This is a genomic window from Flavobacterium frigidarium DSM 17623, assembly GCF_000425505.1.
Taxonomy (GTDB): domain Bacteria; phylum Bacteroidota; class Bacteroidia; order Flavobacteriales; family Flavobacteriaceae; genus Flavobacterium; species Flavobacterium frigidarium.
Window position 1 is genome coordinate 115,343 of record NZ_AUDO01000001.1, and the last position, 57,671, is coordinate 173,013.

The 57,671-nt window shown below is 34.4% G+C and carries 57 protein-coding genes, 5 tRNA genes and 1 riboswitch (2 of these 63 running past the window's edge); of the genes, 32 read left to right on the forward strand and 30 right to left on the reverse strand.

The features are described 5' to 3' along the window. Both H603_RS0100500 and H603_RS0100505 read left to right on the forward strand, forming a co-directional pair. Positions 1 to 1,168: the final stretch of a TonB-dependent receptor gene (locus tag H603_RS0100500; protein WP_035675100.1), read on the forward strand. The gene continues 1,208 nt to the left of window position 1, outside the view; the window shows 1,168 of its 2,376 coding nt (coding positions 1,209-2,376); the start codon falls outside the window, past its left edge; its stop codon occupies positions 1,166 to 1,168. 74 nt (positions 1,169 to 1,242) lie between these two features. Then, a complete protein-coding gene (locus tag H603_RS0100505) occupies positions 1,243 to 2,379 on the forward strand; it encodes a PepSY-associated TM helix domain-containing protein (RefSeq protein WP_026706747.1) in 1,137 nt (378 codons plus the stop codon). A 70-nt stretch (positions 2,380 to 2,449) separates the two neighbouring features. Here the strand turns inward: H603_RS0100505 and H603_RS0100510 are convergent, their stop codons facing one another. Then, complete coding sequence (locus H603_RS0100510; RefSeq protein WP_026706748.1) at positions 2,450 to 2,980, reverse strand: ferritin; 531 nt, start codon at positions 2,978 to 2,980, stop codon at positions 2,450 to 2,452. 118 nt (positions 2,981 to 3,098) lie between these two features. After that, entirely contained in the window at positions 3,099 to 3,455 is a 357-nt protein-coding gene (locus H603_RS0100515) for a hypothetical protein (protein WP_026706749.1), read from the reverse strand. 304 nt (positions 3,456 to 3,759) lie between these two features. Between H603_RS0100515 and H603_RS0100520 the strand changes: the two genes are divergently transcribed. Beyond that, positions 3,760 to 5,985, forward strand: coding sequence for a TonB-dependent siderophore receptor (locus tag H603_RS0100520; protein WP_026706750.1), 2,226 nt, complete (start codon positions 3,760 to 3,762; stop codon positions 5,983 to 5,985). 115 nt (positions 5,986 to 6,100) lie between these two features. Here H603_RS0100520 and H603_RS0100525 read toward each other — a convergent pair whose 3' ends face one another. Both H603_RS0100525 and H603_RS0100530 read right to left on the reverse strand, forming a co-directional pair. Continuing rightward, the gene (locus tag H603_RS0100525) at positions 6,101 to 6,481 is read right to left on the reverse strand and encodes a hypothetical protein (protein ID WP_026706751.1); all 381 of its coding nucleotides are present in this window, start codon (positions 6,479 to 6,481) and stop codon (positions 6,101 to 6,103) included. A 246-nt stretch (positions 6,482 to 6,727) separates the two neighbouring features. Beyond that, complete coding sequence (locus H603_RS0100530) at positions 6,728 to 9,361, reverse strand: valine--tRNA ligase (RefSeq protein WP_026706752.1); 2,634 nt, start codon at positions 9,359 to 9,361, stop codon at positions 6,728 to 6,730. A gap of 225 nt (positions 9,362 to 9,586) precedes the next feature. Between H603_RS0100530 and H603_RS0100535 the strand changes: the two genes are divergently transcribed. Then, positions 9,587 to 9,976, forward strand: coding sequence for a DUF1573 domain-containing protein (locus H603_RS0100535; protein WP_026706753.1), 390 nt, complete (start codon positions 9,587 to 9,589; stop codon positions 9,974 to 9,976). 56 nt (positions 9,977 to 10,032) lie between these two features. Here H603_RS0100535 and H603_RS0100540 read toward each other — a convergent pair whose 3' ends face one another. Continuing rightward, positions 10,033 to 11,352: a retropepsin-like aspartic protease gene (locus H603_RS0100540; RefSeq protein WP_035675103.1), complete on the reverse strand. Its 1,320-nt coding sequence runs from the start codon at positions 11,350 to 11,352 to the stop codon at positions 10,033 to 10,035. Between the two features lie 126 nt (positions 11,353 to 11,478). Between H603_RS0100540 and H603_RS0100545 the strand changes: the two genes are divergently transcribed. The 7 genes from H603_RS0100545 (at position 11,479) to H603_RS0100575 (ending at position 17,878) form a co-directional block, all read left to right on the forward strand. Next, positions 11,479 to 12,672, forward strand: a complete 1,194-nt coding sequence (locus tag H603_RS0100545; RefSeq protein ID WP_026706755.1) for a pyridoxal phosphate-dependent aminotransferase — start codon at positions 11,479 to 11,481, stop codon at positions 12,670 to 12,672. 246 nt (positions 12,673 to 12,918) lie between these two features. Beyond that, the gene (gene folE, locus H603_RS0100550) at positions 12,919 to 13,590 is read left to right on the forward strand and encodes a GTP cyclohydrolase I FolE (protein WP_026706756.1); all 672 of its coding nucleotides are present in this window, start codon (positions 12,919 to 12,921) and stop codon (positions 13,588 to 13,590) included. A 46-nt stretch (positions 13,591 to 13,636) separates the two neighbouring features. Further along, positions 13,637 to 13,915 (forward strand): four helix bundle protein, encoded by a 279-nt coding sequence (locus H603_RS17640; protein WP_262487945.1) that lies wholly within the window; start codon positions 13,637 to 13,639, stop codon positions 13,913 to 13,915. 163 nt (positions 13,916 to 14,078) lie between these two features. After that, positions 14,079 to 15,557: a cysteine--tRNA ligase gene (gene cysS / locus H603_RS0100560; RefSeq protein WP_026706757.1), complete on the forward strand. Its 1,479-nt coding sequence runs from the start codon at positions 14,079 to 14,081 to the stop codon at positions 15,555 to 15,557. A 21-nt stretch (positions 15,558 to 15,578) separates the two neighbouring features. Next, positions 15,579 to 15,821, forward strand: coding sequence for a membrane protein insertion efficiency factor YidD (gene yidD, locus H603_RS0100565; protein ID WP_026706758.1), 243 nt, complete (start codon positions 15,579 to 15,581; stop codon positions 15,819 to 15,821). Positions 15,822 to 15,912: 91 nt separating this feature from the next. Next, positions 15,913 to 16,863 (forward strand): prolipoprotein diacylglyceryl transferase, encoded by a 951-nt coding sequence (lgt, locus tag H603_RS0100570; protein WP_026706759.1) that lies wholly within the window; start codon positions 15,913 to 15,915, stop codon positions 16,861 to 16,863. A 211-nt stretch (positions 16,864 to 17,074) separates the two neighbouring features. Beyond that, positions 17,075 to 17,878, forward strand: coding sequence for an endonuclease/exonuclease/phosphatase family protein (locus H603_RS0100575; RefSeq protein ID WP_026706760.1), 804 nt, complete (start codon positions 17,075 to 17,077; stop codon positions 17,876 to 17,878). 91 nt (positions 17,879 to 17,969) lie between these two features. On the opposite strand, the gene H603_RS0100580 is transcribed toward H603_RS0100575, so the two are convergent. The 11 genes from H603_RS0100580 to tgt form a co-directional block, all read right to left on the reverse strand. After that, entirely contained in the window at positions 17,970 to 18,881 is a 912-nt protein-coding gene (locus H603_RS0100580) for a glutaminase (RefSeq protein ID WP_026706761.1), read from the reverse strand. A 30-nt stretch (positions 18,882 to 18,911) separates the two neighbouring features. Continuing rightward, complete coding sequence (locus tag H603_RS0100585; protein ID WP_026706762.1) at positions 18,912 to 20,171, reverse strand: hypothetical protein; 1,260 nt, start codon at positions 20,169 to 20,171, stop codon at positions 18,912 to 18,914. Positions 20,172 to 20,476: 305 nt separating this feature from the next. Then, entirely contained in the window at positions 20,477 to 21,130 is a 654-nt protein-coding gene (locus tag H603_RS0100590; protein WP_026706763.1) for a response regulator transcription factor, read from the reverse strand. Between the two features lie 3 nt (positions 21,131 to 21,133). Further along, complete coding sequence (locus H603_RS0100595) at positions 21,134 to 21,925, reverse strand: sensor histidine kinase (protein ID WP_026706764.1); 792 nt, start codon at positions 21,923 to 21,925, stop codon at positions 21,134 to 21,136. A gap of 643 nt (positions 21,926 to 22,568) precedes the next feature. After that, positions 22,569 to 22,943 (reverse strand): hypothetical protein, encoded by a 375-nt coding sequence (locus H603_RS0100605; protein ID WP_026706766.1) that lies wholly within the window; start codon positions 22,941 to 22,943, stop codon positions 22,569 to 22,571. A gap of 151 nt (positions 22,944 to 23,094) precedes the next feature. Next, positions 23,095 to 24,636, reverse strand: coding sequence for a replicative DNA helicase (dnaB, locus tag H603_RS0100610; protein ID WP_026706767.1), 1,542 nt, complete (start codon positions 24,634 to 24,636; stop codon positions 23,095 to 23,097). Between the two features lie 140 nt (positions 24,637 to 24,776). Continuing rightward, complete coding sequence (locus H603_RS0100615; protein WP_026706768.1) at positions 24,777 to 25,730, reverse strand: acetyl-CoA carboxylase carboxyltransferase subunit alpha; 954 nt, start codon at positions 25,728 to 25,730, stop codon at positions 24,777 to 24,779. 183 nt (positions 25,731 to 25,913) lie between these two features. Further along, positions 25,914 to 27,848, reverse strand: a complete 1,935-nt coding sequence (locus H603_RS0100620; protein WP_035675105.1) for an LTA synthase family protein — start codon at positions 27,846 to 27,848, stop codon at positions 25,914 to 25,916. Positions 27,849 to 27,896: 48 nt separating this feature from the next. Then, positions 27,897 to 28,820: a DMT family transporter gene (locus H603_RS0100625; RefSeq protein WP_026706770.1), complete on the reverse strand. Its 924-nt coding sequence runs from the start codon at positions 28,818 to 28,820 to the stop codon at positions 27,897 to 27,899. After that, complete coding sequence (locus H603_RS0100630; RefSeq protein ID WP_084157698.1) at positions 28,807 to 29,940, reverse strand: LptF/LptG family permease; 1,134 nt, start codon at positions 29,938 to 29,940, stop codon at positions 28,807 to 28,809. Before H603_RS0100630 ends, H603_RS0100625 begins: the two co-directional genes overlap by 14 nt. A 47-nt stretch (positions 29,941 to 29,987) precedes the next feature. Then, positions 29,988 to 31,118 (reverse strand): tRNA guanosine(34) transglycosylase Tgt, encoded by a 1,131-nt coding sequence (gene tgt, locus H603_RS0100635; protein ID WP_026706772.1) that lies wholly within the window; start codon positions 31,116 to 31,118, stop codon positions 29,988 to 29,990. A 409-nt stretch (positions 31,119 to 31,527) separates the two neighbouring features. Here tgt and H603_RS0100645 point away from each other — a divergent pair, with 409 nt between their 5' ends. Continuing rightward, positions 31,528 to 31,854 carry a DMT family transporter gene (locus H603_RS0100645; protein WP_026706773.1) on the forward strand — a complete coding sequence of 109 codons (327 nt, stop codon included), beginning with the start codon at positions 31,528 to 31,530 and terminating at the stop codon, positions 31,852 to 31,854. A gap of 104 nt (positions 31,855 to 31,958) precedes the next feature. Beyond that, complete coding sequence (locus H603_RS0100650) at positions 31,959 to 33,635, forward strand: amidohydrolase (RefSeq protein WP_026706774.1); 1,677 nt, start codon at positions 31,959 to 31,961, stop codon at positions 33,633 to 33,635. Positions 33,636 to 33,693: 58 nt separating this feature from the next. Here the strand turns inward: H603_RS0100650 and H603_RS0100655 are convergent, their stop codons facing one another. Continuing rightward, a complete protein-coding gene (locus tag H603_RS0100655) occupies positions 33,694 to 34,443 on the reverse strand; it encodes an alpha/beta hydrolase (protein ID WP_316930246.1) in 750 nt (249 codons plus the stop codon). Positions 34,444 to 34,671: 228 nt separating this feature from the next. On the opposite strand from H603_RS0100655, the gene H603_RS0100660 reads away from it, so the two are divergent. The 5 genes from H603_RS0100660 (at position 34,672) to H603_RS0100680 (ending at position 37,377) form a co-directional block, all read left to right on the forward strand. Then, positions 34,672 to 35,217, forward strand: coding sequence for an RBBP9/YdeN family alpha/beta hydrolase (locus H603_RS0100660; protein ID WP_026706776.1), 546 nt, complete (start codon positions 34,672 to 34,674; stop codon positions 35,215 to 35,217). Between the two features lie 433 nt (positions 35,218 to 35,650). Beyond that, on the forward strand, positions 35,651 to 36,175 hold the full coding sequence (locus tag H603_RS16195) for a COG4705 family protein (RefSeq protein ID WP_051219070.1): 525 nt from the start codon (positions 35,651 to 35,653) through the stop codon (positions 36,173 to 36,175). A gap of 62 nt (positions 36,176 to 36,237) precedes the next feature. Then, on the forward strand, positions 36,238 to 36,648 hold the full coding sequence (locus tag H603_RS0100670; protein WP_026706777.1) for a DUF1003 domain-containing protein: 411 nt from the start codon (positions 36,238 to 36,240) through the stop codon (positions 36,646 to 36,648). Positions 36,649 to 36,775: 127 nt separating this feature from the next. After that, positions 36,776 to 37,054 (forward strand): rhodanese-like domain-containing protein, encoded by a 279-nt coding sequence (locus tag H603_RS0100675; protein ID WP_026706778.1) that lies wholly within the window; start codon positions 36,776 to 36,778, stop codon positions 37,052 to 37,054. A gap of 11 nt (positions 37,055 to 37,065) precedes the next feature. Next, on the forward strand, positions 37,066 to 37,377 hold the full coding sequence (locus H603_RS0100680) for a rhodanese-like domain-containing protein (RefSeq protein WP_026706779.1): 312 nt from the start codon (positions 37,066 to 37,068) through the stop codon (positions 37,375 to 37,377). A 147-nt stretch (positions 37,378 to 37,524) separates the two neighbouring features. Here H603_RS0100680 and H603_RS0100685 read toward each other — a convergent pair whose 3' ends face one another. The 3 genes from H603_RS0100685 to H603_RS0100695 form a co-directional block, all read right to left on the reverse strand. Beyond that, complete coding sequence (locus H603_RS0100685) at positions 37,525 to 38,619, reverse strand: alkene reductase (RefSeq protein ID WP_026706780.1); 1,095 nt, start codon at positions 38,617 to 38,619, stop codon at positions 37,525 to 37,527. Positions 38,620 to 38,638: 19 nt separating this feature from the next. Continuing rightward, positions 38,639 to 39,154 carry a hypothetical protein gene (locus tag H603_RS0100690; RefSeq protein ID WP_026706781.1) on the reverse strand — a complete coding sequence of 172 codons (516 nt, stop codon included), beginning with the start codon at positions 39,152 to 39,154 and terminating at the stop codon, positions 38,639 to 38,641. A gap of 89 nt (positions 39,155 to 39,243) precedes the next feature. Beyond that, positions 39,244 to 39,825, reverse strand: coding sequence for a Crp/Fnr family transcriptional regulator (locus H603_RS0100695; RefSeq protein ID WP_026706782.1), 582 nt, complete (start codon positions 39,823 to 39,825; stop codon positions 39,244 to 39,246). A 197-nt stretch (positions 39,826 to 40,022) separates the two neighbouring features. On the opposite strand from H603_RS0100695, the gene H603_RS0100700 reads away from it, so the two are divergent. Continuing rightward, the gene (locus H603_RS0100700; RefSeq protein ID WP_026706783.1) at positions 40,023 to 40,871 is read left to right on the forward strand and encodes a transketolase; all 849 of its coding nucleotides are present in this window, start codon (positions 40,023 to 40,025) and stop codon (positions 40,869 to 40,871) included. Positions 40,872 to 40,956: 85 nt separating this feature from the next. Then, the gene (locus H603_RS0100705; protein ID WP_026706784.1) at positions 40,957 to 41,910 is read left to right on the forward strand and encodes a transketolase family protein; all 954 of its coding nucleotides are present in this window, start codon (positions 40,957 to 40,959) and stop codon (positions 41,908 to 41,910) included. A gap of 294 nt (positions 41,911 to 42,204) precedes the next feature. On the opposite strand, the gene H603_RS16200 is transcribed toward H603_RS0100705, so the two are convergent. Continuing rightward, positions 42,205 to 43,170, reverse strand: coding sequence for an FKBP-type peptidyl-prolyl cis-trans isomerase (locus tag H603_RS16200; protein ID WP_051219072.1), 966 nt, complete (start codon positions 43,168 to 43,170; stop codon positions 42,205 to 42,207). Positions 43,171 to 43,248: 78 nt separating this feature from the next. On the opposite strand from H603_RS16200, the gene H603_RS0100715 reads away from it, so the two are divergent. Continuing rightward, the gene (locus H603_RS0100715) at positions 43,249 to 43,641 is read left to right on the forward strand and encodes an RNA-binding S4 domain-containing protein (RefSeq protein WP_026706785.1); all 393 of its coding nucleotides are present in this window, start codon (positions 43,249 to 43,251) and stop codon (positions 43,639 to 43,641) included. Positions 43,642 to 43,673: 32 nt separating this feature from the next. After that, the gene (locus H603_RS0100720) at positions 43,674 to 44,174 is read left to right on the forward strand and encodes a phosphoribosyltransferase family protein (RefSeq protein ID WP_026706786.1); all 501 of its coding nucleotides are present in this window, start codon (positions 43,674 to 43,676) and stop codon (positions 44,172 to 44,174) included. On the opposite strand, the gene H603_RS0100725 is transcribed toward H603_RS0100720, so the two are convergent. After that, a complete protein-coding gene (locus H603_RS0100725) occupies positions 44,166 to 44,684 on the reverse strand; it encodes a shikimate kinase (protein WP_026706787.1) in 519 nt (172 codons plus the stop codon). The genes H603_RS0100720 and H603_RS0100725 overlap by 9 nt on opposite strands. Before the next feature lie 128 nt (positions 44,685 to 44,812). Between H603_RS0100725 and H603_RS0100730 the strand changes: the two genes are divergently transcribed. From H603_RS0100730 to H603_RS0100745, 4 genes are all read left to right on the forward strand, one after another. Beyond that, a tRNA-Lys gene (locus H603_RS0100730) sits at positions 44,813 to 44,885 on the forward strand. A 37-nt stretch (positions 44,886 to 44,922) separates the two neighbouring features. After that, positions 44,923 to 44,995 (forward strand) — tRNA-Lys (locus H603_RS0100735). Between the two features lie 42 nt (positions 44,996 to 45,037). Next, positions 45,038 to 45,120: transfer RNA gene (locus H603_RS0100740), tRNA-Leu, on the forward strand. 64 nt (positions 45,121 to 45,184) lie between these two features. Beyond that, positions 45,185 to 45,257: transfer RNA gene (locus H603_RS0100745), tRNA-Lys, on the forward strand. Positions 45,258 to 45,455: 198 nt separating this feature from the next. On the opposite strand, the gene H603_RS17410 is transcribed toward H603_RS0100745, so the two are convergent. The 4 genes from H603_RS17410 to H603_RS16205 all read right to left on the reverse strand — a co-directional run bounded on the left by H603_RS17410 (position 45,456) and on the right by H603_RS16205 (position 47,158). Further along, positions 45,456 to 45,698: a hypothetical protein gene (locus H603_RS17410; protein WP_157510376.1), complete on the reverse strand. Its 243-nt coding sequence runs from the start codon at positions 45,696 to 45,698 to the stop codon at positions 45,456 to 45,458. 196 nt (positions 45,699 to 45,894) lie between these two features. Further along, positions 45,895 to 45,968, reverse strand: a tRNA-Asp gene (locus H603_RS0100750). 401 nt (positions 45,969 to 46,369) lie between these two features. Then, positions 46,370 to 46,894 carry a DUF4252 domain-containing protein gene (locus H603_RS0100755; protein WP_026706788.1) on the reverse strand — a complete coding sequence of 175 codons (525 nt, stop codon included), beginning with the start codon at positions 46,892 to 46,894 and terminating at the stop codon, positions 46,370 to 46,372. Between the two features lie 6 nt (positions 46,895 to 46,900). Beyond that, the gene (locus tag H603_RS16205; protein ID WP_157510377.1) at positions 46,901 to 47,158 is read right to left on the reverse strand and encodes a hypothetical protein; all 258 of its coding nucleotides are present in this window, start codon (positions 47,156 to 47,158) and stop codon (positions 46,901 to 46,903) included. Positions 47,159 to 47,401: 243 nt separating this feature from the next. On the opposite strand from H603_RS16205, the gene H603_RS0100765 reads away from it, so the two are divergent. Continuing rightward, positions 47,402 to 48,844: a S41 family peptidase gene (locus tag H603_RS0100765; RefSeq protein WP_026706789.1), complete on the forward strand. Its 1,443-nt coding sequence runs from the start codon at positions 47,402 to 47,404 to the stop codon at positions 48,842 to 48,844. Between the two features lie 109 nt (positions 48,845 to 48,953). Here the strand turns inward: H603_RS0100765 and H603_RS0100770 are convergent, their stop codons facing one another. Next, positions 48,954 to 49,985 carry a DUF5074 domain-containing protein gene (locus tag H603_RS0100770; protein WP_026706790.1) on the reverse strand — a complete coding sequence of 344 codons (1,032 nt, stop codon included), beginning with the start codon at positions 49,983 to 49,985 and terminating at the stop codon, positions 48,954 to 48,956. A gap of 3 nt (positions 49,986 to 49,988) precedes the next feature. Beyond that, positions 49,989 to 51,824, reverse strand: a complete 1,836-nt coding sequence (locus H603_RS0100775; RefSeq protein ID WP_026706791.1) for a TonB-dependent receptor plug domain-containing protein — start codon at positions 51,822 to 51,824, stop codon at positions 49,989 to 49,991. Between the two features lie 31 nt (positions 51,825 to 51,855). Further along, positions 51,856 to 52,066: riboswitch (cobalamin riboswitch) on the reverse strand. 83 nt (positions 52,067 to 52,149) lie between these two features. Between H603_RS0100775 and H603_RS0100780 the strand changes: the two genes are divergently transcribed. From H603_RS0100780 to H603_RS0100790, 3 genes are read left to right on the forward strand one after another with little or no spacing between them, the layout of a single operon-like run. Further along, positions 52,150 to 53,292 carry an ABC transporter substrate-binding protein gene (locus H603_RS0100780; protein WP_026706792.1) on the forward strand — a complete coding sequence of 381 codons (1,143 nt, stop codon included), beginning with the start codon at positions 52,150 to 52,152 and terminating at the stop codon, positions 53,290 to 53,292. A 1-nt stretch (position 53,293) separates the two neighbouring features. After that, positions 53,294 to 54,325 carry a FecCD family ABC transporter permease gene (locus H603_RS0100785; protein ID WP_026706793.1) on the forward strand — a complete coding sequence of 344 codons (1,032 nt, stop codon included), beginning with the start codon at positions 53,294 to 53,296 and terminating at the stop codon, positions 54,323 to 54,325. A gap of 32 nt (positions 54,326 to 54,357) precedes the next feature. After that, a complete protein-coding gene (locus H603_RS0100790; RefSeq protein ID WP_026706794.1) occupies positions 54,358 to 55,137 on the forward strand; it encodes an ABC transporter ATP-binding protein in 780 nt (259 codons plus the stop codon). A 129-nt stretch (positions 55,138 to 55,266) separates the two neighbouring features. Here the strand turns inward: H603_RS0100790 and H603_RS0100795 are convergent, their stop codons facing one another. Then, a complete protein-coding gene (locus H603_RS0100795; protein WP_026706795.1) occupies positions 55,267 to 55,719 on the reverse strand; it encodes a tRNA (cytidine(34)-2'-O)-methyltransferase in 453 nt (150 codons plus the stop codon). A gap of 24 nt (positions 55,720 to 55,743) precedes the next feature. Then, complete coding sequence (locus H603_RS0100800; protein ID WP_026706796.1) at positions 55,744 to 56,316, reverse strand: pseudouridine synthase; 573 nt, start codon at positions 56,314 to 56,316, stop codon at positions 55,744 to 55,746. A 211-nt stretch (positions 56,317 to 56,527) separates the two neighbouring features. Between H603_RS0100800 and H603_RS0100805 the strand changes: the two genes are divergently transcribed. Together H603_RS0100805 and rmuC are read left to right on the forward strand one after the other, a co-directional pair. After that, entirely contained in the window at positions 56,528 to 56,899 is a 372-nt protein-coding gene (locus H603_RS0100805; RefSeq protein WP_026706797.1) for a hypothetical protein, read from the forward strand. Positions 56,900 to 57,110: 211 nt separating this feature from the next. Continuing rightward, positions 57,111 to 57,671: the beginning of a DNA recombination protein RmuC gene (gene rmuC / locus H603_RS0100810; protein WP_026706798.1), read on the forward strand. Its footprint extends 816 nt past the window's final position; only the first 561 of its 1,377 coding nucleotides appear in the window; its start codon is at positions 57,111 to 57,113; the stop codon falls past the right edge of the window.

Here is a 57,671-nt window from a genome sequence, read left to right on the forward strand (position 1 = left end):
AGGTTTTGATCCTGAAAATACAGCAATCTTGAAAAGAGGTGCCTCGGTTTGGGATGTTTTAGGTAAAATTTATGTTGGACAAGCTTTTATAAATGGAGAAGTTCAAACAGGAGCAATCAGTCATAAAATTCTATCTGGTCTTGATTTAAGCGATAAAACATTCTACCATGATTTCTCACAAACAGCGCCACTACCTGATTTAGACATCTATAATCCGGTGTATGGTAACCTTGCTGTTTCTCCTATTTTTGATCGAAGTCAGCGTCTTGAAGATCGTGGTGTTAAATATCAAAACAACTACAAAGCTTTGTATGTTCAAGACGAACTTGGCTTTTTTGAAAACACTTTACGATTAACATTAGCAGGGAGATACACATTATTGAAGGCCGCTAATTATTATTCAGGAGCCACATCAAATAAGCGATTCACACCAAGAGTTGGATTGAGTTATTCAATAAATAAAAACACAGCTGCTTATTTTGTAAGCGACCAATCTTTTAATGAAAATTATGGTACAGACTGGGAAGGAAAGTCTTTTAATCCTGAAACCGGTGGTAACATAGAATTTGGTTTAAAACGAGATTGGCTTAATGGAAAATGGAATTCAGTTGTTTCTGTATATCAAATTACAAAGAACAATGTACTTACAAATGATGCAGAACATTCTACTGGGGCGATGCAATACAGCAGAGAAAGCGGGCAACAACGTACAAAAGGGCTTGAAGTTGATATAAGAGGTGAAGTTTTTAAAAACTTAGATTTGATTGTGAATTATGCCTTTACTGAAGGTAAAACAACTAAAGATACCGATGCATCAGTTATAGGAACACAAGTTCCCGGAACAACAAAGCATATTCACAATGCATGGTTAAATTATAAGGTTGATAGAGGAACTTTAAACGGTGTTGGTTTATCATTAGGATACCAGTACCAAGTGAAAAGAGCTCCTTGGTATATTTCAACGGGAGACACTCCAGGATTACCAGATTACTTTAGACTTGATGGAGGAATCTCCTACCAAAAAAATAAGGTTACTGTGAATGTAACCGTAAATAATATATTAGATAAATATTTATACTCTGGAGGTTATTACGGTTATAGTGACATGTATTACTGGCAGACGGAAGCCGGAACAAATTTTCGTTTATCGGTAGGGTACAAATTTTGAGTTAGTTGATTTTGTTTATTTGTTTCACTAAACTCCTCATCTAGCATCTAGAGGGGGAGTTTTATTCTTTTAAGATGAAAAATAAAAATTTAAAAAAAATAGTAGGCATACTACATTTGTGGTTAGGATTACCATCAGGAATTATAGTATTTATTATCGCAACTACGGGCTGTGTATATGCTTTTCAGCAAGAAATTTCTAATTATACGGAGGACTACCGTTTTGTCAAGGAAGAAAACAATCTTTTTTTACCACCAAGTCAATTGCTGCCTATAGCTCAACGGGAATTACCTACAAAAAACATTCATGCCTTGAAATACAATGGTAAAAATGAGGCCGTTGAAGCTATTTTCTATCACTATCAACCTACATATTATTATACCACATATCTTAATCCTTACACAGGAAACGTTCTAAAAACAGTAAACAATGAAACAGGTTTTTTTCATTTTATATTAGACGGACATTTCTATCTGTGGTTGCCTCAAGATATAGGCCAAGTAGTTGTAGCAGTTGCTACATTAATTTTCTTACTGTTGATTATTTCAGGGTTTATTTTATGGTACCCTAAAAATAAAAGTGCCGCTAAACAACGCTTCTCTTTCAACTGGAAAAAAGGGATGAAATGGAAACGGAAAAATTACGATATGCATAATGTCACTGGTTTTTACGTTTTAAGCATAGCCCTGATCTTTGCAATAACTGGACTGGTGTGGGGATTTCAATGGTTTGCGTATTCTTATTACACCGTTCTTGGAGGAGAAAAATCGCTATTGTACATAGAACCTATTTCTCAAAAAAAAGCAGATACTAAATTCGAGTTAGTTCCATTAGATGCGATTTGGTTAAAAATGCTAAAGGAATACCCTAAAGCAGAATCTATAGAAATTCATCCACCAGAGACAGATAGCGCCGCAATAGCAGCCAATGCTAATGACAATAAAAACACGTATCATACTGCTGATTATCGCTACTTTGACCAATATACTTTACAGGAGGTTGAAGTGAACCATCTTTGGGGTCGTACAAAAAATGATAAAATTGCAGACCGCCTTTTCAAAATGAATTACGATATACATACTGGAGGAATCTTCGGCTTAGCCGGGAAGATTTTTGCATTCTTAATAAGTTTATTAATCGCTAGTCTACCTGTTACTGGAACATTGATTTGGTGGGGAAGGAAAAAGAAAAGCAGACGTCAATATCAATAGAAGTAGTTTGATTTAAAAACAAAAAAGCCTTTACTTTAACAGTAAAGGCTTTAATATATTATCATTTTAATTATATTTCTGTAGCTCCTATTTTGGCAATTTGCTTGTCCAATTCAAATTTACCTGCAGCTGTATTTTCGTCAATTAATTCAAAGAATTCTAATGCTCTTCGTGCATTAATTTCTTCTTCTCTTTGTTCTCTTACGTACCACATCATGAATTCCTCAGTTGCATAATCGTTTTCTAATCTACATTTTGCAATAATTTTATTTACAGCATGTGTAACTGCGATTTCGTTTTGTAATGCGATTTCAAAAACTTCTTTAAAAGAAGAAAATTCTTGTTGTACTTCGTTTACTGTAGGAGTAATTGCTATCCCTCCCATATCAGTAATATATTTAAAAACTTTCAAGAAATGACTTCTTTCTTCTTCTGCTTGGTCGTACATGTAACCCGCAGTATTTTCAAAACCATTTCTATCTAACCATGATGCCATTGCTAAATATTTAGCTGATGCATCACTTTCTATTTTTGATTGTAAGTTTAATAATTTTTCTATTCCTTCTTGAAGTGAAGTATGTGTGCGTAGTAAATCTTTCATAGCGCTTAATTTTTGATGATAAATCAAAGATACGGCTATTGTTATCGTAAGAAGCTAAAGAATTCTTAATTAGCTAACATTTGAATTAAATCTAAATAAATAAAAAACTGCTAAATACTTAGTAAACAACCGTGTCGCTTAAGACCTCGAGTACCATTGAGTTTAATACAAGGGTGAATTTAGTACCATTTAGCAAATCGCGAAGTTGCACGATTTCGCATATAGTAAGCTCTTTTGAAAAGTTTCTTTTAGTAGCTTCAATTAATTTGTAATCTCCTTCATCAGAGAGATTGTAAAGCATATCTAATACGTTTACACTATTCACCATTCTTTGAAAAATCAAAAAGTCTCTAATTTTATACGAAGTAATTATTCCGTCAAAATTAACGACAATAGTATTGGTCAGTTCACATTGGTAACTGTACCCTTTTTTATTTTCGAACAATAAATCATTACTTTGATTGATGCACTCCATGTTTTCAATATAAATATGCTGCAAATTTAAACACTTATTTGCTTACATACAAGCTTAATTGATATTTAGTCTAAATAAGTATGTTAAAGTTTTTTAAAATTAAAGGATGCTATATATCACGGAATATATGCCAGTAATATGCTTAAAACCGCTAATAGCATTTCAAATTATCCTTACCTAATTCCTATTAATAAGTTCATAAATAGCTTGTTAAAAATATTATGTTTAATTATTCTAAATAAGCTTTGTACAATCCAAAAAAGCGCGTACTTTTGCGCAGTTATTTTAAATAAATCTAAATAAAATGAAAGCTTTAATATTATCTACAGTTGCATTACTTAGCTTGTCAACAGTAAAAGCACAATCTTCTAAAACATCTTATAGCGATACCCCAACAGTAACTCAACAAATGAATTCGCCTTTTGACACCATCAAAAATAAAAAAGGAGAATCGTTGAAAGAAGTACTAGTAAGAGCTAATCAACAAAAAAGAACAATTAATGCTGTTCGCTCTGGTTTGAAGCCAATGGATATTCCTCAAAGCGTACAAGTTATTGGTAGTGAAGTGATCACACAACAACAAGCTATTCGTTTGAGTGACGTGATAAAAAATGCCAATGGTGTTTATGTAGGTTCAGCTAGAGGTGGTTCTCAAGAGACTTTTTGGTCTAGAGGATACGATATGTCATCAAACAATATGTTTAAAAATGGCTTCCGTTTTACTAATGGTTCGATTCCTGAGGTTTCTTCATTAGAGCGCGTTGAATTACTTAAAGGAAGTGCTGCTCTTTTATTTGGAAATGTTGCTCCAGGAGGAATTTTAAATATGGTTACTAAAAAACCAACATTTGAAAGTGGTGGAGAAATTAGTATGCAAATGGGAAGCTACGCTTTTTACAAACCATCGATTGATATATATGGTCCTTTAAATGACAATATTGCGTATCGTTTTATTGGTTCTTATGAGAATTCAGAAAGTTTTAGAGATGTCGTTAAAAAAGAACGTTACTATGTAAATCCCTCGTTACTATTTAAAGTAAATGCTAAAACAGATATTACACTACAAGGAGATTATCTTCATGATGATTGGACACCAGATTTTGGTACAGGGATTATAGGTGAAGAAACTGCAGATGTACCTAGAAACACCTATTTAGGTGCAACATGGTCGAATGGGCAAACAAAACAAAGTAGTGTTTCTGCTTTAATAAACCACGATTTTAACGCTAACTGGAAATTGAACTTTAACTCCTCTTTTCAAGATTATACGAGAACATCTAAGGGAACAGAAAGAGTGCAACCAGCTGCAAATGGTGATTGGAGCCGACCTTTAGGGCAAAATAAAAACCAAGAACAAATTATCTCTGAGCAGTTAAGTTTTATAGGAAATGTGACTACAGGAAGTATCAAACACCAAATCTTTACAGGTGTTGATTTTGAAAATGCTGATGTCACTGCTTATACTTTCAAGTTCACACCTGCTACTTACGGTAGCGGAAACATATTTGACTTTGACAACTTTGATCAAGGTGGTGCAATTCCAGATGCCGATGTAACTAAAATCGTAAAAACAGATACCAATCGTTTTGGAGTGTATGCTCAAGATTTAATCTCACTTACAGACAAGTTTAAAGTTTTAGCAGGATTACGCTGGTCTTGGCAAGAAGCAAAAGTGAACACACAAGACCTTACAACTACCCCATCTACTAGTAAACAGGATGCAAATCGTGTTGATCAAGCGTTTACTCCAAAAGTAGGTTTAGTGTACCAACCAACAACTGAATTATCATTATTTGCTAGTTATGCTAATTCATTCACTCCTAACTCAGGAACGACAGTGGATTTAAAAGTGATCAAGCCATCTGTTATCGACCAATACGAATTAGGTATTAAGAAAGATTTCTTGAGTGGACTAATTTCAACAAACGTTACTGTGTACCAAATCGAAAACAGTAATCTTGCACAAACTGCAGAATTTAAAGCAGACGGATCATTCAATAGTGATTCAAGTATTAAAGTATTGAGTGGCGCAACAAAAAGTAAAGGAGTAGAAGTGGATATTACTGCTAAACCTGTGGAAGGACTAAGCATTATTGCTGGATACAGCTACAACGACATGCGTTATACAAAAACTTCAGGTTTAAACGGAAGTTTTATTGAAGGAGACCGTTTGGCTAGAACGCCATCAAATACGGCTAATTTAAGTTTCTTTTACACATTGCCTTCAGGAGTTTTAAAAGGATTATCTTTAGGATCTAGTGCTAATTATATAGGAAATCGTGTAGGTGGATGGAACAATCAAGTAGTAATTGATTCAGCTACTGGTGCAACTTCTATCAACGACCGTGAAGTACCTATCGATGGTTACACGACTGTAGATGTTTCTGCTGGATACACATGGAGAAAGATCTCAATATTATGCAAATTATCTAACATTGCAAATACATTGAATTATACTGTTCACGAGAACTACAGTGCTAATCCTATCGCACCAAGACAAGTAATGACTTCATTAAAATACCAATTTTAATTGAACGAATAGTTTAAAATAACCTGTCCAATTATAACGACTTATTACAAAAAAGTCCGTGAAGATGTTTACATTTTCACGGACTTTTTCATTTCATTTTATTCGAAAGTAAAGCTTACTCAATACTCATAATGATTTCGTCACGATTCAATAATGCAGACAGATTATCGTATTGCTTTGGGTCATACTTTTCAGTTCCACTTTGATACCATTTAGAAATGGTATTAATTTGAAATGTAGTATACCCTTCAACATCAATATCAAAACCAAACATTCCTGCAATTAGAAAGTCTTCTAAAATTTTTTCAGTAACGATGCGTTTCGGAATTCCGTTACTAATACGACCGTTCCTATCTTCATAATCTATACGTCCTGATTTGAAACCAGCAATTGTTGCTTTACTCATTTTTCGCTTTAACGATAAAAAGGGATTCAAGCCCATAGCGTATCCTTCTAAATACTCTTTTCTATCAGTTGCATCATATGTTTTTTTCATAAATACTTGGGTAATATTTAACAATAAGGCTACAAAAGTACATACCAAAGTCGTCTCACAACTCTTATATCGTTTAAAAGAATAAATACTCTTTAAAATGCACTAAAATGGATAATTACACCCTTTACTTTGTGCTATTTTTAAGCTAATAGCTTCATTTTACTATTGGTTAGCTTCATTCTACAAATAAAAAAACCCCTTTTTACGCTTGTAAAAAGGGGTTTCAAAAAATTTAGTTTTGACGACTTATTTTAGTCCGGCAAGACTGTTTTCAATAGTTTCAATTTTAGCTAAGGCATCGGCTTCTTTTTGTCTTTCGTTTGCCAATACTTTCTCTGGCGCACCGTTTACAAATTTCTCGTTTGCTAATTTATTTTGAACTGATTTTAAGAATCCTTTTGTGTATTCTAATTCTGTTGTCAGTTTAGCAATTTCCTCTTCAACGTTAATATTTCCTGTGATTGGAATAAAGTACTCGTTTGAATTCACACGGTATGATAACGCACCATCAACTTTGTCAGTAACGTATTCTAATGCGGTGATGTTCCCTAATTTGGTAACAACCGAATCAAAATATGTAGATACATTATCGTTGTTGATTGCTTTTAACTCGATAGCATCTTTAAACGGAATATTCTTATCCTTACGAATCGTTCTTACTCCAGAAATTACTTCCATTGTGTTTTCAAAATTAGCAATTAGAGCCGCGTTAAACGGTTTCATCTCCGGCCAAGTTGAAACGATAAGTGCTTCTTCTTTTGTTCTTGGCGCTAATATTTGCCAAATCTCTTCTGTCAAGAACGGCATAAATGGATGTAATAATTTCAAGTTGTTTTCAAGCATTTCTATGGCTTTCGCAAAAGTTACGCTGTCAATAGGCTGCTGGTATGCTGGCTTGATCATCTCTAAAAACCATGAACAGAAATCATCCCAAACTAATTTATAAATACCCATTAAAGCATCAGAAATTCTATATTTCTCAAAGTTGTCTTCAATATCAACTAAAGTTTGTTGCAACTTAGCCTCATACCATTCGATAGCAACCTTAGATGATTCTGGTTGCGGAATAGAATCAGACACTTCCCATCCTTTGATTAATTTGAATGCATTCCAAATTTTATTAGTAAACCCTTTTCCTTGATTACACAACTCTTCATCAAACATAATGTCGTTTCCTGCAGAGGCGCTTAAAAGTAAACCTACACGTACACCATCTGCACCAAACTTCTCGATTAAGTCTAAAGGATCAGGTGAATTTCCTAATGACTTAGACATTTTACGTCTTTGTTTATCACGAACTAAACCAGTCAAATATACATTTGTAAAAGGTTTTTTATCGGTATATTCATAACCTGCAATAATCATTCTCGCTACCCAGAAAAACAAAATATCTGGACCCGTTACTAAATCATTTGTAGGGTAATAGTATTTAAAGTCTTCGCTTTCTGGATCCATTATTCCACCAAAAACCGACATTGGCCAAAGCCAAGAAGAAAACCAAGTATCTAAGGCATCCACATCTTGCGTCAAGTTTTGGCTTGTTAAATTCTCGTTTTTAGTCCTTTCTTTTGCTAGAACTAAAGCTTCTTCCGCATTTTCAGCAACCACAAAATCCTCTTTACCATCTCCGTAGAAATAAGCCGGTATTTGCTGTCCCCACCATAATTGACGTGAAATATTCCAATCGCGTATATTATTTAACCAGTGTGCATAGGTATTATTGAAACGAGCTGGGTGTAGTTTAATATCTCCATCAACCAGTACAGATTGAATTGCTGGCTTCACTAAATCTTCCATTTTCAAGAACCATTGATCTGATAATCTTGGTTCGATCACCGCCTTAGTTCTTTCAGAAGTTCCAACTTTATTTAAATGTGTTTCAGTTTTTGCAAGAGCGCCAATTGTTCCTAACTCTTTGGCAACTTCTTCACGAACTATAAAACGGTCTTTTCCTTGGTAATGCAAACCAAAGCTATTCATTGTAGCATCTTCGTTAAAGATGTCAATAATTTCAAGATTGTGCTTCTCCCCTAACGTTTTGTCATTCATATCGTGAGCAGGAGTCACTTTCAGGCACCCTGTTCCAAATTCGATATCAACATATTCATCTTCGATAATAGGAATAACTCTACCACAAATAGGGACAATTGCTTTCTTACCTTTTAAGTGGGTAAAACGTTCGTCATTTGGGTTGATACAAATAGCACTGTCTCCAAAAATAGTTTCAGGTCGTGTCGTTGCAATTGTCAAGAAATCTTCCGATCCTTCAATTTTATATTGGATAAAATATAATTTACCTTGTCTTTCTTCAAAAATTACTTCTTCATCAGACAAAGTTGTTTTTGCTTCAGGATCCCAGTTTACCATACGGTATCCACGATAAATCATTCCTTTATTGTACAAATCAACAAAAGATTTAATTACAGATGCTGACATATCAGGATCCATAGTAAACTTGGTGCGCTCCCAGTCGCATGATGCTCCTAGTTTTTTTAACTGCTCTAAGATGACCCCACCATATTTGTCAGTCCAGTCATAAGCATGCTTTAAAAACTCTTCACGTGTCAAATCAGCTTTGTTGATTCCTTCTGATTTTAACTTGGCAACCACCTTAGCCTCAGTAGCAATCGAAGCGTGATCTGTGCCAGGTACCCAACAAGCATTGAATCCTTTAAGACGCGCGCGACGAATTAAAACATCTTGAATAGTATTGTTTAACATGTGCCCCATATGCAAGACTCCAGTCACGTTAGGTGGCGGAATTACAATGGTGTAAGGTGTTCTATGATCTGGCTCTGAGTGAAAATAATTGTTTTCCATCCAGTAGTCGTACCATTTATTTTCAATTGTTTTAGCGTCAAATTGTGCAGGGATTGTCATTGTATCTTGGATTCGATTAATCATTAATTTGGCGACCTATTAGCAAGCTAATTCACTAACTAACAGTGAAATAAATGTTCTAAACAACATCTTATTTTACTTTGGTCTAATTATTGTAATTCTTAGTGGGAACAAAAGTAAATAATTAAGTACACTATAAAAAGGGAAATAAAAATTTGTGCAGTAATTAAAACAAACTATATTTACTATATAAACACAATAAAAATGAAAAAAATAGCCACAGTAATAGCAGTAGCATTATTTAGCGGTATTGGATTTGCACAAAGCGGAGCCAAAATAGAATTTAAAGAAAATAACAACACCCTTGATTACGGAACTGTTAAAAAAGGACAAGACAACGGAATACGCTATTTTATATTTACAAACACTGGAAATGCACCTTTACTGATTTCAGGAGTGCAATCGACATCGAGCTGTACTATCTTATCACAGCAAAATGATACTGTATTACCAGGAAAATCAGGAAAAATAGAAGTTAAATATAACATGGTGCCGGGACCTATTAGAAAAACGATTACAGTAGAATCTAACGCTGTAAATTATCCCGAGGGTAGAATTCCTTTAAAAATAAAAGGTGAAGTTGTTGCCAACTAGTACAAAATAGGAAATAAATTACAAAGCTCTTTGAACTCAAATTCAAAGAGCTTTTTTTATAATAAATCTTTTAGTTCTAAAGTGATTTTATACAATTGATTGTTCCTACTAACCTCCACTACAAGCCACTTTTCTTTGTGAGTTTTTATCAGCGAACTCAATTCTTTCAACGAATAGTGATTGATTTTTTTGCCATTTATACGTACTAGAATATCTCCCTTTATGAGTCCGCTATTTGCTGCGGGCGAGTTAGGTCGAAAACCGCTCACAACATAAATAGGTTTCAATGTAAATTTAATTCTGTAATTACTATCGTCACTTTTTATTGTTTTATACCTTGAAGTAGCCGACTCAAATTTTAGATTTACCGTCTCCTCTACCCACTCCATTCCAATATGTTTAATTTCGATTCCGCTTTTATTGTAAAAAAAAGGCAGATTAAAATTACCACTTTTTTTAAGGTACATATTGTTATTACTATAATCGAATACTACTTTAAAACGCTTAAAAATCTCTCCTCCAATAGATCCTTTTCGATCAGCAACTATCTTTACATGTTTAGTTGAAACGCTATCTGGAAATGCTACAACAGGTTTGTTAAATTGGAAACCCGCAATTTCAAAACCCGTAATCCTTGCACGTTTACCTGTAATATCTCCACTAAATCCTTGCCCAAGATAATCGTCAAAATTTTTATTAGGCACTTGCATTTTGCTTTCGGTGTCGTGGAACAACCACAAAGCGTCACTATTGCCTAAATCAACCAGCAACTTTACTGGCGTTATTTCATTGTTTAATGCTATATTAGCGTACACATATGGTTTTGACGCCTCGATAGATAGCGGTACTTGCGTATAACGACGAGCTAACTTCTTTTTAATTTTACTGTTTTCATTATACACGAAAATTTTTTTCTTCTTATAATTGATTTCGATTAAATGCTTTTTAAGGAGAGAATAACCAATAATACCGTTCACAGGAATTCCCACATGTGAAGAGAGATTAAAATCTTGATTTAGTATAACGTACACTAAATGATTAGTGGACCGAAAATTTTTAGTTTCGATAGTATTCCCCACTGATTTTAATCCTTCAACTTCTTCCTTACTACCTAATCCTACCAAGCGTATCGTTTTTCTATTTTTAAGCTCAACGGCTTTATCTTCTAAGCTAAATAAAACAGTTTCTTCGACACCAGAATCTACAAGAAAAGTGAGTTCGATACCGTTTACTAGCAAAGGAATAAAAATAAGATTGTCTATAAGTTGAAAAGGAATAGTTACCTGTTTATTTTCATTTTTAAAAACAAAATCTGATTGTGCCTGCGAGGAAGATTTTATAAAAAATAACAAAACAATAAAGGCAAGAAGTCTCATAATGGTTCATTTTCATAAAGTTAACAATAAATACCACTATATATTTTATTTTAACAATATTTACAATGATAACGATTACTTAGTTCGAAAAAAAAATCGCAAATTTGCAATTCAACAATTATAACTATGCCGAAAATATCAAACAAAGGTGCTCAAATGCCTGAATCACCGATACGTAAATTAGTACCTTACTCAGAGATTGCTAAGAAAAAAGGAAACAAAGTATACCATTTGAACATTGGTCAACCGGATATTAAAACTCCAGAAGTTGCCATTGAAGCTGTAAAAAATATTGATATCAAAATATTAGAATACAGCCACTCTGCTGGTTTTGAAAGCTACAGAAACAAATTATCACAATTTTATATAAATACAGGTTTGCCTATCAATCCTGAAGACATCATTATTTCAACAGGAGGTTCAGAAGCGTTGCTTTTTGCAATGGGAAGTACAATGGATCAAGGGGACGAAATCATTATTCCGGAACCGTTTTATGCAAACTATAATGGATTTTCTACTGCTTCAGGTGTTACAGTGGTGCCGGTTATCTCCTCTATAGATACTGGATTTGCCTTACCTCCTATCGCAGATTTCGAAAAGTTAATTACAGCAAAGACCAAAGCAATTTTAATTTGTAACCCAGGGAATCCTACAGGTTATTTGTATTCGAAGGAGGAAATGATGCAACTAGCAGAAATAGTTAAGAAGCATGATTTATTTTTAATCGCTGATGAGGTTTACAGAGAATTTACTTATGATGGTGATGTTCACTATTCAGTAATGAACATTCCTGGATTAGAGGAAAACGCAATCATGATTGATTCGGTCTCTAAAAGATACAGTATGTGCGGCGCACGAATTGGTTGTATTGTTTCTAAGAACAAAGAACTAATGGCTACTGCAATGAAATTTGCACAAGCGAGATTGAGCCCACCTACATTTGCACAAATTGCAAGTGAGGCTGCATTAGACACCCCACAAAGTTATTTTGACGAAGTAATATCTGAATACAGAGAACGTAGAGACACTCTAGTAGCTGAATTGAACAAAATCGAAGGTGTTAAAGTAGCAAATCCAAAAGGAGCTTTTTATTGCATCGCTGAACTGCCAATTGATAATGCAGATACTTTTGCTCAATGGTTATTAGAAAGCTACGATTATAATGGAGAAACTGTAATGGTCGCTCCTGCTGCTGGTTTTTATTCTACTCCTGGTGTAGGTATGAATCAAGTAAGAATTGCTTATGTTTTACAAAAAGAAGACTTAATCAAAGCTGTTCATATTTTAAAAGAAGCAATTACCGCATACAACGCGAGATAATATTTTTTTAGCTTATAAGAATAAAAAAATCATCGAAAGTAGTTGAAATATCGATGTTTAGAATTAAATAAAGGCAGTAGCAATCCATTTGTTACTGCCTTTTTACATTCGATAAAACTTTTTAATTGGTTTGATTTTACCGGCTCTAAAAAGAGATCATTAATTAATAAAACCTTTACAAATTGTTTGGTTTTTATTAATTATCTTTACGCCCTAAAAATATCCACACAATAACAGTAGCTTTTAATGATAAATAATGACGAATTACATGATGAAATAGGTGATAACCATATCGCTTCATGTGCAACAAATCCAGTAAGAGAAGATGCATTTGATATTACTGATGACGAAAAAATTGAGAAAATAAAAAAAGACGTTGAAAGCATTCTATTGACTCTAGGAATGGATTTAACTGATGACAGCATGAAAGGAACACCAAACCGTGTTGCAAAAATGTTTGTAAAAGAAATATTTGGCGGACTAAATCCTGCTAAAAAACCGAAGGCTTCTACCTTTGACAATAATTATAAGTACGGAGAGATGTTAGTTGAAAAGAACATCACTTTGTATTCTACTTGTGAACACCACTTACTACCTATTATTGGTAGAGCCCATGTTGCTTATATCTCTAACGGTAGAGTGATTGGACTTTCTAAAATGAATCGTATTGTTGAATATTACGCAAAGAGACCGCAGGTTCAAGAGCGTTTGACAATGCAAATTGTTCAAGAATTACAAAAAGCATTAGGTACTGAAGATGTTGCTTGTGTCATTGATGCAAAACACCTTTGCGTGAATTCTAGAGGAATTAACGATATCGAAAGTAGCACCGTAACTTCTGAATTTGGTGGAAAATTTAAAGACCCACAAGCAAGAAGAGAATTTTTGGACTACATTAAATTGGAGACAAAATTCTAAATAAGTGGTTAACTGTCAATTTGTTTAATTGTTTAAACTTAATATTATGTATATTTTCTCATTTAAAAAACTTGATGTTTGGAAAAATCCGAGAGAATTGATATTAACAATATATAAAATGACAGTTAAGTTTCCGTCTAGCGAAATCTACGGGATAACTACACAAATAAAAAGAAGTTCTGCATCAATTGCAAAAAATATAGCAGAAGGCACTTCAAGGAATACTAACAAAGATAAAGCTCACTTTCTCACTATTTCATATTCTTCAGCAACAGAAACATTAAATCATTTAATAATTTCGAAAGACTTAAATTATATATCATAAGAGGAATACTTACTATGCAGAATGCAACTTGAAAAAAATTGCAATCAAATCAATAGCTTAAAGAAATACTATCTTTCTCAACAATAAATATTAAATCGTTTATTTATTTCGTAGTCAATCAACTGAACAAATAAACAATTCAAACAATTAAACGAATAAATTCATGCCTTTATATACAAGTCAAACACTAAAAATATACAACTCCCTTTCTGGAGAAAAAGAAACATTTGTACCCATCAACGAAGGAAATATTGGTATGTATGTTTGTGGACCTACAGTTTACAGCAATGTGCATTTAGGTAACGTGCGAACATTTATGTCGTTTGATGTAATGTTTAGGTATTTATTGCATTTAGAATACAAAGTACGCTATGTTCGTAACATTACTGACGTAGGACACATAGTAGACGATCAAGAAGATGGTGAAGATAAAATAGCAAAAAAAGCAAGACTAGAACAACTTGAACCAATGGAAGTTGTGCAACGCTATACGATCGATTTTCATGATATATTAAAAGCATTTAATTTTCTGCCTCCAAGTATTGAGCCTACAGCTACAGGACACATCATTGAACAGATCGAGATTATTAAAAAAATCGTGGATTCAGGGATTGGTTACGAGGCAAATGGATCAGTATATTTTGACGTTGTTAAATTTAATAAAACCAATCATTATGGTCGCTTAAGCGGTCGTAATATTGAGGACATGCTAGCAAATACTCGTGATCTTGATGGTCAAACAGACAAGAGAAATCCACAAGATTTCGCCCTATGGAAAAAAGCCGAACCACAGCACATTATGCGCTGGCCTTCACCATGGAGCGACGGTTTCCCTGGTTGGCATCTTGAATGTACTGCCATGAGCACAAAATATTTAGGAAATCATTTTGACATTCACGGTGGCGGTATGGATTTAAAGTTTCCTCATCATGAATGCGAAATTGCACAGAACGAAGCTTGTACAGGTCAGACTCCCGTTAATTACTGGTTGCATGCAAACATGCTGACTTTAAATGGTAAGAAAATGGCAAAATCTACTGGTAACAATATTTTACCTAGAGAAATTTTGACAGGAGAAAACTCTATTTTAAGCAAGGCATTTTCTGCATCAGTAGCTCGTTTTTTTATGTTACAAGCTCATTATAGAAGTATTTTAGATTTCTCTGACGATGCTATTGTCGCTGCAGAAAAAGGATACAAACGTTTGATGGAAGCATTAGACACTTTGAAAAACTTAAACAGTAGTGCTACGAGTTCGCTAGCCATTGAAGATTGGAGACAAACGTGCTACGACGCAATGAACGATGATTTTAACTCCCCTATTTTAATTGCCAACTTGTTTGAGGGTGTGCGATACATTAACTTAATCAATGACAATAAAGAGACTGTTACTGCAACTGACTTAGCGATATTAACAACTACAATGCAAGCTTTTGTATTTGATGTTTTAGGATTAGAAGACGAAAAAGTAGCAGATAGCAATACGGATAGACTTGAAGGGACAGTGAACATGTTGATTGCGATGCGCAATCAAGCGAGAGCGGATAAAAACTTCGCTTTGTCTGACCAAATTAGAGATCAGTTAATTGTTTTAGGAATCCAATTAAAAGACGGTAAAGAAGGCACAACGTTTTCGGTTTAAACATTTTCGAAATAAAAATCCATGCTGAAAAAGATTCTCATATTTCCTTTCTTAGTGATTGTGCGCTTTTACCAGCTAGTTATATCACCATTAACACCTGCTTCATGTCGGTTTGAACCGACTTGCTCTACTTATATGATTCAAGCACTCAAGGAACATGGCTTATTTTATGGTGGCTTTTTAGGATTAAAAAGAATTGTAAGCTGCAATCCATGGGGAAAAACAGGATATGATCCCGTTCCTAAAAAAAATTGCAACCACTGATGAGTTTCTCTTTATAAGACATTTAAACTATTCATCATCTAAAATGTTGCACTGTTAACAAATAATGTATTTTTACCAAAAATTAAAAATAATGACACACGCTTTAAATATTGTTTGGAATCCAATGGAAGGAATCGACTTAGGTTTCTTTGTGATTCGTTTTTACAGTCTTATGTTCGTAATTGCATTCGGACTAGGCTGGTATATCATGAAAAACATCTTTGAACGTGAGGGTGAGTCGATTGAAAAATTAGATTCATTATTTATATGGACTGTTCTTGCGACGTTAATTGGTGCGCGATTAGGACACGTACTTTTCTATGATTGGGAATATTTTAGAAATCACTTAGTCGAAATCTTTTTACCAATTAGAGAAAATGTAAACGCTACATTATTTGGTTTCATTGACGGCTGGGAGTTTACAGGTTTTCAAGGATTAGCAAGCCACGGAGCAGCTATTTCCATCATACTAGCGATGTACTATTTTAGTAAAAAAGTTTTAAATAAACCATTACTATGGATCTTGGATAGAGTAGTAATTCCTGTAGCGAGTGGTGCTATATTTGTTCGTTTAGGAAACTTTTTTAATTCTGAAATCATTGGAAAAGAAACTACTTCTGCATTCGGAATTAAATTTTTACGCGAACAGTTTTCACCTCTAGAAGCGATGAAACTTACCCAAATTAACGATTATAATGCTGCATACGGAGCTATTGCTAACAACCCACAATTTTCTGCAATTCTTGCGCAAGTTCCAGTAAGACATCCAGCACAATTATACGAAGCGTTTTGCTATATATTTGTTTTTGCAACATTGTTTTTCTTATACTGGAAGACAGATGCTCGTTTAAAATCAGGATATTTATTTGGATTATTTTTAACCCTATTATTTACTGTGAGAATTATTGTAGAATCTGTTAAAGAAAGTCAAGGTGGTTTTGAAAGCGACTTAGGAAACATACTTTCAACAGGACAGTGGTTGAGTATTCCTTTTATAGTAATCGGACTTTACTTTGTTTTTACAGCCAAGAAAAAAGCATAAATAAAAGCACTCAATATATAATTTAGAAGGACGGTTAGCAACTCGCTGACCGTCCTTTTAGTATGTACCTAAGTTGTTTTTCCTAGAAGATTATTTTGTTATAGAACATGGTGCTTTCAAAAACAAGTTGACTTATACAAATTACTATTTAACTGACATCACTTACAAATTCAACTTTGCAGTCATTTTTAAAAAGAGCCCAATCCCTAAAATGAGAAAAAACTTCACCTTTTTATTATTTATAATTTGCACTACGGTATTCTCACAAGTCAAACTACTTTCTTGGAATATTGAAAACTTAGGAAAGTCTAAAACCGATGCAGAAATAGCATATATCGCAGGAACTATTCGCAATTTTGACATAGTCGCTATTCAAGAAGTCGTTGCCGGTTATGGAGGTGCTCAAGCAGTAGCCAAATTAGTCGATGCACTGAACCGCAAAGGGAGTCAATGGAATTATGAAGTAAGCCCTCCCACGGTGAGCAGTGCGTATAAAACAGAACGCTACGCATTTTTATGGAAGCCAAGCAAGGTTAAAAAAATAGGCAAGTCGTGGCTAGAGATTAAATTCCAAAACCAAATTGATAGAGAACCTTTTTTTGCTACTTTCAGTAAGCAAGGAAAAACATTTACTGTAGTGAATTTTCATGCGATAACTAAGAGCAAACAGCCAGAAACTGAAATTAAGTATTTCAAATTCTTGCCTCAAGAATACCCTAGTTTGAATCTCATATTTGCAGGAGATTTTAATTGTCCGCAATCGCATTCTGTTTTTAATCCAATAAAAAAAATGGGATACTTACCTAGTTTTGTAAATCAAAAAACATCTCTAAAACGCAGTTGTAAAGATGGAAATTGTCTTGCTTCCGAATTCGATAATATTTATTATCTTACTAAAAAAGTGCAGAAAATTGAAGCGGGTGTACTACATTTTTATACCCATTTTAATTCACTTTTACTTGCTCGTCAAATCTCAGACCATATTCCAATTTGGCTCACGTTTGAGTTACTTTAAGAAATATTAGGAGCTATTTCCAGCTGTACACTATATCTTTTTCATTTATAAGAATAAATAAAAAAGGATGCCGTTTCCATCTGGGCTAAAATTAGAAGATCGACATTTCTGTTTTTGTAGTAAGTAATTCTAAGGCATGCATCCCTAGCTCTGAATTTCCTTTTTTATTCAATTTGGGTGACCAAGTAGCCACAACAAACTCCTTAGGATACAAAGCAACAATTCCACCTCCTATGCCACTTTTACCAGGTAAACCTACCTTATAAGTGAACTCTCCTGATTCATCATAGAACCCGCATGTTTGCATAATTGCATTTAGCCTTTTTACTTGACTCGCCGTCAAAATAGCTTTTCCTTCACGCGTCTTTCCTTCATTAGCAAAAAAGAAAAAAGCATTTGCTAGTTCGCAGCAATTCATTTCGATCGAACATTGGTGAAAATAAAAATCTAAAACCTCGTCAACATCGTTTTCAATATTCCCAAACGATTTTAGAAAGTTAGCTAAAGCCGCATTACGAAAACGAGTGTCTTTCTCTGACTGCGCAACCGCAAGATTAAATGTGATTTCTGGATTCCCGGAAATCACACGTATGAAACGCAGGAAATCTTCCTTTGGATTTTCTAAACATGAAACGAGCATATCTGCGATGACAATTGCACCTGAATTAATAAAGGGATTACGTGGAATTCCCTTTTCGTATTCCAATTGAATCAACGAATTAAAAGCAGTTCCTGACGGCTCGACTCCTACTCTCTTCCAAATCTTTTCACCACTAAAAGAAAAAGCAAGCGCAACCGTCAAAGCTTTTGAAATACTTTGAATAGAGAATCGGTCTTGACTATCTCCCACCGCATAGTTTGCACCATTAATTGTTGTAAGATGCATGCCAAACTTTTTAGGATCAACCTTCGCTAATTCAGGAATCGTGTTTGTAACAGCGCCTGTTGAAACGTGGTCTTTTAACTCGGTGGTTATTTCTTGTAATATTCTTTTGTAGTCCATTGTATAATAAGCAGTTTGAGCGTGAAAGGTCTAGGTTTTTTGTTTCTTTTTTCGTGCAGCTGGAAAAAGCACATTATTTAATATCAAGCGATATCCAGGTGAGTTAGCATGCAAGTCTAAAACCGTGGGAGAATCACCCACTCGATGCTGAAAGTCTTCTGGGTCGTGACCGCCATAAAACGTAAACATGCCTTTGCCTTTTTCTCCATGAATGTACCTAGCTTCTCCGTTAATTTCACAAGTCCCCATCACTAAAACATTCGATTTTATTCGATCTGGATTATAGGCCGTTGTTTGTCCCATGAACCCTTTTACTAGTTGCGTATGATTTTGACAAAGCATGCTTGATATAGGGTCCCACTTTGCTGAATATTCCATTAAAGTAAAATAATCCTTATCTGGGGATACGATGCGACTGTCTGTATTATCGATATCTGAAAACTCATACTTTTCAGGTCTTCTTTCAAGAATAAAATCTTTAAAAGCAAATGAATTTCCGTAGTTTAATTTAGATTGGTAATTGGCATCACTGTTATCGCCGTCAAACATTGGTTCGCAAATATCTATCCCATCAGCCGCAAGAGCAATATCAAAGCTATCAGTAGCAGAGCACATGGCAAACATAAAACCACCACCTATGACAAAATCTCTAATCTTTTTTGCGACAGCGCCTTTCTCTTCAGAGACTTTATTAAAACCCAATTTCTGTGCTAGAGCTTCACTTTCTTTTTTTTGTTCAACATACCAAGGTGTATTTCGATAAGCACCAAAAAATTTTCCGTACTGACCTGTAAAATCTTCGTGGTGCAGGTGCAACCAGTCATACAACAGCAGTTGATCGCTTAATACCTCTTCATCATAAATTGCCGTAAACGGAATCTCAGCATACGTTAAAACTAATGTAACTGCATCGTCCCAAGGTTTCTTTCCTTTAGGAGTATATACAGCTATTTTAGGCACACGCTCCAGTATAACCGTTTCCATATTTTGAGAAGGACTTGCTATTTCATTGCTTATTTTTTCCTGTTGAGCATCTGATAAAATTTCGAAACTAACACCTCTTATTTGACATTCTTTTCTAATTTCACTAGCGTCTGGTAGTAAGAACGAGCCACCACGATAATTAAGTAACCAACTTGCTTTGTAGTTTTTTGACAAACTCCAAAACGTAATTCCGTAAGCCTTTAAATGATTTTTTTGCGAACTTTCATCCATAGGCAACAGTATATATGACGCACGCATTGAAAAAGCAAGTACAAGAAATAGTAAAATAGATAGTCTTAATTTCATTGTTATTATGTGTTTAATACAGAGAAGATAGGTATAGAATTTACTATTCTCTTTGTTTACAGATTAAAATTTAAGCGCCTTCTGGCAAAACTTAAATTATAATAGGGTATAAATACGCTTACGCCAAAGCAGGAAATATAATAAATTTGAGTCTTATTAAAGTAGACCAAGGGCAAATGGAAAATTACAGAAATAATTTAGAAAATAAATACGTGAAAATGTTTAAAAAAGGAGCAGTTTGTCTCCTTATAATATGCATTATCATATACTTTACACTCGCGATTCACTTCATGATTAGTTAACTCCTAAATGAGAACAACTTTATTTTGTATCGCATACACAACTAATCCTGCAATATTTTTGGAAGCTGTTTTCAATAATAAATTGTTGCGATGTCCCTCGACCGTACGTGGACTTAAACAAAGCTGATCTGCTATTTCAGCAGTGGTTTTTTGCTCGCAAATCAATTGTAAAATCTCATTCTCTCTAGTTGTTAAGCTTACTTCTAGTGACTTTATATTAAGATTGTGGGTGATTGTTTCTTTAATAATTTCCATTACGTAGTCATTATAATAAAACCCTACGTAATAAACTTCCCTAATCGTTTTTAATAATTCTTGTGGAGTTGCATTTTTTATCAAATAAGATACTGCCCCAACATCAATCATATTTGCTACAAAAGATTTACTATCGTAACTTGACAAGGCAACTATTTTTATCTTAGGAAAATTATTGTGAATGTATTTTGTAGCCTCAACACCATTAAGATGCGGCATTTTCAAATCGGTAATAATCACATCAGGGTGCGTATCATTATTTTCTAAAAACGATATCAGTTCGACACCATCTGCGGCTTCATGCAAAATGGTAATGTCCTGCTCCCGTTCTAAAATGAAGCGAACACCTTTTCTAAACAAAATTTCATCATCAACTAAGAGTACCTTTATAGTTTCTGCCATATTTTAATATTTAAAAATAATCTGAACCCCTTTATTTTGCTCAGAGTGAATATTGATCACACCATTTAAAAAACTTATCCTACTGGATATATTCTTCATTCCTAGTCCATGCTGGTTTTGCGCATCTGACGCATCAAAACCACAACCATTATCATTATAATTGCAAACAGTCAACGTTTCTTCTTGACTAAATGCAATGTTAATTTGCGTAGCTAAACCGTGACGCAAAGAGTTATTCAGTAATTCCTGCAGTACTCTAAAAACGTGCAAATGTTTGCTTTTATCGGCTGGATCAAAAGTTATATTATTTTCATAAACGACCTTAACTGATTTGCTGCTATTAAAATCTGCACACAATTCCTCAATACCAGCGTGCAATCCAAATTTATCTAGTACAGGTGGCAGCAAATCATGTGCAATTCTTCTAGTACTTTCAAGCGCCTTTGATGTCAAATTTACAATATTTGCAGTGATTTCCTCTGTTTCTGAGATAGTTAAATTAGGTCTATTTAACAAATGGCTATTTAACGAAACTATGTTCAGTTTTGCACTGATATCATCGTGCAAATCCTGAGCAATACGCTTGCGTTCTTCCTCCTGAGTAACTAATACAGCATATAATTGTTGTTGCTGGAAATGGAGTTCTAAGTCCTTTTTTTCTAATTCATTTTTAATAATTCTCTTTCTCGAATAATAAAAGAAAACTATTAGTCCTATCGATAGGATAACAAAAAAGAGCGAGGTATATAATATGGCAGCTACAATTTCGGTTTCGTATGCACGGTTTAGCTTCATAATAGAGTATTATTTTTTTGATTGTAAAAACTAACCTTCCATTCAAATAGAATAAAAAGTTGATAGATTACAACCATGCTTGCGTTTAAAGTCCAAGGTAAGAGTTGGTATTCTCGACTTAAAAAAACAGTAAGATTACCAACAATAAATAGCACCGTGCTACTGAATAAATAGAATAAAATACCAATAGTGCAGTAATAAAACTTTTTAACGCTTGTCAGCATATTAAATAAATGCATCGCAGCCAACACAATGGATAAAAATGCTGTTATAAATATTTCGAACAAATTAAATCTAAACCATGCTTCTGGTTGAAGAACATACTGAATTGCTAGTACAGCTAAACCAAAATATAATAAATAGTTTGCTATTTTTTGCTGCGCCTTTAATTGAAATAAACTTTTAAAAAATAAGTTTAGTGCAACAAATTGTCCAATAAAATAAAAATGTGATAGAAACAAATTATTAATGTCCACTTCCACTAAAATTTTTGAGAGGAATTGAATCACAGCAGTACCTAGCAAATAAATAGCAAAGATTTTAAAAGAACGATCAGCACGAACATAATTTTTACTATAAACGATACAGTTGATAAATAATATTAGGTAGCCAAAATTTATGATATAAAAATGCAAAGCGCTACTTAGTTTAAGGGACTTTTGTTGTCTCCTTTACCTGGAGGATTAGGTTCTGAAAAATCAAAAACTATTTCTGAGTCTTCACCTTCAACACAGTTTTCATCTGTACCAAAAACATCACGATAGATAGCTGTTTTTTCTTCCAGCTCAGCACCAACAAAAATCAAAGTGTTTTGCTTTTTATCATTCACACCTACATAGACTCTCACTTTAGAAGTATTTAATTCCAGTACTTTTTCAAGTGTTTCTCGATTTATTAAATAGGAATCGACTTTTTTATTAGGTCGGTCGCTACTTACATCATCTCTATAGTTTTTTGTCCATACCTCAGCAGTTTTTAAAGGCACAGAGACATTCTTTGGTTTTCTTACTTCTTCCATTACGTGGTTAATTTAAGTGGTTAGAATACAAATGTTAATTGTTGCGCTAAGCTACAAATTTTTAAGAGGTTTGACCTCCAAATTATCCGTAAACAGTGTAGTATTTGGTATTTATTCATAAAAAAAGCCTGCAAAAGCAGGCTTAATTGTGTTAAAATGGCATTTCATCATCGTCATCGTCATTTAAATTGCTTCCAAAAGCCTCATTTGCGGAGGGAAGATTTTTTGTAATGAACGAATTATCGTCTTGATTCATCGAAGAAGGCAAATCATCGTAGCCTCCTGTAAAATCTTCAAGGTTGTCAAACTTACCAAGATGTCCTATAAATTTAAGTCTCACGTTTTCTATACTACCATTACGGTGTTTTGCAATCATAATCTCAGCTTGACCTGTCGTAGGAGATGCTTCATCGTCATCCCATTCATCAATTTTGTAATATTCTGGACGGTATAAGAACGATACAATATCTGCATCTTGCTCAATTGCTCCAGATTCACGAAGGTCAGATAGTAACGGTCGTTTACTAGATCCACGCGTTTCTACAGCACGCGATAACTGTGAAAGTGCAATTACAGGCACATTAAGTTCTTTGGCTAAAGCCTTTAAATTTCGAGAGATAGTCGAAATCTCTTGTTCACGGTTTCCTCCACCTTTTCCATTTCCTCCTGCTGTCATCAATTGCAAGTAATCTACAATGATAATCCTGATTCCGTGTTGCGACACTAAACGTCTAGCCTTTGCTCTTAAATCAAAGATAGATAGCGATGGGGTATCATCTATAAATAATGGCGCTTTTTCTAAGTTCTTAACTTTAGTACTTAATTGCTCCCATTCATGTTTTTCTAATTTTCCTGTACGTAATTTTTCTGATGACAATCCTGTTTCAGATGAAATCAAACGAGTGATTAACTGAACTGATGCCATCTCCAGAGAAAATAGTGCTACGGGCATTCCAAAATCGATTGCCATATTACGCGCCATTGAAAGTACAAAGGCTGTTTTTCCCATCGCAGGCCTTGCAGCAATAATAATTAAATCACTAGGTTGCCATCCTGAGGTAATTTTATCTAGTTTTTCAAAACCAGTTGCTACTCCACTCAATCCCTCTTGACCAGCAATCTCCTCTATACGTTTCTTAGCTTGCAGTACTAAACTTTGTGCAGTCTCTGAACTACGCTTAATGTTTCCTTGAGTAACCTCATATAATTTGGATTCGGCTTTATCTAATAAATCAAATACATCTGCTGAATCGTCATAGGAATCTTCGATAATTTCAGATGAAATACGAATCAAGCTACGTTGAATAAATTTTTGTAGAATAATACGCGAGTGGAACTCTATGTGTGCAGAAGACGAAATCTTTTGCGTAAGCTGAATTAAGTAAAAATCTCCTCCCGCTAAATCAAGTTTTCCATTCTTTTTTAACTGTGCCGACACCGTTAGTAAATCGATAGGTTGGGTCTCAGTAAACAGCTGTACAATTGCTTCAAAAATATGCTTGTGTGCATCTTTGTAAAAAGCATCAGGTTGTAAGATATCAATAACGTCATCAACCCCTTTTTTATCAATCATCATTGCTCCAAGAACTGCTTCTTCAAGTTCTAAAACTTGTGGGGGCAATTTTCCTTTTTCGAGGCTGATTATTGTAGTTTTATCGACCTTTACAGGATTTATATTTTTGAAGTTTTCCATATTGCGAAAGTACTATAAATTTAAAAAACATTGTTCTTGAGTTATCATAAATAATTGTTTATAAGCACCCAATTTTTGTTGATAACCAAAAAAAAATCCGAAACTGTGGGGTTTCGGATTTTTTTATATTTAGTAAGAATTTACTCTTTGAACTCACCCATATTACTGTATTTGTCCATTCTTTGAGCGATTAACTTCTCTGTTGATAAGTCTTTCAATTCTTTATATCCTTTCAATATATATTCCTCTACTGATTTAAAAGTAGTCTCTCTATCATAATGTGCTCCACCAAGTGGCTCAGGGATAATATCATCAATTAATTTTTGTCTTTTCATATCTGATGAAGTCAGTTTCAAAGCCTCTGCAGCTTGTTCCTTGTACTCCCAGCTTTTCCATAAAATAGACGAGCAAGATTCTGGTGAAATTACTGAATACCATGTGTTTTCTAACATGTAAACTTTATCTCCTACACCTATTCCTAAAGCTCCTCCAGAAGCTCCTTCACCTACAATGATTGTGATGATAGGCACTTTAAGGCGAACCATTTCAAAAATGTTTCTTGCAATAGCTTCTCCTTGTCCGCGTTCCTCTGCTTCTAATCCAGGATATGCTCCCGGAGTATCAATCAAAGTTAAAACAGGAATACCAAACTTCTCTGCCATTTTCATTAAACGCAAAGCTTTACGGTATCCTTCAGGATTTGCCATCCCAAAGTTTCTATATTGACGTGTTTTAGTGTTGTATCCTTTTTGCTGTCCTACAATCATAAATGACTGCCCACCTATTTTTCCTAATCCACCAATCATCGCTTTATCATCAGCAAAACCTCTATCACCATGCAGTTCTAGAAAAGTGTCGCCACATAATGCTTTAATGTGATCTAATGTATAAGGTCTACTTGGATGTCTTGATAATTGTACACGTTGCCATGCTGTCAAGTTCTTATAAATTTGTTTTTTGGTATCTATAAGCTTCTTGTTGATTTGTTTACATGTATTTGAAACATCAACATCTGATTCTTGACCAATAACAAGGCATTTATCTAACTGATCTTCTAGTTCTTTAATTGGAAGCTCAAAATCTAAATATTCCATAGTAACTGTGCGTTTTTGTTATTTATTTGGACTGCAAATATAAAATATTAAATGATTTACAACCCGATATTTTTTACTTTAGTAACAAGGCTTAAAGGTACGACCTAATTTACACTTTGATGTTAAAAGATTTTTAAAAATACAAACATCTTAAAATCAGAAGTTAAACAACGAAATCCCTCCTTATTTTTGCCCTTTCATTTTATATTTTCGTTCATGATATAAGTAAGATGCAGCAGTTATATGTCCTAATGCATCTTTTGCCATTTCCGGATTGAGTTTCGTGGGCAATAGCACGGTATCATTTTGCATTTTAAATTGTAAAGGCTCTTTGTTTGGTTGCAAAATCACAACATCATTTCCTACTCTAAATGCGTTGTTATTATGAAATTGCATGATCGCTCTTCCCGCTGTTGTTTCTGGTAACTTCATTAAATTACGTCCAGGCATTGGATTTTTAACATCCATTCCTATAAAACTTAAGACCGTGGGAGCAATATCAATTTGGCTACACAATTTTGCATAGTCCATGCCTTTGGGAACATTTGGCCCAATTAACAAAGCGGGAATGTGAAATTTATTTATAGGTACAAGATTCTTCCCGTAAGTGCGTGTATTGTGGTCTGCTATTACCAAGAAAATCGTGTTTTTATAATACGCCTCTTTCTTTGCCATTTCGAAAAATTTACCAATCGAAAAGTCAGCATATTTCATCGCGTTGTTTACCGTGTTTTTCTTTTTATCATACAATTTAATTCTGCCATCTGGAAACTCGAAAGGTTCGTGATTAGAGGTAGAAAACATCAATGAAAAGAAAGGTTTGTCAGCTTTTGACTTGAAATAAGCATTAGCTTTTACAGCAAGATCTTCATCAGAATAACCCCAAGTCCCTTTGAAAGCCGTTTTATCATCTTTATAATTTGCTTCGTCTATGATAGTTTTAAACCCGTTACCATTAAAGAAAGCTGCCATATTATCAAAGTTCGCCATTCCACCATATATAAAACTAGTATCGTAGCCGTATTCTTTTAAGTTTTGCGCCAGCGTATAAAAACCTGTTTGAGAATTACTTAATTTCACTACACTCTCAGATGGCGATGGTAAAAAACCGGTAACCACTGCTTCGATACCGCGCACACTGCGTGTTCCTGTTGCATATAAATTAGTAAATAGCAGTCCTTCCTTAGTTAGTTTATCAAACTCTGGAGTTAGCGGTAAGCCTCCCAAGCTCCCTACATATTCTGCTCCTAAGCTCTCTTGTAAAAAAACAACAACATTATACGGCCTTTCAAGAATAGTATCTGCTCTTTGAATGTGAAACAATGGCAATTCATCATCAAGAAAATCTCCTGCCGCGACATTCATATATTTTTTAACACGAGCTAGCGCTTCTTGAGAATCCATTTTACCGTACATTTTCTCTGCGTTTCCTTCGTTTTTGATCGAATACAAAGCATAACCAACAGTGTAAAGAGAATTTAAACCTAGATTATTTGTCAGTTGATCTGTTGAAAAAATAGCATTGCTCGCATTAAATGGTCGTTTAGAAACCAAGCTGGAACGTGCTCCAAAAAACAGTAAAAATGCAACCAGTGGAAATAAAATTAACTTGGTTTTGTAGTCGCTGTATTTTGGATAAAATATAAAGCACACATTTTTAATACTAACATATAAAGCGGCTGCAATAAGTATGAAAGAAAAAATCATCGAACCTAGGTAACTTTTAAATAATGTCCCTAAAACCTCTTTGGGATAGATCAAGTAATCTATAAATAATTTATTAGGACGAGTGTCATATTCGTTAATGAAGTCGTGACTAGCAAGCTCCATAAATAGTAATAAAAATAGAAAGCTCAAAAAATACCAAGCAAAAAACTTCTTGATTTTTTCTAAGTAATAGTGTGGTAAAACTGATAGTAAAAGAGCTGGTAGAAAGGAAATATAGGACAACAAAATCAAATCCATACGCAGCCCGATAGGAAAAATCATCCAATAATCCGCTGTTTGAACGACTCTATCTTTGTAAATAATAAAAAGTACAAATCGGCTAATTGTTGTAATCAATAAACCCAGGAAGAAAAAATTCAACAAGGGCTTTAAGTAAATGATTTTTTTCATTTTTATTTTAATCCCAAATCAGGATAAGGATATGTAAATGTGATACTGTTATAAAATATCTGCCGAAGCTTGTTCTTTTGCGACAGCAGTCTCTTTCGGTGTCATTTTGTGTTTAATAATTCCGTTTAGGATAACGGTTATAATAATTATTACAGCACCTACGTAAAAAGAAAAGCTCATTTTTTCTTTTCCTCCAATGATAAAATAAGCAAGAATAATTCCGTAAACAGGTTCTAAGTTTGTAGTCAACATTACTGTATACGGACTTAATTTTTCCATCACTTTTACTGAAGCCGTAAATGCGTAAGCTGTACAAATTGATGCTAAAATTAGAATCAAAATCCAATTATTTGTTGTCAATTCGAAAAATTCGACACTAAATTTTTGCTGTATCAAATAGTAAATACTAATAAAAAACACCCCTGAGAGAAACTCATAGAAAGAAATTACAGACGGATCATGCTTATGGATTAATTTTCCGTTCATTAAGGTAAAAAGCACTCCTAACAAAATCGAAATAAGAGCAAATACCATTCCCTCATAGTAGTTTACCTCAACCTTCATAATCATAGCAAGACCTGCGATAATAACAAGACCAAAGAAAACCTCATACCACAAAATCTTTCGGCCATAAAATAGTGGCTCTAATAAAGAAGCAAAAAAAGCTCCCAAAGAGAAGATGGAAAGTGTAATAGAGACATTAGAAACTTGAATCGCATGAAAAAAGGTAACCCAATGCAGTGCAATTAGTAAACCCACAAATACCAACTTTAAAAAAGCGGTCGTGGGCACTTTAAACGATTTCTTCTTGTAAATGATAAATGCTCCTAGAAAAACTCCTGCTAAAAGCATGCGATACCATACGATGGCATCGGCAGTTATTGTAATTAATGCGCCTAAGATGGCAGTAAAACCCCAAATAAAAACTATTAAATGTAGGCTTAGGTAACTTTTGAGCTTATCGTTTTGCATTGCGTAGTAAAAATATTGCTAGTACTCCAAAAAACATATTAGGGAACCAAACGGCTAGAAAAGGTGAAAAGGTCGATTTCTCAGCAATCGTTCCAAAGATTTTATCAAAAAAGACGTAACCAAATGCAATCGCGATCCCAATAGTCAAATTCATTCCCATTCCTCCTCTACGTTTCATTGCTGAAACTGAAACGGCAATAATTGTCAATATAAAGGCCGAGATAGGAACACTAAACTTTTTATAAAGAACCACCATATACACGTTTATATCAGAGGAACCTCGCTTTTTTTGCTTGTCGATAAAATCAATTAATTTATTTAAGCTCAACGTTTCAGCGATATACACCACCGGAGTCAAATCCTCTAAATCAAAAGAAAACTTGGCAACTTTTTCTGTTTCTTTTTCGATTTTATCATTGATTGCACCTACTGTTCTTTTGCTATAATCGTACATAGTGTACGTGCTGTCTTTTGGATTCCACTTAATTCTACTAGCGGTAATCTTAGAAACTAATTTATCCTTTTCAAAGCGCTCTAGAACAAAATTAAATGCAACTTTAGAATCGGTATTAAAGCTATTAACATAGATAAATTCGTTAGCGTTAATTTGTCTATAAACATCGGTATTATTTCCCATCATGGCTTGCTTGCCACCTCCTTTTAAGTAGGTATACCTAAAGTAGTTAAATCCTTCACTGGATTTTGGGACTACGTAAAACCCCATGATTAAAACAAAAACAGAGATAATTGAAGCACCTATGATGTATGGCCTTAAAAAACGTGTAAACGAAATACCCGAACTTAAGATTGCTATAATTTCTGTGTTGTTAGCCAGTTTTGATGTAAACCAAATAATGGATAAGAATAAAAATATAGGAAATAGGGAATTCGCAAAATAAATAGTAAAATGATAATAGTAAATTGCGATTTCGATCAAAGGAATTTCATTAGCAATCATTTTATTGATCTTCTCAGATACATCTATGATAATCCCAATAGGAATAAACATCAACAGCATAGCCGCAAATGTAGCCAAGTAACGCTTCAAGATGTATAAATCTATAATCGTCAAGCCTAAAAATCCCCTACTGGGCAATTTGCTATTTGTTTTTTTTGTCATATTACAATTTTACCAGCTATATATTTCTCTCAATGATCTCAGAAAGATTACAAGCGTTGGCTCATATTTTTCACCATCATGTCTTTCCAAACTCTAAAATCTCCAGCTATAATACGTCTTCTTGCTTCACGCACTAACCACATGTAAAAACCTAAATTGTGAATTGTAGCAATTTGCTTTCCTAAATATTCATTAGCTGCAAACAAGTGACGCAAATAGGCTTTTGTATATTCTGTATCTACAAAGGTATGTCCCATTTCATCTATTGGAGAAAAATCGGCTTCCCATTTTTTATTTTTGATATTGATGGTTCCGTTTGCAGTAAACAGCATCCCATTTCTAGCATTACGTGTAGGCATCACACAATCAAACATATCTACTCCTAACGCAATATTTTCTAAAATATTAATAGGCGTTCCCACTCCCATTAAGTATCGTGGTTTGTCCTCTGGTAATATTTCACAAACAACCTCGGTCATTGCATACATTTCCTCTGCAGGTTCTCCAACTGATAGTCCACCAATCGCATTTCCTACTTGATTCGAATTTGCAATATATTCGGCTGATTGCTGGCGTAAGTCTTTATAACAACTCCCTTGAACAATGGGAAAAAAGGCTTGATCATATCCGTATTTTACCGGTACTTTTTCAAGGTGATTTACACAACGATCTAACCAGCGGTGCGTCATTTTCATCGAGCGCTTAGCATAATTATAGTCACAAGGATACGGCGTACACTCATCGAACGCCATGATAATATCAGCACCTATAGTACGCTGAATTTCCATTACATTTTCAGGAGTAAAAAAGTGGTACGATCCATCAATATGTGATTTAAACTTTACCCCTTCTTCTTTAATTTTTCTATTTGCAGAAAGCGAATACACTTGGTACCCTCCTGAATCTGTCAAAATATTACGATCCCAGTTCATGAATTTATGCAATCCACCTGCTTTTTCAAGAATTTCAGTTTGTGGACGCAAGTATAAGTGGTACGTATTCCCTAAAATAATATCAGGGTTTATGTCTTGTTTTAATTCTCTTTGATGCACTCCTTTAACAGAGGCAACAGTACCCACAGGCATAAAAATTGGTGTTTCTATAACTCCGTGATCTGTTGTAATACTTCCCGCTCTGGCTTTAGATAGCGGATCTTTTTTTAATAAATCAAATTTCATAATACCATTTTTCTACCGATTGTTCGGCGGGCAAAGATAGGTTAATTTGAAAACTAGAGAATTAGATAATTCAAAAAATTAAATAACATTTAGTATTTGTTGTCATAAACTGTATTTAAATTCACAATGTATGTCTCATTTCTACAATTTGGGCATGCCCTTCCCTGATTAGCATCTGGGCCGGTCAGGCTATTCGCTATATTCCCGCTAAGATAAATTAGGACTAAAAAGTCCTATTTTTCTAAAGCGCGCGATGCCGCTGCTATCCTTCATGCAATGGCATCATACTGCAGATAAAAATATAACAAAACTTCAAAATCTTTTTTTTTATAAAAAACTGAAGATAAAAATGACTGATTGTAATTAATTCCCGTTTGGGTTACAGATATTTGCATAAAAATTACAAACAATGAATTGGATCATATTAATTATAGCAGGATTTTGCGAAGTGGCTTTTGCATTTTGCTTAGGTAAAGCTAAGGAAACTAGCGGTGCTGAAGCTAATTGGTGGTATGTTGGTTTTTTAATCACCTTAACACTAAGTATGACTTTATTGATAAAAGCAACCCAAAGTTTGCCCTTGGGTACAGCCTATGTTGTCTGGACAGGTATTGGTGCGATAGGCACAGTGCTAGTTGGAATTTTATTCTTCAAAGATCCTGTGCACTTTTGGCGCATCTTTTTTCTAATGACCTTAATTGGATCAATTGTCGGATTAAAAATGGTATCCCATTAATTCTGGCTAATTATTATTTCGCGAAAGCGGTACCATCTTTTTTAGTTCTTTAACCGTAATGAACTGAAAAACAACTACCTTAAAACATTCAAAACTACCACTTAATGCCACATATAAAAACCACTTTGTATTTAAAAATTGCGTTCATACTATTGCTATCCACTTTGATTTCGTGTAGTAAAGTAAAAACAGCCGATTTAATCGTTACAAATGCTGTTATCTGGACCGGAAATGAAAATCAAAAGACGGCGCAAGCGATGGCAATTGATGCCGATACAATTGTAGCAATAGGTACAATAGAAGAGATCAATAAATACAAAGGTAAGAAGACTAAGATAGTTGATGCTTATGGCAAATTTATTACTCCAGGTTTCATAGATTCTCATGTGCATTTACTACAAGGTGGTAATAGTTTGTTGAATGTTGAATTACGAGATGCAAAGACTCCCGAAGAATTTGCTAAGCGAATTGGGGATTATGCTAAAACATTACAAGCTGGAGAATGGATTCTTGAAGGAAATTGGGATCATACACTGTGGGGAGGAACATTACCCACAAAGGAATGGATTGATAAATATACCATGGATAATCCGGTGGTAGTTTATCGCCTAGATGGACATATGGTTTTTGCAAATTCTGCTGCGATGAAATTTGCTGGTATCGATAAAAATACTGCTGATATAAAAGATGGTGTAATCGTAAGAGACAAAGAAGGCAATCCTACAGGGATTTTCAAGACTAATGCCATGCCTTTAATAGTAGACAAAATACCCGAATTAACTAGGAAACAAAAAGAAGCTGCCTTGGCAGCAGCTATGAAATATTTTGCCTCAAATGGTGTGACATCAGTGCACGATTTAGATAGTTTATCAAGCTACAAAACTGCAAAGAGATTTAAAAAAAAGGGTGATTTAACGCTGCGAATATATAGTTCGCGTCCGTTAGACAAATGGATCGAACTGGCAAATGCCGATTTAAAAAATAATAAATGGTTAAAACGCGGACTGCTTAAAGGATTTGTTGACGGCTCGCTTGGCTCGCACACTGCCGCTTTTATTGATAATTACAGTGACAATGTTGGAGACAAAGGCTTTTTAATCACAAATCCAGCTACTTTAAGTGAATGGATTACTAGTGCAGATCAAGCCAATTTAAATATTACTGTTCACGCCATTGGTGATCGCGCAGTGCAATCTATCTTGTCTGGTTATGACAAAATAATTAAAAAAACTGGAACAAAAGATCGAAGATTTAGAGTGGAGCATGCGCAGCACATCGTTGCAAGTGACATCCCTAAATTTGCAGAATTAGGTATTATCGCAAGTATGCAACCTTACCATGCTATCGACGATGGAAGATGGGCAGAGAAAGTTATAGGTGCGGAACGCATGAAAACGACCTATGCTTTTAAATCACTACTCGACGCCAAAACTAAAGTAAGTTTTGGTAGTGATTGGCCAGTAGCACCAGGTTCTGCTTTACTAGGTATTTATGCCGCTACTACTCGAAGAACCTTAGATGGTAAAAATCCAAATGGTTGGAATCCAGAACAAAAAATCACTGTAGAGCAAGCTTTAACGGCTTATACTAAAAGTGGTGCTTATGCGTCTTTTGATGAAAAAACAAAAGGAACTTTAGAAGTTGGTAAATTAGCTGATTTTGTTATCCTGAGTCAGGATATTACTAAGATTGATCCTGTAAAAATCAAAGAGGTGTATGTTGTTAAAACCTACGTGGGCGGCAAGAAAGTTTATGACAGATCAAAGAAAAAGAACTATTAGAAATAGTTTAAAATAAAAAAACAGAGAGCGATTCAATACAAATCGCTCTCTGCTTTTTTTATTTTTTGTTTTTATTTATAAAATCAAGTGTCTCATCAAATCGATCGCTGTATGGCCAGAAATATTGCGTCACCATAGGTACATGTTTCTTGTCGATATGAATAAGTTCAACTGAAGGTTGGAACGGTTTCAAAGCTTTTAAAAACCGATCGTTTGCTACTGTAATTGATGGATAGGTTTTGTCTCCTACATAAATTAAAAAAGGAGGTGTATTTTTATTTAAAAAATAAATAGGAGAAGCATCTTTCCATTTTGCTGGATCTGCAGTCCAAGTAGCCAGGTAATCGTCTTTAGTGGTTGGAGGATATTGCTCTAAATAATTTTTCATATCTAACCCTGCCGCATCGTTTAATATAATTCCAGCTATGCTTTTTTCGTCGATTCCGTATTTAGGATTCATTACTGCTAAGGCTGCAAGATGCCCTCCTGCTGAGTGTCCAGTCACGTAAATTTTATTTACATCACCATTAAAACTTTTAACATTAGCTTGCACCCATTTTATTGCTGCAGCAACTTCCTTAGCCATATCGTCATAATTTGCTTTAGGACTCAACGTATAATCTGGAATTATAGTTACGACACCTTTCTTAGCAAAATTGCGTCCCAATAAATTGTAGGTGTCTTTATTACCGCTATTCCAGTTTCCTCCATGTATAAATATCAAAACAGGAGCCGCTACACTTTTGTTATCAGGCTGAAAAATATTCAATTTGGGTGCCTCTACAGAATCTACTACTGCAGAAGTCATAAAAGATTGGTCTTTAATTTTTTTAGAACTGCATCCTGTTAAGAAAAAGATGCTAATTAATGTTAGTATCGTAAAGCTGTATCGCATGTTGTTTTTTAACAAATATATTAATAATGAGAAAAAACAAAGAATGGCTTGTTTTAAATTATAGAACTATTAACATCTGTTGTATACTGACGGTTATTCATTATTTTTACAAAAGAAATACAAACTTATTATAGAGACATAATGGAATACACCCTATTAATCGTTCCTGGACTTGGTAATTCAGGAGTGCAACACTGGCAAACGTATTGGCTTAAATTATTTAGTAACGCTCAAAAAGTAATTCAAGAAAATTGGAATGAGCCACAACTTGAAAATTGGCTAGAAGCCTTAAACAAAAAAATTGCTACTATTGATGGACCAATTGTGCTGGTTGCACACAGTTTAGGTAGCATATTAGTAAATCAATGGACTACGACTAACTTTGATAAAAAGGTAATCGCAGCAATGCTTGTCGCTCCCGCCGATGTAGACTCGGCTACGCATACTCCTCCCGAAACGAGGAATTTTGCCCCTATAGTACAAAACATCTTGCCCTTCCCTACTGTTGTTGTAACATCAGAAGATGATCCTTACATCTCCTTCGAAAGAGCGAAGTTCCTTGCTGAAAAATGGGGAAGTACATTTGTAAACGTTGGGTTAAAAGGACATTTGAATACAGCTTCTGATTTAAAAAATTGGGAAGAAGGTCAAGAAATACTTACCGCATTGATTGCCGAAATTAATTAAAAAAAAACAGCCTTAGATATGAAACTAAGACTGCTTTTAAGGGCTAATTATGAGAACAACTAACCCTCCCTTTTCAATTAACATACTAAAACTAACTAAAACAAACTTTATAAAACTGTGCTGCTGAATAATCAGTTGACCGACAAAATCAACGTTATCGCATCACATTCAATTATAATATCAAAGTTTTTATACATTTATAAAAATAACCAATTAAAATAAATATTTGAACTATTGACATTTCAAAGATACTACAACTAAAAAGCTAATTAGTAATCATTTAGACCAAACCAAAGTATGTAACGTTAAAGGTCTTAATAAGTGTAGACGAACGGTAAATAGACGTCTTAATCAAACATTAATCTACCATATTGCGTTTTCATTTTACATTTGTGAGTGAATTTTCCCCTAAACTAACCACACAAATTTTAAGATGAAGACCATCAATAAAGTGGTTGAAATATCTGATTTTCTTGATCGCAGTCTACATCTGGGATGTAGTGCAGAAGGCTCTTTATTATTGGCGGGGCTACTTACAACTCTAGGATTGTGGAAAGCTGTTTTTAAAAGTATTTACGTCTATCCATTACTCGGTACGACTAGAGAATTATTGTACTGGATTGCTATTTCATTTTCAAATAGTTTAAGAACCGCCTTTGGAGATTTTTTAAGTGATATTATGGGTTTAAGCTATCTTACAGCTGCTATTATAACGGCTACAATAATTTTATTTATAATGCTTTTACATTACACAACAAAGATTAATACTGTCCTACTTTTTTGGATCGCCTTTGTATTTACACGACCATTTGGTGCCGCCTTTGGAGATTTTTTAACTAAGGCGGTTAGTAAAGGTGGATTAGCAATAGGAACTGGTACAGCCAGTATTATTTGTTTGCTGTTAATGATTACTTTTGTTCTGATTTCGCAACAAAAAAACAGCAAGATTTCTCAGTAGAGCTTCCTCTTTTTTGTGCGTTATTTTATTATTCGAAAATAAATCTAACAAAAGCACTAATTATGTTGAAATCTAAAAATTGGCACCAGAAACACCGAGACGATTTAGACTACGGAAGTCGCATCGCAGATTCAGTTGCTAAAGGAATGGGATCTTGGAAATTTATAATTATTCAAACAGTTCTAGTGGTATTGTGGATGGGATTGAATTTAGTTGCCTTTGTACAACATTGGGATGTATATCCTTTTATTTTACTCAATTTATTATTTTCGACACAAGCCGCTTATGCCGCACCTATTATTATGATGTCTCAAAACAGACAGAATGAGCGCGACCGTGTGCAAGCACAAGCAGATTACCAAACTAATATTGACGCCAAACTGGAAATTGAAGCGCTTGCTGCTAAATTAAACAGTATTGAGGTTGAAAAGCTAGATAAAATCATGCGTATGTTAGAAGAAATGAAGTCATAATTTTAAATATAGTAGTGGCTAGAAAACAAAAAAAATGTTGTGTAACAAATGTTACTGTAGTTTGCCGTGACAATAATTACCTTTATCTAACTATTTTCAAAGTAGCGGAATTTTAAAATTTAAGAATATGACTGTAGAAGAAATTATAAAAAAAGATTTAGGAACCATTATCGATGTACGATCTTATGGAGAGTTTATGGGTGGCCATGTAGTCGACTCAATAAACATTGCGTTAAATGAAATACCAGAGCGATTGGAAGAAATAAAGAACCTGACGATGCCTTTGATACTTTGTTGCGCATCAGGAAATAGATCTAACCAGGCGCAACAGTTCCTTTCGCAACAAGGAATAGAATGTTATAATGGCGGTTCATGGCTTGACGTAAACTATTACAAATCAAAATAAAACACCAGTAGATGATCACGTTTTTAAAAAAAATATTGGGAGTAGGACCAGCAACAAAATACGCTGAGTTAATGCAACAGTCAGCGGTTATCCTAGATGTACGATCTCCTGCCGAATTTAAGCAAGGACATATTAAGGGAGCATTGAATATGCCATTAAACGAACTAGAGAAACTAGTTTCGAAAATTAAGAAAGATAGTATTGTTATCACTTGTTGTGCATCAGGCATGCGAAGCGCTTCAGCAAAAAACATCTTAAAAAATTCTGGTTATGAAAAAGTTTATAACGGTGGTAACTGGAGCAGCCTAAATAATAAAATATAAATACAAGAGTTTTGTAAAGTAAAAAGTCCCAACATAATGTTGGGACTTTTGTATTTTAATGAGATTTATAACTTTGTAACTCTCTGTTGCATTGCATCACAAACATTGTTTTACAAATAAAATCTCATTCACAAATTAAATTTTAAATTATTCGCCTAATTTAGGGTAGTCATTATATCCTTTCTCAGTGAAAGTATAAAATGTACTTTGATCTGGAGCATTAAGCGGTGCATCTATTTCAAAACGTTTTACTAAATCAGGATTTGCTATAAATGGTACGCCATAAGCAACCATGTCTGCATCTCCGTCTTCAATCACTTTATTTCCAGTTTCCTTAGTAAATCCTTTATTGATCATCAATAAACCATTGTACATAGGTCTAAAATGTTTAGCAACTTCAGTAACTGCATAAGGAACTTCGCTTACATCAGTAAAAGGTTCCGTAAGGTGCAAGTAAGCTAAACCGTAATCGTTTAATTTTTTAACAATGTATTCGTGAGTTGCGATAGTATCTTTATCAACAGTCATCCCTTGAACACCGTGCATAGAAGGATTTAAGCGAACACCCACTCTTGAATAACTAATTACGTCTTTTAAAGCATCGAGAGTTTCAAACAATATTTTAGCTCTGTTTTCTATGCTTCCTCCGTACTCATCAGTACGTGTGTTAGAAGTTCCGTTAAAGAACTGGTGGAATAAATATCCGTTAGCAGCATGTAATTCTACACCGTCAAAACCAGCATCTACAGCATTTTTTGTACTGTTTTTAAAATCTAAGATTGTAGCTTTGATTTCGCCTACCGTCATTTCCTTAGGAGTAACTGTATCGATAAAACCACTTTCTACGTATGCTTTAGCTTCAGGATTAATTGCCGATGGAGCGTGTGGTAATTCACCATTATGTAACTCAGGATGAGATAATCTTCCTGTGTGCCATAATTGAACAAAGATTTTACCGCCTTTATCATGAACTGCCTTTGTAACTTGTTTCCAGCTCTCTGTTTGTTCTTTGCTATAAAGTCCAGGAACATTGATAAATCCAACTGCTTTTTTACTTACAACAGTACCTTCTGTGATTAGCAAACCAGCATCTGCACGGTCAGAATAGTAAATAGCCATTTGTTCAGTAGCCAAATTCCCTTCGTTACCAGCGCGACTTCTAGTCATAGGCGCCATAGCCATGCGGTTGTTGTACTTTTCAGTTTGATATGTATACGGTTTTAATAAGGTGATATCACTCATAATTTGTTGTGCTTAATTTTTAATTGATTTGAGAAACGTACGTATTGAAACCTATGCCTTCAAAAATACTTGAAACAGTATCTAATGCATAAGAATCATGACCTTCAAGCAAAAATTCTTTTTCGGCTTGATCGTCAGTATTTATATTGATAACTTCGATAATTCTAGAATGAGGAAACAACAAGTCAAAACTAACTTGATGATTGATTGACTTTGTGAATTCGTCATCATTTTCCATTATTACGATGATTTTTGCAGTAGCTACCTCTTTAATTGTTTTAACAACGGTATCATCGTTAATGCAAAAACCAGAAAGAATAATCATATCGGCTTCCCAACTTGCGTTTGTAGCACAAGGCATTATTTCGATAGAAGCATAACGATTTTCTGTCAAAAGAGATTGTTGAATCTTATTGACTTCATTTATATTTTTATCGAATAATAAAAGTTGGTAGCGTGCAGCTAACTCATTCAATACCGATAAATTTCTTTTATCTGAGGCACCAATAACGGCGATTGTTTTTATGTTTTGCATTTTTATCAGTTTTAATACTGCAAAACTACAACCATAAGCGATAACCTACTGTTGAGGTAGATTAAGAAATGGTATTGATCTAAATCAAGTTACCTTCTCAAGCTAATTTGTTTCCTAACTCTGCTCAATGTTTCTGGGGTTAAACCCAAAAAAGAAGCAATCATGTGTTGTGGTACACGAGCTATAATATCAGGATAAGCGCTAGTCAATTTGAGGTATTTTTCTTCGGCAGAAGAATTAAGTGCCGCATTAACACGAGATTGAAAGGCGATAAATGCGTTTTGTAAAAGTATTCTTTGATAAGTTTCAAATACTGGTAATTTACTCATCAAGTCTTCACGGGCAGTGTAAGTAAGCAACAATAATTCCGAGTCTTCAATTGCTTCAATAGTATGTGTAGAATTGCTTCCTTGTAAAAAGCTGGCAAGATCACTAATCCACCAACCTTCAAAGGCAAATTGTATGACATGTTCATTTCCTTTTTCGTCAGTAGCATACGATCTCAAGATTCCTTTTTCGATAAAAGCATTGTAAGTGCAAACATCTCCTTCTAGAAGTAATGTTTGTTTTTTTCTTAATTTCTTCGGGATAAAAAAAGTTTTACAAAGTTCAAATTCTTCGGCTGAAATTTTGACTTTTTCTCGGATACTTTTTTCTAGTTGTTCATACATGCTGGCAAGGTAATAATTCAGCATTCATTAAAAAAATGTTATTTTAAAAAACAATGCTTTTTCGAATAAAAAAACTATCAAATAGTATTAATCGTTTCAGTTGAAGTGCACTATCGCAATGGTAACAAAATCGTAAATCATTTGTCTTACGCCAAAATAAAAATTACATTTGTAACAGTTTAACTTTTACACACAAAATGAAGCCTAACACACAACAATTAAACGATTTAACTATCCAAGTAAGAAGAGACATTCTTCGAATGGTACACGCCGTAAATTCAGGACATCCTGGAGGATCATTAGGCTGTACTGAATTTCTAGTAGCTTTATACCAAAACCTTATGGAACGCAAAGAGGGATTTGATATGGACGGTATAGGAGAAGATTTATTCTTTCTATCAAACGGACATATTTCTCCTGTATTCTATAGCGTTTTAGCACGTAGCGGGTATTTTCCAGTTTCAGAATTAGCGACATTTCGTTTAATCAACACAAGATTGCAAGGTCACCCAACTACTCACGATAATCTTCCAGGAGTTAGAATCGCATCTGGTTCGCTTGGTCAAGGTTTGTCTGTAGCAATTGGTGCTGCTCAAGCAAAAAAATTAAATAACGACAACCACTTGATTTACACACTTCACGGTGATGGTGAATTACAAGAAGGTCAAAACTGGGAAGCAATCATGTATGCATCTGCTAAAAAAGTAGACAACCTTATTGCAACTGTCGATCTTAACGGAAAACAAATTGATGGTACTACGGATGAAGTACTAGCAATGGGAAGTATTCGCGCTAAGTTTGAAGCTTTTGACTGGGATGTTGTCGACATCAAAGAAGGAAACAACCTAGAAGCTATTTTAGCTGGTATGAATGAGGCAAAATCAAGAACTGGAAAAGGAAAACCAGTTTGTGTATTATTACATACTGAAATGGGTAACGGAGTTGATTACATGATGCACACACATGCTTGGCATGGTAAAGCACCTAATGATGCACAACTAGAAAATGCATTAGGGCAAAATCAATCAACTTTAGGCGACTATTAATAATTTTAAATTTTGAATTGTAAATTTTGAATTACCACTCAAAATCTTTCAATTATTAAATATTTAAATCTTTGAATTTAAAAGAATGAAAAAATATACAAATACAGGAAGTAAAGATACTCGTTCAGGTTTTGGAGCGGGAATGACTGAATTAGGTCAAAAAAACGAAAATGTTGTTGCCTTATGTGCCGATTTAATTGGTTCATTAAAATTTGATGATTTCAAGAAAAATCACCCAGAGCGTTTTTTCCAAATTGGTATTGCAGAAGCAAACATGATTGGGATTGCAGCAGGATTGACTATTGGTGGTAAAATTCCTTTTACAGGAACTTTTGCTAACTTCTCTACAGGAAGAGTGTACGACCAAATACGTCAATCAGTAGCTTACTCTGATAAAAATGTAAAAATTTGTGCATCACACGCAGGATTAACGTTAGGAGAAGATGGAGCAACACACCAAATTCTAGAAGATATAGGATTAATGAAAATGTTGCCAGGAATGACTGTAATCAACACATGTGATTACAACCAAACAAAAGCAGCTACATTAGCTCTTGCTGATCATCACGGTCCAGCTTACTTACGCTTTGGACGTCCAGTTGTACCCAATTTTATGCCAGCTGATGAGCCTTTCGTAATTGGAAAAGCAATCCTATTAAGTGAAGGAACAGATGTAACAATTATCGCTACAGGTCACTTAGTATGGGAAGCTCTTATTGCTGCAGAAGCATTAGAAGCTAAAGGTATCTCTGCTGAGGTTATCAATATTCATACAATTAAACCTCTTGATGAAGAAGCAATTCTAAAATCGTTGGCTAAAACTAAATGTGTAGTTACTGCTGAGGAACATAACATTCTTGGAGGTCTTGGAGAAAGCGTAGCTAGAGTATTAGCATTAAACACTCCTGCTCCACAAGAGTTTGTAGCGGTTAATGATAGCTTTGGAGAGTCAGGAACTCCAGCACAACTAATGGATAAATATAAATTGAACAATGAAGCTATTGTAGCTGCTGCTGAAAAAGTAGTTGCTAGAAAATAATATTCATTACCATAATAAAAAGCCGCTAAATCGATGATTTAGCGGCTTTTTCAATACCCATACTGCAAACAGTATTGTAGTAAAAGAATATAGAGAATTATCAATCAAACAAGGCAATTCTACCGTACTCTAGATCTACAACAAAATACTAGTGTAGATTATTTTATTCGAAAAAACATTCTCTAGCATAGAAAAAGTGCCACTAAACATTTAGGAATACAAATAATTGTTAGAACAAAAAAAAATCTCATTTCGATCGAAATGAGATTTTTTTTGTATGCTATGAATTCAGTATTATGGATGACTGTTTTTGTCTAAGTAATTTGTACCAGCAGCAAGTTCTGCTTTAGTTGTGAATCCGTCCCCATCATCGTCGATATCTAAGAAATCTGGAACACCATCACCATCTGTATCATCTGGGTTTACAGCATCTGTAGGTAGTTCATCTGCTCTCCAAACATAACCATCGCCATCAATATCTTCCAAATAAGATAAAATACCATCAGGATCTGAAAATATTGAAGTACCAACATTTCTAATCTCTAAATCGGATCTTACCAGAGCATATAATTTAAAACTAAATACTAGAGGAGCATAAGACGGAACTGAACTTGTGCCTGTAGCATAGTAACCCAAACCCGAAGGAATAAATATCACACCAGCACCAAAATCGCTATATGAAACTGTACCATCAGTAGTGCCTGTTGCAGTACCTGTTCTAAATTGTGGAAAAACCTCTCTCAACCCTCTAGTTTCTCCATATAAGCTTTTTGTACTTTGAGGAAATTTTTGCTCTTCAAAATCAGTTGATGTCAAAGTAGAAACAGCATCTGTTCCTGTTACTCTACTTAAATAAACTCCCTTGTAAGATGTTAGTACATTATCAACATTACTAGGCTTATCTCCACTACCTTCTCTTAAAGCCAGATAATACAATTTATATGTCAAGTCATGTAACTTCACCTCTCTTACTAGCAATTTAGGGAAAGTAGTTTTATTTAAATATGACATTATAGAAGGCTGTGTTCCTCCTGTTGGTATTTGAGTTATGGTAACATCTTGGTCATCAGAAAAACCAGGGTGATTAGTAATGGTGATATAATTAGAAGTTAAATATTCTTCGATATCGCTAAGATCTGTAGGATATTGTTCACTGTATTCTCTTGCAGGAGTCAATTCTATCGTATCATCACTTTTCGAACATGAAAATAAAGAGAGTGTTGTAATTGATAAAATAAAATAATACTTAAATTTGTTCATTATAGCTGATTTTTAAGTGCGCAAGATACAATATTGATTTATTTTTGTAAACTATTTAACTCTGATTTTATATTTTTTATGCGAATAGATAAATTTTTATGGTGTGTCCGATATTACAAAACTAGAAACATGGTTACCGAGGCATGCAAGAAAAATCATGTAACAGTAAACGGTCAAGTAGCCAAGCCCTCTAAGGAGGTTTTCCCTACTGATAAAATTACTTTCAGAAAAGATCAAATTACTCAAATTATAACTGTTTTAGATATTCCAGAAAGCCGCGTGGGTGCTAAACTGGTGGATATGTATCGAAAAAACGAAACGCCAGCAGAAGCATACCAACACCTAGAGTTGCTTAAGTTGTCTAAAGAACATTACCGAAAAAACGGTACCGGAAGACCTACCAAAAAAGACCGTAGGGACATTGACGAATTCGGAAACGAAATTCACAATGAAGATGAAGATTCAGAATAAATTTAAATGCAATTGCAACCAACACTAAAACTATGAGCAAAAACATCATATTAACACATCAAGAGATCGAACACAAAATTACCAGAATTGCTTATCAAATTTATGAAACCTTTGTAGATGAAAAAGAAGTTGTGTTGGCAGGAATTGCCGTAAATGGATATATTTTTGCTGAAAAAATAGCTGCAGAGTTAAAAAAGATTTCGCCTCTCGAAGTTTTACTTTGCAAAGTGTCGATTGACAAAGTTCATCCCGAAAATGCAATCACCACTTCTATTTGTAAAGAAGCATACGCAAACAAAGGCTTAATATTAATCGATGACGTTCTAAACTCAGGAACCACACTTATATATACAGTACGCCATTTTCTAGACGTTCCTTTAAAGAAATTTAAAACGGCGGTGTTAGTTGATCGCAACCATAAAAAATACCCCGTGAAAGCGGATTTCAAGGGGATTTCTCTTTCTACTTCACTGCTTGAACATGTACAGGTAGTTTTTGATGAAAACGATCAAAACTACGCTTATTTAAGCTAGAATATATTCGATATCAATTACAGTTTCTGTTATCGTCTTTTCGTCTACCGAAACGACGTGTTGCGCTTGATTATAAAAATAGCTTCTCTCAAAAAGATGCATTGCAATAAACTCCTTCATCTGCTCATCATCCATATGAGCAATAAGGGGTCTTTTGCTTTTATTAGGCGACAGTCTATTAAATAATGTATTTATAGAAGCCTTTAAATAAATCGAAACGACATTATCTGCAGCTAATAACAAATGATTATTTGCATAACAAGGTGTTCCCCCTCCTAAACCTATAATAACAGATTCCTCTGATTGTAATAATTCGACAAAAGCTTCGTGCTCCATCCTCCTAAATTTGATTTCGCCCAGTTGCTCAAATATATCTTTCACTGATAGATTGGCCTTTTTCTCTATATATTCGTCTAAATCCACAAAAGCAATTTGTTTTTTTTGAGACAAACTTTTTGCGATTGTAGACTTTCCGCACCCCATGTATCCTAATAGCACAATTTTCTTCATATAATAAATCCCTATAAGTTAGACCGTTATAATTAATTGATAAAAAAAGACAAATTTAAAGCAAAAAACTTTGGAAAACATCAAATAAAGTCCTTATATTTGCACCCGCATTCAAGCAAAGAAATTATGACTCGATAGCTCAGTTGGTAGAGCACATCACTTTTAATGATGGGGTCCTGGGTTCGAGCCCCAGTCGGGTCACAAATAGTGATCAAACACATAACTTACTTGAAAGCAAGACTCGATAGCTCAGTTGGTAGAGCACATCACTTTTAATGATGGGGTCCTGGGTTCGAGCCCCAGTCGGGTCACAAAATGGTCGAGTATTAACTACTTGACCATTTTATTTTCACGGCCACGTGGAGAAACGGTAGACTTGCCATCTTGAGGGGGTGGTGCTCGCAAGGGCGTGTGGGTTCAAATCCCACCGTGGTCACAAAATAATGACAATAAAATACGAGAAGGACAATACCAATTATCCTTTTTTAGAAATACATAATGACTCGATAGCTCAGTTGGTAGAGCACATCACTTTTAATGATGGGGTCCTGGGTTCGAGCCCCAGTCGGGTCACAAAAATGGTTAAGTAATTTTTACTTAACCATTTTTTTTTGGACTCAACTCAAAAATTTTCAACAAAGCTTAAACAATCACTTCAAACAACATATCCCTCCTCCTTAAGCAATGAAAATCTCAAAATAACAATTTACACATGTAGGTGATAAAATAGAAGAAGCAAATCTTACTTCATCTTAATACCGATCATTAAAGTTAATCCTCAAAACCACAAAGACTGTAGCCCCTATTTTTAGCGTCACTTATGCTTACTTTTTCAATCTTGTGAGAACAGCGGTTCAATCCCGTACAAGATTGCGAATAATGATATTTAGAAGCCGTTTTACTTACACAAATATAAACAGCTACAATATTTGTAGTATGATCTAGATCTCGCGATACAGGAGCATTTAAAAGATACATACTCACAATTGAAAGCGACAGAAAGAAACTCTTCATAGATAAAATAATTAGCTTGGATCTAATGCAGTTAATCACTCAATAACATTACAATTAAACAACTCTGCAAGTCCAATAGTGGTAACCTTAAAAAAACTAAATATAAACAGATTCACTGACAAACAGGAATTAAAATTTGAAGTAAAAATTAGGCATAAAAAAAACCTTTCATTTCTGAAAGGCTTTACCAATATTGCGGTCTGGACGGGACTCGAACCCGCGACCCCCTGCGTGACAGGCAGGTATTCTAACCAACTGAACTACCAGACCCACTGTTATTGCGGTGGCAAAGATACAACAGAAGTCGGATATTACAAGTACTTTATTTGATTATTAATTGCTTTTTTTTACTTTAAAAACCAACTCACTGATTGTGAATACTAAGCAAATAAAAATAATTTGGATTCCGAATCGTAATCGTAAGAATTTACTACAAAAACATCTTTTTAGTCCTTAATATATTGTTCTAAATTAAAAATAATACGCTAGCTATTGGGGATTCTAGCCCAGATTGAAGCGGCATCTTCTTAAATAGTAAGGCAAGATTTTTTAATATTGCTTTACTATTTAAGAAATATAGCGGAAAGCTGGAAAAAGCTCCAAAAAAAAATCCGACTTTTTATGGAAGTCGGATCAATTGTAAGGTATTTTAAATTATGTTTTACTAATTTTTACTTAGCTTTAGTCACATCTTTTAAATCAACACCACCTGGAATTTTAATTTTATCTGTTAGCGCTGATACTTCGTTTAAATAGAAATTACCAGTTAAAGACATCAAGACGGTTTCTTCGCTACTATTTGCTCCGTCAATGAACATTAATAATTCGTTGATAGAATTTCCCGCACCTGACTTAACAGATATCTTTACATTTTTCCCATCTTGATTAACTAACATTAGCTCCTCTAACCCTGCGCTACTAACATATTTATCAGCTGTAATTTTCATATCCTGCGCTCTTTTACTGTTTCTAGTAGTGTACACCTTTAAATTGTCTAATTTCTTTATAAGCGTCATATACCTTTGTGTTTCTGCATCACTAGCATCAACCCGAACCTTGCTCATTAACTCAAACATTTTTTTATTGACTACCACAGTTTTAATATCATCTTGATCGTTGTACTTGTCAAAACTTGCTTGTGCAAAAAAACTGCTGCTATATAGTATTATGGTAGTTAAAAATAGAAACTTTCTCATTATGATTTATTTAGTTGTTTTAAAAATTAAATTCTTTGATTTATCGTATTCATCGACATACAATACACTTTCTATGCCAGTATTAACATTAGTAGATAACTTCTCTAATGCTTGTTTGGTTTCCCGCAGCGCTTCTTCGGGACTATCATAAGTCCCTAAATCTTTTTCAGCCTGACTCTTTGATTGATTGCATGAGCAAACACCAAGAGCAAATGTAATAACAATCAAAACAGCACTGCTCTTAAAACGCCTTAGATTATACAATGTACTATATTTTATAGATTACGGAATTATTCCTCGAAACAAAGCTACTAAATTAATATTTGTGTCATCCTTAAATAAAAGAGCTACTACATCGAATATTTGACACTAAACAAATGCGCTTTACTGCTTTTAAAAATACTTAGAAAATAAATTCAATTAATTTATCATTATTTTAATAAATCGTGATAACTATCAAAACTAAACATCCTATTTTTACGTTAGTATAGTTATAAAATACCACCTATGAAAAAGACCTACAAATTTGCCTTACTTATCTTTTTAAGCGGACTATTGTTTCAAAGTTGCCAAGATAATGACGACGTGATTGCAACAACAGACTTAGATGTACAAGATTTTGTGTGGAAAGGCATGAACCAATATTACTTATGGCAAGCTGATGTTCCCAACTTAGCTGACGACCGCTTTGCAAACCAAGCTGCACTAGATGTATTTTTAAAAGGTTATACTGATCCTGAAGACTTATTTCAAGCGCTACGTGTTGATAAGTCTATCGATAGATTTAGCTGGATTGTTGACGATTATCGCGATCTTGAAGGTGCACTAGGCGGAATCACAGAAAACAATGGTCTAGACTTTCAATTAGCCTATAAAACACAAGGTAGCGATGATATCTACGGCTATGTGCGCTACGTATTACCAAACTCTGACGCGGCTGCAAAAAATGTAACCCGTGGGACAATCTTTTACGGTATTAATGGCACCCAATTAAATGTTAGCAATTATAATTCTTTACTATCGAATGATACGTATACTTTAAATTTAGCTGATATTAAAGATGGTGTGTTAACTCCAAATGGAAAATCAATCACTTTGACTAAATCAGTTGTTGCTGAGAATCCTATTTTTATTAAAAAAGTACTTACAGTAGGTACTCATAAAATAGGTTATTTAATGTATAATGGTTTCTTTAACGAATACGATTTGGCTTTAAACGACGCTTTTGGTGAATTTAAAAGTGCACAAGTTACCGACTTAGTTTTAGATTTAAGATATAATGGTGGTGGATCTGTGCTTACAGCAACAAGATTAGCCAGCATGATTCACGGACAGAGCACCGGTAAAATTTTTGCTAAGCAAGAATGGAATGCAAAAATAAATGATTACTTTAAGTCGAATAACCCTGAACAATTAAACAATAATTTTACTGACAAAATTGACACCACGCCAATTAACAGCTTAAATATTAAGAAGATTTATATTTTGACTACTGGAAACACTGCTTCTGCAAGTGAACTAGTAATTAATGGATTGAAGCCTTATATTGAAGTAGTGCAAATAGGTGGTACAACTGTTGGTAAAAACGTAGGATCTATCACGTTGTATGACTCTCCTACTTTTGGTAAAGAGAATTTAAACCCTAATCACCGCTATGCTATGCAACCTCTGGTGTTGAGAATTGTGAATGCGGACGGTTTTGGAGAGTATACTAGCGGGCTGTTACCCGATATTGCAATTAATGAAACACCATTAAATTTAGGAGTACTTGGTGACACAGAGGAACCTTTCTTAAAAACAGCCATCAACAAGATTACAGGTTCTACAGCTAGATTTAGCGCTCCAAGCAATCAAAAAGCTGCCCTCTTTTTTAAAGATACTAAAGCGATGAATGGTCAAAACCAAATGTTCATAGAAAAAGCACCCGAAGGATTGCAAAAAGCTTTGTAAAAAACAATTTAGAGCAAAAAATAAAGCCAGTGAAAATTTCACTGGCTTTTTATTTATCCTTTAGAAATACCACTTTCAAAGAACAAAAACAGAATTGTAAACCTGTTTATTAGTTGTTAGCATAGAAACCGTTTGGTCCCATACCTACCTCTACCGTTTTTAAAGCTTCTCCAGTAGCTGAATATACTACTACCTTTCCATCATTGATAAATCCTGCAGCATCAGCTGTATATATCTTTCCGTCGATTGCTGCAAATCCATATAATGTTGACCAACTATTGGCTGTAACATTAAATAAAGGAGTTTCTGTAAAAGTAGTTGCCGTTAAATCCATTACATATATACCTGTTCCGCTAGTATAATAAATCTTTGAACCATCGATATCCATATTGATAGAATTTGTCAAACTCGTAGTTTCAAATGATGTCGCAACATCTGTTGCAGCATTGATTTTGAATAATTTAGTTCTAGTATCATTTCCACATAATACATAAACACTACCATTACTAGCTTCGATTGAATTAATTCCTTCTTCTACTGTAATCACTTTAGATACTTTATTTGTACCTAAATCAATAACCGAAACTTCATTTCCTGACCCGAAACTACCATTCATTACATATAGTTTCCCATTCGATTCAACAATGCGTTCAGAAGTCTTTCCTACTTCAATAGTTCTTACATAGGCATATGTTGAAGCGTCATAAACAGTCACCGCATTAGAAATCGCATTTGTTACATATAAAAATCCGTTGTAAACCACACTATAGCGTGGGTTTTCTAAATTAGCGGAAATTGTAGCTACATTTTTAAAACTGTAACGATCAACAACTCTTACTTCATTTGAGTTATTAACAACAATAAATGCTTTGTCATTATAAAAAGACATTGATTGCGCTACGTCTCCTAATGTCTCTGTAGGATTCATTGTCGAAAAAATTGCATTTTGAAAAGTTACCAAGTCATTTGATAGAAAAGAAACTGACGCATTAGGCGTTCCAAAGTTCCCTTCATTTAAAATAAATACACCGTCAATATAAGCACCAGATGGAATATCTATTATTGTATCGTCGTCGTTACTACAAGAAGTAAATAAAAGTGCAAAAGCAGCAAGTCCTAAATAAAGATTTTTGAATTTCATGTTTTAATAATTAAGGTTTAAATAAATTGTAAAGTTTCGCCCCGGCATGTATCGGCTAGGCAGTGATTGATACTCTTTGTTCCATAGATTGGCTACTTTAACGCCAACCTTAAAAGTATTGTTTTTACTAAAGTTATAATCGGCTCCTATATTAGAAACCATAAATCCGTCTAGAATATTTTTTGGGTTATTATCTGAAGTAGTGAAAACTTCACCTGTATACAGCAACTGATAATAGCTTGCAAATTTTTTATAATTGTGAGATAAAGAACCTGTAAGTTTATGATAAGGAACATAGAACAATTGCTTTTGGGTACGCTCGTCTTTGGAGACTGTATAGGCGTAAGTTCCGCTCAAATCAAAATAGTGATTATTAAGTTTCTTGCTCCACCCTAGCAAAACCTCAGCACCATAAATTGTCACTTTGTCTGTGTTTATAGGCGACCAATTGCCTGCGTTTGTAGGCAACCAGCGAATCATATCATCGATTTTAGAGCCGTAAGCTGTTACAGAAAAATGCAGCTGTTTGAATTTAAAATCATTTCCTACCTCTAATTGATAGGCATTTTCAGGTTTCAAATCTTTGTTTCCACTACCCGCCCAATACAAGTCATTGAATGTTGGAATACGGTAGTTTCTCGAAAAATTCAATTTTAGTTGGTAAAAATTTGTAAAAGAATATTTTGAACCTACAGAGAAAAGGATGGGACTTTTGTAAACATCTGAGATTTCTTTTCGAATGCTAGCCTCAGTATTCCAGCGGTCACTTACATTGTATTTATAAAATAAACTTACACCTCCTATTTGACGAGTACTAGCACCTATTCCGTCTCCCTCACCATTATTTTTAGTGTAATCTAAAATTACTGTAGCCATACTATTTTTGGAAAAAGTATAATCAAGATTGTATTTAGCAATAAAACTTTTCACACCACCGCCAGTAAATCCCTCTCGATTGATATCTTCAAAATAATTGTAATGCTCAGTGATGTAGGCCAATCGTAAATCAGTGGCAAAATCATCAAACTTACTACTCCATGTAAGTAAATTTCGAGTATTAAAATCTTGGTATTTTGTGCGGGTCGCATTTGGTGATGTTATCGAAAAATGGCGCTCTCCGTCATACACTTCACTATACAATTTGACATTATTATTCCCATTGATTTTATAACCAAAAGCAACATTTAATGCGTTATTGTAAAACTGCCCATTAGTATTTCTACCATTCCGTCCTACAAATTTAAAATCGTTATCAGAGCTATTTCGATTAAAACTAGCATCAACACTAATTTTTTCAGTAGCTGCAGTAATGCCGTAAACAGCACTTAGTGTATTAAAGTCTCTGTAGTATACTTGTAAATCACTTTTAAAAGTGTCTGAAAATTTCAAATCATTATTCAAGTGAATCGTCCCTCCTATTGCACCACTTCCATACATGATGCTACCTCCTCCTGCTTTTACATCAATTGAATTGTAACCACGAGTTGCTACTGTATTAAAATCTGTTTGACCTAAAAGTTGCGAGTTGATATTGATTCCGTTCCATACTACAACCGTTTGCTGCGCTGTAGTTCCTCTAAACGAAGGAGACGAGACCATTCCCAATCCGTTTTCTTTAAAGAAAATAACAGTGTTGTAATTTAAAAGTGAGGTTAGTGAAGATTGATTCCTACTAATAATTGTATCGCTCAACCGTTGTACCGATTGTGTGTTTGAAGTTCCCTTTAATTGCCTATCAGATACAATTACTTCTTCTAGTCTATTGATAGAATCATTTTGTGCCATTGCAAATTGACACAAAAATAGAAGGCCGAATAAAATGTGTTTTTTTATAGTCATAATTTCTGAACCTTTTTTCCCGAAAGCTCGATATTTGTTACGAAAAAAGGCAGGTCTCCTGGCTTGCGTCTTGTTGTTTACCTTCCCGAGTTTAGAAAAAAAATTTCCCTCTACTCAGTGGCTTTGTAGTTAACAACAAGCTTAATAGCTTACAGTTGCGGGAACAGCTTAGGTATTGAACCTAATTCCCTTTTAATGTGATTCAGAAAAGCTAAATCACAACCTTAATTCGGGTGCAAATATAGGTTTAACATTCGAATAAAAAATTAAATTTGATTTTTAAAAAGGATTAAATATACCTTTGTGAAATCAAAAACGCTATTTTATGAAATGGAATTCCGCGCATTTAAGTTTGCTTTTAGTCTTATTTATACTCTTTGGTTGTAAAAATCAAGAGGCAACTGAACAGCATGAAAATACAGCTGTAAAAAACGAAATTCAATATGCAAAAGGATTCGAAATTTATAAATACAATGGGTTTTCTATATTAAAAGTGACTCAGCCTTGGCCTAATGCCAAGAAGGCTTTTACTTATGTCCTAAAAGAGAAAAACACCATTGTCCCAGATAGTTTAAAGCAGTTTACTACTGTTACAATACCTATTCAATCGATCGTTGTTACGTCGACTACGCACATTCCTTCCTTAGAGATTTTAGGTGTCGAAAAAAGTTTGGTAGGCTTCCCTAATACTGATTACATCTCATCAGAAAAAACAAGAAAAAACATTGACGCGGGAAAGGTGCGCGAAGTTGGTAAAAACGAAAACTTAAATACTGAAGTTCTTATTGATCTTTCTCCAGAAGCTATCGTAGGTTTTGGTTTGAGCGACAGTAATCCTTCGCTAGATATTTTAGAAAAAAGTGGTTTAAAAGTGCTGTTCAATGGAGACTGGACCGAGCAATCCCCTTTAGGAAAAGCAGAATGGATTAAGTTTTTTGGTGCCCTTTACAACCTTGACGACAAAGCCAACACTACTTTTAACGAGATAGAAAAAGAATACAAACAAGCCATAGCTCTTGTAGAAAAAGTAGCTACAAAACCCACAGTAATGTCAGGAACAATGTATCAAGATCAATGGTATGTACCACAAGGGGAAAGCTGGGCGTCACTATTTTTAAAAGATGCCAAAGCCAATTACTTATGGTCTGATACTAAAGGAACTGGTGGATTGCCTTTACCTTTTGAAGTGGTATTAGAGAAAGCTCAAAAAGCCGATTTTTGGATTGCCCCTGGAGATTTTAGTTCGCTACAACAACTAGCAGATAGTAACCCCCATTACACCGAGTTTGAGGCTTTCAAAAATAAAAAAGTATATTCGTATGCTTTAAATAAAGGAGCAAAAGGAGGCATTGTTTTCTTCGAATGGTCTCCTACAAGACCTGACTGGGTTTTAAAAGATTTGATCAAAATTCTTCATCCTGAATTATTACCAAACTATACTACTCACTTTTACCAACAATTACAATAATTTGGAGGCAAATAAACGCAATAGCATTCTTTTTATAATTTTAATAGTAGCCGCTTTTGCGTTATTTATTATTAACATTAGCTTGGGATCGATAGCAATACCTTTAAAAGATGTTTTTAAAAGTATCACCGGCTCTATAGCCAGTAAAGAAACATGGCAATATATCATTGTCAATTACCGATTACCAAAAGCGATTACTGCTGTACTAGTAGGCATGGGACTTGCGACAAGCGGATTGCTAATGCAAACATTATTTAGAAACCCACTGGCAGGACCATACGTTTTAGGATTGAGTTCTGGAGCGAGTTTAGGTGTTGCAATGATTATTCTAGGAGCGTCGCTATTACCAGTTTCTGTGAGTGCCTTTTTATTATCATCTTATGGAATTGTACTTGCCTCCAGTTTGGGAAGCTTTCTTGTTTTACTCGCCGTATTGGCAGTCTCCTATCGCTTAAAAGATACGATGGCAATTTTAATCGTGGGATTAATGTTTGGCAGTTTAACGAGCGCCGTGGTAAACACGCTAACCTATTTTAGCACTGCTGAGGAATTACAAAAATTCACTTTTTGGTCTTTAGGAAGTTTGGGTAACCTATCTTGGACAGCCATTACAATACTTTTTATCGCTGTTTTAATTGGATTATCGCTAAGTCTTATTAGTATAAAATCATTAGACGCTTTACTTTTAGGTGAGAACTATGCTAAGAGTATGGGGCTAAATTATAAAAAGTCACGTTTACTTATTATACTTGCAACTAGTATTATGGCGGGAAGTATTACCGCCTTTGCAGGGCCTATTGCCTTTATAGGACTAGCAGTTCCTCATATTGCAAAACTCGTTTTCCAGACTAGTAATCACAAGATTTTATTTTGGAGCACAGTGCTTTTTGGGGCTATAATCATGCTAATTTGTGATAGTATTGCTCAAGTTCCAGGACAAGATTTTAGCCTACCTATCAATGCGGTCACTTCGCTATTTGGTGCACCTATCGTTATCTGGTTACTTGTTAGAAAGAAAAAAATGATGGGATAAGACGGCAACTATTTATTATTAAAAACTAAAGGATGGATTCCACTATTTTAAGCAGCTCAAATTTGAGCATTGGTTACAAATCTAAAAAAGACGAAATTGTCATTGCAAAAGATCTAAATTTAAATTTAGGTGCTGGCAAACTGACGGCTTTAATAGGTGCCAACGGAATAGGAAAATCAACTTTACTAAAGACACTTACTGGAATCCAAAAACCTTTGTCAGGAACCGTCCTTATTAATGGAGAGGATATTCACAAGATGAATCCTGCAGCTTTAGCATTGCACCTCAGCGTGGTTTTAACAGAGCGACTACCTCCAAGTAATCTATCCGTTTTTGAATTGGTTGCACTAGGTCGTCAGCCCTACACTAACTGGATAGGGACATTAAGTAAAATCGATATTGCAAAAATTAATGAAGCGATGGAGCGCAGTCAAATCACACATTTAGCTCATAAAAAGCATTACGAAATTAGTGATGGACAATTGCAAAAAGTATTAGTAGCAAGAGCATTGGCACAAGATTGTCCTATAATTGTACTGGACGAACCCACCACTCACCTTGATTTATTACACAAGGTTGCGTTGTTTAAATTGCTTAAAAAACTGACACAAGAAACTAATAAATGCATTTTATTTTCGACACATGATATCGATATGGCCATCCAACTTAGTGATGAAATGATCCTAATGACTCCCGAATCTATCACCCAAGACATGCCTTGTAATTTTATTGCTAATGGAAGTTTTAACCGACTTTTTAACGATGAAAACATTCTCTTTGATAATCAAAAAGGGAAGTTCATTATAAGCTAACTCTAATTTTAAGGAGCAATTTCCAGCTATACGCTATATCCTCAATGATAAAAGCTACGGCAAAATGCCTTGTTTTATAATATTGAGGGATGCCGCTGCTATCTGGGCTAGAGACCTGAGTGTATGAAATTATTTCAATGTAATTTGACGTTTTGCTTCTCCAATCACAAAAGCCACCGAATTTGCTATATTAAAACTTCTAATATTAGTCGACATGGGTATTTTTAAATGATTTTCAAATTGCGCTAATACTTCTTCACTCAATCCCTTACTTTCTTTCCCAAAAACCAACCAATCACCATCTTGAAATTCAATTTCTAAGTACGATTTCTCAGCATGCGAGCTCATTAAAAATACGCGTGATACATCTGGAATTTGCGATTTCCATTCGGCTACATTTTGATATTCGGTTACATCAAGGTGAACCCAATAATCCAAACCGGAACGTTTTAAATTTTTATCATTGATGACAAAACCAAAAGGATGCACTAAATGCAATTTACTTTCGGTACCTACACACAAACGACCTATGTTTCCGGTATTGTTAGGGATTTCCGGTTCTACTAATACTATGTTTAACATTTTTATCTATTTCTATATATTATTTTAAGAAGCATCAAAATTAGAAACTTGCAGCACTTCTCCAGCTTTTAAATCGTTTAAATATACGTTCCCAACACGCACACGAACAAGTCGCAAGGTTGGAAAACCAACAGCGGCAGTCATTTTACGCACTTGTCTAAATTTGCCTTCATTTGCCGTAATTGCAGCCCAAGAAGTGGGTCCGTGACGCTCATCACGAATTTTTTTTCCTCGCGGTCCAAAATCTGGAATTTCGGGAATCAAGCGCGCTTCACATTTCTTGGTCAGATATTTTCCACCATCAAAACCTATTTCGACTCCTTCTTTTATTTTAGAAATCGCTTCCTCAGTCATGACACCATCTACTTGAACGTAATATTCCTTCTCGACTTTTTTCGAACGAATAATTTCGCTCATTTTTCCATCGGTTGTTAGCAGTAATAAACCTTCTGAATCTTCATCAAGCCTTCCTATAGCCATCGTCCCTTCTGGAAAATCGTGCAACTCACCTAAAAGTTTTTTCTTCCTTTTTAATTCATAAATGAACTGGCTTAAATAACCATACGGTTTGTGTAGTATAAAATGTGAGTGTGCCATTTGTAAAAGCTGAGTAATTTTGAGGTGCAAAGATAGCGTTGTTTTGGCAGCAACAAAATCAACTTATTATTCGAATAAAATAAAAAAACAAAACGCTATGATAAGGTAGAGATCTCAAAATCAAAAAGTAATGAAGTCTTATAAGTTTTCCTTAAAAAGTCATAACATAGATTACGTAGTATTTAGGTAATTTTAAAATAAAAATTACATCATGGAAAATAAAAAAGCAAATCAAGATAAACAACAGCAAAACGAAGGATTCAGCAGTGATTATGTAGGTAAAGAGAAACCTTCAGAAAACCCGATGTTGAATAAAGAACTAGAAGTTGACGAAGACGGAAATGAGAAAGTGGTAGATCGCGCACGCAATGCCGATGGATCAGCTGCTTTGATTCGTGAGGAAGATCGCACTTGGAACGAAAATGAAAGCTTGAGTCGTGGCGTGGATACAGAAGAGGAAGCTATGAAAACGGTTGAAAATGAAGATTTAAACTCTGACATTACTGCAAAACGTTATCCTGCTTCTCATCCTGAAAATCATATCAATAGAGGGAATTCGAAGCTCAATGAAGATAAAGAATAAAATAACGATACGTTTATAACGTAGCGATAAAGCCTTAAAAGTGGTGTTTTAAAGTGAAAAGTTGGTTGCTCAATAATTTTGAGTGATCAACTTTTTTATTTTACTATTCTAAAATTAGGCATTAAAAATAGGATGTTTATAGTTTTTAAATGTTTCCTATGATAGCCATATATATTATCGCTATTTTTACTTTCGAATCAAAAAAATCAAAATGCCTACGCTGTTACCTTCATTTTTAATTTTATTTATTGTTGCACTAGCAATAGGAATCTTCATTGGAAAAATCATCGCTTCGAGCAAATCAAAATTAGAACAAACAAGTCTTCAAGAAAAATTACTAGCATTAAACACGGCTCATCAAGAATTAAAGGAGCAGAATAAAGCGGATAGAGCAATTTTAGAAAACAGAATTACGTTAGCTAATAGCGAAAAAGAAAGCATGCGAGATGAGAAAGATAGTTACGCCATGCATCTTTCTAAAAAGGAAGCCGACTTTGATAATTTGTGGGAACGGAATAAAGAACAGCGCGACGAAGTAGAGAAGTTGCAGTTGAAATTTACAAAGGAATTTGAAAATCTTGCAAACAAAATATTAGAAGAGAAATCAACTAAATTCACCGAGCAGAATAGCCAAAACATGAAAAATATCCTGTCACCACTGCAGGATAAAATTCAGTTATTTGAGAAAAAAGTAGAGGACACTCATAAGGAGAGTATTGATTACCATGCCGCTTTGCGCCAACAAATTTTAGGGCTTCAGGAAATGAATTTG

Bases quoted from the DNA above. Each gene is read 5' to 3' on its own strand.
- H603_RS0100505 (WP_026706747.1), top strand. From the start codon at position 1,243: ATGAAAAATAAAAATTTAAAAAAAATAGTAGGCATACTACATTTGTGG.
- H603_RS0100510 (WP_026706748.1), bottom strand. From the start codon at position 2,980: ATGAAAGATTTACTACGCACACATACTTCACTTCAAGAAGGAATAGAA.
- H603_RS0100515 (WP_026706749.1), bottom strand. From the start codon at position 3,455: ATGGAGTGCATCAATCAAAGTAATGATTTATTGTTCGAAAATAAAAAA.
- H603_RS0100520 (WP_026706750.1), top strand. From the start codon at position 3,760: ATGAAAGCTTTAATATTATCTACAGTTGCATTACTTAGCTTGTCAACA.
- H603_RS0100525 (WP_026706751.1), bottom strand. From the start codon at position 6,481: ATGAAAAAAACATATGATGCAACTGATAGAAAAGAGTATTTAGAAGGA.
- H603_RS0100530 (WP_026706752.1), bottom strand. From the start codon at position 9,361: ATGACAATCCCTGCACAATTTGACGCTAAAACAATTGAAAATAAATGG.
- H603_RS0100535 (WP_026706753.1), top strand. From the start codon at position 9,587: ATGAAAAAAATAGCCACAGTAATAGCAGTAGCATTATTTAGCGGTATT.
- H603_RS0100540 (WP_035675103.1), bottom strand. From the start codon at position 11,352: ATGAGACTTCTTGCCTTTATTGTTTTGTTATTTTTTATAAAATCTTCC.
- H603_RS0100545 (WP_026706755.1), top strand. From the start codon at position 11,479: ATGCCGAAAATATCAAACAAAGGTGCTCAAATGCCTGAATCACCGATA.
- folE (WP_026706756.1), top strand. From the start codon at position 12,919: ATGATAAATAATGACGAATTACATGATGAAATAGGTGATAACCATATC.
- H603_RS17640 (WP_262487945.1), top strand. From the start codon at position 13,637: ATGTATATTTTCTCATTTAAAAAACTTGATGTTTGGAAAAATCCGAGA.
- cysS (WP_026706757.1), top strand. From the start codon at position 14,079: ATGCCTTTATATACAAGTCAAACACTAAAAATATACAACTCCCTTTCT.
- yidD (WP_026706758.1), top strand. From the start codon at position 15,579: ATGCTGAAAAAGATTCTCATATTTCCTTTCTTAGTGATTGTGCGCTTT.
- lgt (WP_026706759.1), top strand. From the start codon at position 15,913: ATGACACACGCTTTAAATATTGTTTGGAATCCAATGGAAGGAATCGAC.
- H603_RS0100575 (WP_026706760.1), top strand. From the start codon at position 17,075: ATGAGAAAAAACTTCACCTTTTTATTATTTATAATTTGCACTACGGTA.
- H603_RS0100580 (WP_026706761.1), bottom strand. From the start codon at position 18,881: ATGGACTACAAAAGAATATTACAAGAAATAACCACCGAGTTAAAAGAC.
- H603_RS0100585 (WP_026706762.1), bottom strand. From the start codon at position 20,171: ATGAAATTAAGACTATCTATTTTACTATTTCTTGTACTTGCTTTTTCA.
- H603_RS0100590 (WP_026706763.1), bottom strand. From the start codon at position 21,130: ATGGCAGAAACTATAAAGGTACTCTTAGTTGATGATGAAATTTTGTTT.
- H603_RS0100595 (WP_026706764.1), bottom strand. From the start codon at position 21,925: ATGAAGCTAAACCGTGCATACGAAACCGAAATTGTAGCTGCCATATTA.
- H603_RS0100605 (WP_026706766.1), bottom strand. From the start codon at position 22,943: ATGGAAGAAGTAAGAAAACCAAAGAATGTCTCTGTGCCTTTAAAAACT.
- dnaB (WP_026706767.1), bottom strand. From the start codon at position 24,636: ATGGAAAACTTCAAAAATATAAATCCTGTAAAGGTCGATAAAACTACA.
- H603_RS0100615 (WP_026706768.1), bottom strand. From the start codon at position 25,730: ATGGAATATTTAGATTTTGAGCTTCCAATTAAAGAACTAGAAGATCAG.
- H603_RS0100620 (WP_035675105.1), bottom strand. From the start codon at position 27,848: ATGAAAAAAATCATTTACTTAAAGCCCTTGTTGAATTTTTTCTTCCTG.
- H603_RS0100625 (WP_026706770.1), bottom strand. From the start codon at position 28,820: ATGCAAAACGATAAGCTCAAAAGTTACCTAAGCCTACATTTAATAGTT.
- H603_RS0100630 (WP_084157698.1), bottom strand. From the start codon at position 29,940: ATGACAAAAAAAACAAATAGCAAATTGCCCAGTAGGGGATTTTTAGGC.
- tgt (WP_026706772.1), bottom strand. From the start codon at position 31,118: ATGAAATTTGATTTATTAAAAAAAGATCCGCTATCTAAAGCCAGAGCG.
- H603_RS0100645 (WP_026706773.1), top strand. From the start codon at position 31,528: ATGAATTGGATCATATTAATTATAGCAGGATTTTGCGAAGTGGCTTTT.
- H603_RS0100650 (WP_026706774.1), top strand. From the start codon at position 31,959: ATGCCACATATAAAAACCACTTTGTATTTAAAAATTGCGTTCATACTA.
- H603_RS0100655 (WP_316930246.1), bottom strand. From the start codon at position 34,443: ATGACTTCTGCAGTAGTAGATTCTGTAGAGGCACCCAAATTGAATATT.
- H603_RS0100660 (WP_026706776.1), top strand. From the start codon at position 34,672: ATGGAATACACCCTATTAATCGTTCCTGGACTTGGTAATTCAGGAGTG.
- H603_RS16195 (WP_051219070.1), top strand. From the start codon at position 35,651: ATGAAGACCATCAATAAAGTGGTTGAAATATCTGATTTTCTTGATCGC.
- H603_RS0100670 (WP_026706777.1), top strand. From the start codon at position 36,238: ATGTTGAAATCTAAAAATTGGCACCAGAAACACCGAGACGATTTAGAC.
- H603_RS0100675 (WP_026706778.1), top strand. From the start codon at position 36,776: ATGACTGTAGAAGAAATTATAAAAAAAGATTTAGGAACCATTATCGAT.
- H603_RS0100680 (WP_026706779.1), top strand. From the start codon at position 37,066: ATGATCACGTTTTTAAAAAAAATATTGGGAGTAGGACCAGCAACAAAA.
- H603_RS0100685 (WP_026706780.1), bottom strand. From the start codon at position 38,619: ATGAGTGATATCACCTTATTAAAACCGTATACATATCAAACTGAAAAG.
- H603_RS0100690 (WP_026706781.1), bottom strand. From the start codon at position 39,154: ATGCAAAACATAAAAACAATCGCCGTTATTGGTGCCTCAGATAAAAGA.
- H603_RS0100695 (WP_026706782.1), bottom strand. From the start codon at position 39,825: ATGTATGAACAACTAGAAAAAAGTATCCGAGAAAAAGTCAAAATTTCA.
- H603_RS0100700 (WP_026706783.1), top strand. From the start codon at position 40,023: ATGAAGCCTAACACACAACAATTAAACGATTTAACTATCCAAGTAAGA.
- H603_RS0100705 (WP_026706784.1), top strand. From the start codon at position 40,957: ATGAAAAAATATACAAATACAGGAAGTAAAGATACTCGTTCAGGTTTT.
- H603_RS16200 (WP_051219072.1), bottom strand. From the start codon at position 43,170: ATGAACAAATTTAAGTATTATTTTATTTTATCAATTACAACACTCTCT.
- H603_RS0100715 (WP_026706785.1), top strand. From the start codon at position 43,249: ATGCGAATAGATAAATTTTTATGGTGTGTCCGATATTACAAAACTAGA.
- H603_RS0100720 (WP_026706786.1), top strand. From the start codon at position 43,674: ATGAGCAAAAACATCATATTAACACATCAAGAGATCGAACACAAAATT.
- H603_RS0100725 (WP_026706787.1), bottom strand. From the start codon at position 44,684: ATGAAGAAAATTGTGCTATTAGGATACATGGGGTGCGGAAAGTCTACA.
- H603_RS17410 (WP_157510376.1), bottom strand. From the start codon at position 45,698: ATGAAGAGTTTCTTTCTGTCGCTTTCAATTGTGAGTATGTATCTTTTA.
- H603_RS0100755 (WP_026706788.1), bottom strand. From the start codon at position 46,894: ATGAGAAAGTTTCTATTTTTAACTACCATAATACTATATAGCAGCAGT.
- H603_RS0100765 (WP_026706789.1), top strand. From the start codon at position 47,402: ATGAAAAAGACCTACAAATTTGCCTTACTTATCTTTTTAAGCGGACTA.
- H603_RS0100770 (WP_026706790.1), bottom strand. From the start codon at position 49,985: ATGAAATTCAAAAATCTTTATTTAGGACTTGCTGCTTTTGCACTTTTA.
- H603_RS0100775 (WP_026706791.1), bottom strand. From the start codon at position 51,824: ATGACTATAAAAAAACACATTTTATTCGGCCTTCTATTTTTGTGTCAA.
- H603_RS0100780 (WP_026706792.1), top strand. From the start codon at position 52,150: ATGAAATGGAATTCCGCGCATTTAAGTTTGCTTTTAGTCTTATTTATA.
- H603_RS0100790 (WP_026706794.1), top strand. From the start codon at position 54,358: ATGGATTCCACTATTTTAAGCAGCTCAAATTTGAGCATTGGTTACAAA.
- H603_RS0100795 (WP_026706795.1), bottom strand. From the start codon at position 55,719: ATGTTAAACATAGTATTAGTAGAACCGGAAATCCCTAACAATACCGGA.
- H603_RS0100800 (WP_026706796.1), bottom strand. From the start codon at position 56,316: ATGGCACACTCACATTTTATACTACACAAACCGTATGGTTATTTAAGC.
- H603_RS0100805 (WP_026706797.1), top strand. From the start codon at position 56,528: ATGGAAAATAAAAAAGCAAATCAAGATAAACAACAGCAAAACGAAGGA.